43 protein-coding genes (2 of these 43 only partly in view) are annotated in these 57,671 nt (G+C 42.3%); 15 read left to right on the top strand and 28 right to left on the bottom strand.

From position 1 onward, the window contains the following. The 5 genes from IQ13_RS03715 to rhaM all read left to right on the top strand — a co-directional run. On the top strand, nt 1–911 hold the 3' portion of the coding sequence (locus IQ13_RS03715) for a glycoside hydrolase family 28 protein (protein ID WP_144884624.1). 529 nt of this gene lie to the left of the window's left edge; the window shows 911 of its 1,440 coding nt (coding positions 530–1,440); the start codon falls outside the window, past its left edge; it ends in the stop codon at nt 909–911. Between the two features lie 49 nt (nt 912–960). After that, entirely contained in the window at nt 961–2,880 is a 1,920-nt protein-coding gene (locus IQ13_RS03710) for a rhamnogalacturonan lyase (RefSeq protein ID WP_199758160.1), read from the top strand. A gap of 38 nt (nt 2,881–2,918) precedes the next feature. Then, the gene (locus IQ13_RS03705) at nt 2,919–3,701 is read left to right on the top strand and encodes a rhamnogalacturonan acetylesterase (protein ID WP_144884622.1); all 783 of its coding nucleotides are present in this window, start codon (nt 2,919–2,921) and stop codon (nt 3,699–3,701) included. Nucleotides 3,702–3,717: 16 nt separating this feature from the next. Beyond that, nucleotides 3,718–4,491: a rhamnogalacturonan acetylesterase gene (locus IQ13_RS03700; RefSeq protein WP_144884620.1), complete on the top strand. Its 774-nt coding sequence runs from the start codon at nt 3,718–3,720 to the stop codon at nt 4,489–4,491. A gap of 93 nt (nt 4,492–4,584) precedes the next feature. Next, complete coding sequence (rhaM, locus tag IQ13_RS03695; protein ID WP_144884618.1) at nt 4,585–4,899, top strand: L-rhamnose mutarotase; 315 nt, start codon at nt 4,585–4,587, stop codon at nt 4,897–4,899. Here rhaM and IQ13_RS03690 read toward each other — a convergent pair whose 3' ends face one another. From IQ13_RS03690 to IQ13_RS03635, 12 genes are all read right to left on the bottom strand, one after another. Continuing rightward, nucleotides 4,900–5,391, bottom strand: coding sequence for a methylated-DNA--[protein]-cysteine S-methyltransferase (locus IQ13_RS03690; protein WP_242009472.1), 492 nt, complete (start codon nt 5,389–5,391; stop codon nt 4,900–4,902). It abuts the gene before it with no gap. After that, nucleotides 5,384–5,722, bottom strand: a complete 339-nt coding sequence (locus IQ13_RS03685) for a tRNA-binding protein (RefSeq protein ID WP_144884616.1) — start codon at nt 5,720–5,722, stop codon at nt 5,384–5,386. The genes IQ13_RS03690 and IQ13_RS03685 overlap by 8 nt, the downstream gene beginning before the upstream one ends. Next, nucleotides 5,715–6,593, bottom strand: a complete 879-nt coding sequence (locus IQ13_RS03680; protein ID WP_144884614.1) for a transglutaminase family protein — start codon at nt 6,591–6,593, stop codon at nt 5,715–5,717. Before IQ13_RS03680 ends, IQ13_RS03685 begins: the two co-directional genes overlap by 8 nt. Nucleotides 6,594–7,082: 489 nt before the next feature. Beyond that, nucleotides 7,083–8,126, bottom strand: coding sequence for an NAD(P)-dependent alcohol dehydrogenase (locus tag IQ13_RS03675; RefSeq protein WP_144884612.1), 1,044 nt, complete (start codon nt 8,124–8,126; stop codon nt 7,083–7,085). Nucleotides 8,127–8,199: 73 nt separating this feature from the next. Further along, the gene (locus IQ13_RS03670) at nt 8,200–9,507 is read right to left on the bottom strand and encodes a gluconate:H+ symporter (RefSeq protein WP_144884610.1); all 1,308 of its coding nucleotides are present in this window, start codon (nt 9,505–9,507) and stop codon (nt 8,200–8,202) included. A gap of 41 nt (nt 9,508–9,548) precedes the next feature. Further along, a complete protein-coding gene (locus IQ13_RS03665; protein WP_199758159.1) occupies nt 9,549–10,709 on the bottom strand; it encodes an endo-1,4-beta-xylanase in 1,161 nt (386 codons plus the stop codon). 32 nt (nt 10,710–10,741) lie between these two features. Further along, a complete protein-coding gene (locus IQ13_RS03660; protein ID WP_144884608.1) occupies nt 10,742–11,572 on the bottom strand; it encodes a fumarylacetoacetate hydrolase family protein in 831 nt (276 codons plus the stop codon). Between the two features lie 31 nt (nt 11,573–11,603). After that, nucleotides 11,604–12,617 (bottom strand): SMP-30/gluconolactonase/LRE family protein, encoded by a 1,014-nt coding sequence (locus tag IQ13_RS03655; protein ID WP_144884606.1) that lies wholly within the window; start codon nt 12,615–12,617, stop codon nt 11,604–11,606. 59 nt (nt 12,618–12,676) lie between these two features. After that, nucleotides 12,677–14,395, bottom strand: coding sequence for an IlvD/Edd family dehydratase (locus IQ13_RS03650; RefSeq protein ID WP_144884604.1), 1,719 nt, complete (start codon nt 14,393–14,395; stop codon nt 12,677–12,679). Between the two features lie 37 nt (nt 14,396–14,432). Next, complete coding sequence (locus IQ13_RS03645; protein WP_144884602.1) at nt 14,433–16,019, bottom strand: aldehyde dehydrogenase (NADP(+)); 1,587 nt, start codon at nt 16,017–16,019, stop codon at nt 14,433–14,435. Between the two features lie 141 nt (nt 16,020–16,160). Then, nucleotides 16,161–17,747, bottom strand: coding sequence for a SusD/RagB family nutrient-binding outer membrane lipoprotein (locus IQ13_RS03640; protein ID WP_144884600.1), 1,587 nt, complete (start codon nt 17,745–17,747; stop codon nt 16,161–16,163). 5 nt (nt 17,748–17,752) lie between these two features. After that, entirely contained in the window at nt 17,753–20,950 is a 3,198-nt protein-coding gene (locus tag IQ13_RS03635; RefSeq protein ID WP_144884598.1) for a SusC/RagA family TonB-linked outer membrane protein, read from the bottom strand. A gap of 229 nt (nt 20,951–21,179) precedes the next feature. Between IQ13_RS03635 and IQ13_RS03630 the strand changes: the two genes are divergently transcribed. The 5 genes from IQ13_RS03630 to IQ13_RS03610 all read left to right on the top strand — a co-directional run bounded on the left by IQ13_RS03630 (nt 21,180) and on the right by IQ13_RS03610 (nt 27,058). Further along, entirely contained in the window at nt 21,180–22,067 is an 888-nt protein-coding gene (locus tag IQ13_RS03630; protein ID WP_144884596.1) for an AraC family transcriptional regulator, read from the top strand. A 10-nt stretch (nt 22,068–22,077) separates the two neighbouring features. Then, nucleotides 22,078–23,595, top strand: coding sequence for a gluconokinase (locus tag IQ13_RS03625; RefSeq protein ID WP_144884594.1), 1,518 nt, complete (start codon nt 22,078–22,080; stop codon nt 23,593–23,595). Between the two features lie 68 nt (nt 23,596–23,663). After that, nucleotides 23,664–24,782 carry a bile acid:sodium symporter family protein gene (locus tag IQ13_RS03620; RefSeq protein WP_144884592.1) on the top strand — a complete coding sequence of 373 codons (1,119 nt, stop codon included), beginning with the start codon at nt 23,664–23,666 and terminating at the stop codon, nt 24,780–24,782. Nucleotides 24,783–24,787: 5 nt separating this feature from the next. Further along, the gene (locus IQ13_RS03615) at nt 24,788–25,732 is read left to right on the top strand and encodes an RraA family protein (RefSeq protein WP_144884590.1); all 945 of its coding nucleotides are present in this window, start codon (nt 24,788–24,790) and stop codon (nt 25,730–25,732) included. Between the two features lie 45 nt (nt 25,733–25,777). Further along, a complete protein-coding gene (locus IQ13_RS03610; RefSeq protein WP_144884588.1) occupies nt 25,778–27,058 on the top strand; it encodes a mandelate racemase/muconate lactonizing enzyme family protein in 1,281 nt (426 codons plus the stop codon). An 84-nt stretch (nt 27,059–27,142) separates the two neighbouring features. On the opposite strand, the gene IQ13_RS03605 is transcribed toward IQ13_RS03610, so the two are convergent. From IQ13_RS03605 to IQ13_RS03540, 14 genes are all read right to left on the bottom strand, one after another. Further along, a complete protein-coding gene (locus tag IQ13_RS03605) occupies nt 27,143–28,270 on the bottom strand; it encodes a Gfo/Idh/MocA family protein (RefSeq protein ID WP_144884586.1) in 1,128 nt (375 codons plus the stop codon). Nucleotides 28,271–28,313: 43 nt separating this feature from the next. Continuing rightward, nucleotides 28,314–29,117, bottom strand: coding sequence for a polysaccharide deacetylase family protein (locus IQ13_RS03600; RefSeq protein WP_144884584.1), 804 nt, complete (start codon nt 29,115–29,117; stop codon nt 28,314–28,316). A 4-nt stretch (nt 29,118–29,121) separates the two neighbouring features. Beyond that, on the bottom strand, nt 29,122–30,675 hold the full coding sequence (locus IQ13_RS03595) for a glucuronyl esterase domain-containing protein (RefSeq protein WP_144884582.1): 1,554 nt from the start codon (nt 30,673–30,675) through the stop codon (nt 29,122–29,124). Between the two features lie 8 nt (nt 30,676–30,683). Then, entirely contained in the window at nt 30,684–32,621 is a 1,938-nt protein-coding gene (locus tag IQ13_RS03590; RefSeq protein WP_144884580.1) for a sialate O-acetylesterase, read from the bottom strand. A gap of 32 nt (nt 32,622–32,653) precedes the next feature. Next, nucleotides 32,654–34,030: a Gfo/Idh/MocA family protein gene (locus tag IQ13_RS03585; RefSeq protein WP_144884578.1), complete on the bottom strand. Its 1,377-nt coding sequence runs from the start codon at nt 34,028–34,030 to the stop codon at nt 32,654–32,656. Between the two features lie 34 nt (nt 34,031–34,064). Next, complete coding sequence (locus IQ13_RS03580) at nt 34,065–36,683, bottom strand: glycoside hydrolase family 3 C-terminal domain-containing protein (protein WP_144884576.1); 2,619 nt, start codon at nt 36,681–36,683, stop codon at nt 34,065–34,067. A gap of 48 nt (nt 36,684–36,731) precedes the next feature. Beyond that, nucleotides 36,732–38,399: a glycoside hydrolase family 43 protein gene (locus IQ13_RS03575; RefSeq protein WP_144884574.1), complete on the bottom strand. Its 1,668-nt coding sequence runs from the start codon at nt 38,397–38,399 to the stop codon at nt 36,732–36,734. Between the two features lie 13 nt (nt 38,400–38,412). Further along, nucleotides 38,413–39,450: a glycoside hydrolase family 43 protein gene (locus IQ13_RS03570; RefSeq protein ID WP_144884572.1), complete on the bottom strand. Its 1,038-nt coding sequence runs from the start codon at nt 39,448–39,450 to the stop codon at nt 38,413–38,415. A 50-nt stretch (nt 39,451–39,500) separates the two neighbouring features. Beyond that, complete coding sequence (locus tag IQ13_RS03565) at nt 39,501–40,928, bottom strand: MFS transporter (RefSeq protein ID WP_144884570.1); 1,428 nt, start codon at nt 40,926–40,928, stop codon at nt 39,501–39,503. 28 nt (nt 40,929–40,956) lie between these two features. Further along, nucleotides 40,957–42,069 carry an endo-1,4-beta-xylanase gene (locus IQ13_RS03560; protein ID WP_144884568.1) on the bottom strand — a complete coding sequence of 371 codons (1,113 nt, stop codon included), beginning with the start codon at nt 42,067–42,069 and terminating at the stop codon, nt 40,957–40,959. A gap of 28 nt (nt 42,070–42,097) precedes the next feature. Further along, nucleotides 42,098–44,656, bottom strand: a complete 2,559-nt coding sequence (locus IQ13_RS03555; RefSeq protein ID WP_144884566.1) for a glycosyl hydrolase 115 family protein — start codon at nt 44,654–44,656, stop codon at nt 42,098–42,100. 69 nt (nt 44,657–44,725) lie between these two features. After that, on the bottom strand, nt 44,726–45,496 hold the full coding sequence (locus tag IQ13_RS03550; RefSeq protein WP_144884564.1) for an SDR family NAD(P)-dependent oxidoreductase: 771 nt from the start codon (nt 45,494–45,496) through the stop codon (nt 44,726–44,728). A 93-nt stretch (nt 45,497–45,589) separates the two neighbouring features. Continuing rightward, nucleotides 45,590–47,728, bottom strand: a complete 2,139-nt coding sequence (locus tag IQ13_RS03545) for an alpha-glucuronidase family glycosyl hydrolase (RefSeq protein WP_144884562.1) — start codon at nt 47,726–47,728, stop codon at nt 45,590–45,592. A 19-nt stretch (nt 47,729–47,747) separates the two neighbouring features. Beyond that, nucleotides 47,748–48,776 carry a LacI family DNA-binding transcriptional regulator gene (locus tag IQ13_RS03540; protein WP_144884560.1) on the bottom strand — a complete coding sequence of 343 codons (1,029 nt, stop codon included), beginning with the start codon at nt 48,774–48,776 and terminating at the stop codon, nt 47,748–47,750. A gap of 697 nt (nt 48,777–49,473) precedes the next feature. Here IQ13_RS03540 and uxuA point away from each other — a divergent pair. Beyond that, on the top strand, nt 49,474–50,646 hold the full coding sequence (gene uxuA / locus IQ13_RS03535) for a mannonate dehydratase (protein WP_317129330.1): 1,173 nt from the start codon (nt 49,474–49,476) through the stop codon (nt 50,644–50,646). Nucleotides 50,647–50,679: 33 nt separating this feature from the next. On the opposite strand, the gene IQ13_RS03530 is transcribed toward uxuA, so the two are convergent. Both IQ13_RS03530 and cobA read right to left on the bottom strand, forming a co-directional pair. After that, entirely contained in the window at nt 50,680–51,327 is a 648-nt protein-coding gene (locus tag IQ13_RS03530) for a Crp/Fnr family transcriptional regulator (protein ID WP_242009471.1), read from the bottom strand. Between the two features lie 105 nt (nt 51,328–51,432). After that, nucleotides 51,433–52,206, bottom strand: a complete 774-nt coding sequence (cobA, locus tag IQ13_RS03525) for a uroporphyrinogen-III C-methyltransferase (RefSeq protein ID WP_144884554.1) — start codon at nt 52,204–52,206, stop codon at nt 51,433–51,435. Between the two features lie 193 nt (nt 52,207–52,399). Here cobA and nirB point away from each other — a divergent pair, with 193 nt between their 5' ends. The 4 genes from nirB to IQ13_RS03505 all read left to right on the top strand — a co-directional run. Further along, nucleotides 52,400–54,922: a nitrite reductase large subunit NirB gene (nirB, locus tag IQ13_RS03520; RefSeq protein ID WP_144884552.1), complete on the top strand. Its 2,523-nt coding sequence runs from the start codon at nt 52,400–52,402 to the stop codon at nt 54,920–54,922. A 209-nt stretch (nt 54,923–55,131) separates the two neighbouring features. Beyond that, the gene (nirD, locus tag IQ13_RS03515) at nt 55,132–55,479 is read left to right on the top strand and encodes a nitrite reductase small subunit NirD (protein WP_144884550.1); all 348 of its coding nucleotides are present in this window, start codon (nt 55,132–55,134) and stop codon (nt 55,477–55,479) included. An 88-nt stretch (nt 55,480–55,567) separates the two neighbouring features. Next, nucleotides 55,568–57,097, top strand: coding sequence for an alginate export family protein (locus IQ13_RS03510; protein WP_144884548.1), 1,530 nt, complete (start codon nt 55,568–55,570; stop codon nt 57,095–57,097). Between the two features lie 44 nt (nt 57,098–57,141). After that, on the top strand, nt 57,142–57,671 hold the start of the coding sequence (locus IQ13_RS03505; RefSeq protein WP_144884545.1) for a NarK family nitrate/nitrite MFS transporter. It continues 769 nt past the right edge of the window; 530 of the gene's 1,299 nt are visible here — the first part of the coding sequence; its start codon is at nt 57,142–57,144; its stop codon lies beyond the right edge, outside the window.

Below are 57,671 nucleotides of genomic sequence, written 5' to 3'. Positions count from 1 at the left end.
TTGTTGATTACGATGCCAAACGTGTACGCACATTACTTGTTCAAAATTCAACGGATGTTTCCATCAAAGGATTAACGTTTAAGAATGCGGGTTTCTGGACCGTGCAGTTGCTGTATTCCTCTTATCTGACAGTTGATGGCGTAGTGATCAAGAACAACGAGGATGGCAGTGGCCCAAGTACCGATGGTGTTGATGTGGATTCATCGAGCTGGGTATTAATCCAGAATTGTGATATTGATTGCAACGATGATAATTTCTGTTTAAAAGCCGGAAGAGATTGGGATGGCTTACGAGTGAATCGTCCGACAGAATATGTGGTGATACGCAAATCAATTGCAAGAAGAGGAGCAGGGCTTGTTACACTCGGCAGCGAAACATCGGGCAGCATCCGTCATATTTATTGTACCGACCTGTATGCCAAACACACCGATAATGGTTTGCGTATTAAATCGGCAACCACTCGTGGTGGTGTAGTGGAAGATGTGTACTTCGTTAACTCTGTTTTAGATTCTGTTCGTAATGCCTACCAGTTTAATTTAAACTGGTATCCTGCCTATAGCTATTCCGAATTGCCGAAAGGTTATACGATGGAAACGGTGTCTGCACATTGGAAATCGATGTTGCAGAAAGTAACGCCTGCTGAAAAAGGAATTCCTGCTGCACGGAAATTTGTTATACAAAACGTAAAGATCACCAATGCACAAAAAGCATTTGAGATAAACGGTCTTCCAACATCATTGCTGGAAGATTTTCAGTTCATCCATTCCATTATCACCGCCAACACATTGGGCTCAATGGAATATATTAAAGGCTGGAAGTTCATCAATACAAGTATTGATGTATCAACCAAGCCTGTTGAAAAGAAAAAAGAACCGGCAGGAATTGAAGAGCAAGAGCGTCTAAAAGGTTAGTTTGGATAATGGATAGTTGATAATTTATTAATTGAATTCAAAAGATACAATGCGAAATAAATCATGGTCAGTTGGCTACGCACAACTCACTACTCACCACTCACGGCTTTTTTTGCTGGTGCTTATTGCATGCATGTCATTGTTTACGTCACAGGCACAATACCGTATGGAGTTTCTCACCCGTGGTGTACATGCAGTACCGGCAGGTAACGGAAATGTTTTTGTCAGCTGGCGGTTGCTTGGCATCGAAGATCAATCGCTTGCGTTTAACCTTTACCGTACAAGCAATGGTAAAACAGTTAAGCTTAATAAAGAGCCGATACAAAAAGCAACAAACTATACCGATGTGGCTGTTGATACCAATGCGGCACATACATATACAGTTAAAGCTATTATCAATAAAAAGGAAGAGGCAAAAGGCGAGTCGTTTGTATTAGCGCCAAATGCAAAACCATATCTCTCTATTTCTTTACGAACTCCACAAGGCTATTCAGCCAACGATGCAAGCGTAGGTGATGTGGATGGTGATGGTGTGTATGAAATTATTGTGCACATGACGGGAAAGGCCAGAGATAATTCGCAGGCGGGTATTACTGATCCGCCGATTTTTCAATGCTATAAGATCGATGGAACTTTTTTGTGGGAGATCAATCTCGGAAAAAATATCCGTGAAGGTGCACACTACACGCAGTTTATGGTGTATGATCTGGATGGCGATGGCAAAGCAGAGATTGCGATGAAGACAGCTGATGGTACGGTTGATGCAAAAGGAACGGTGATTGGTGATGCAACAAAAGATTACCGCAACGAACGGGGTTATATTTTAAGTGGCCCGGAATATTTAACGGTGTTCAATGGCTTAACAGGCACGATCATTTCTACTGTTGATTACGATCCGCCACGTTATCCCACACTCAATCCAACTACCGATGAGTTAAAGAAAGTCTGGGGCGATGGTTACGGCAACCGCATGGATCGTTTCCTTGCATGTATCGCTTATCTTGATGGTAAGCATCCATCGCTGGTGATGTGTCGTGGTTATTACACAAGAACAGTTTTGGCAGCGTGGGATCTGAAAGACGGGAAACTGGTGAAACGCTGGACGTTTGACAGTGCATTACCCGGCAATGAAAAATTTGGCGGACAAGGCAATCATAATTTAACCGTAACCGATGTAGATGCTGATGGTAAGGATGAAATTGTATACGGACAAATGACCATTGATGATAACGGACAGGGATTGTACAGCACTGGTATCGGTCATGCGGATGCTTTACATGTAAGTGATCTGGATCCAAGCCGTCCGGGTTTGGAAGTATTCGGTATCCAGGAAAAATTTGGCGATGCGGGTGCAAACTTTCGTGATGCAAAAACAGGTGAAGTGATCTGGAAGAAAGCTTCGGTAAAAGCGGGTGAAGATGGCGAAGGCCCCGGTCGTGGTTTGGCATTGGATATTGATCCACGCTATCCCGGTTATGAATGTTGGGTGGCAGGTGCAGGCATACGGGGTTTGTTCGATAACAAAGGAAATGTAATTATTGATAAAACACCGCCCTGTAATATGGGTATTTACTGGGATGGTGATGCCTTGAGTGAAATACTGAATGGGGTGTATGTTGGCAAGTGGGATTATATCAACAGTAAAATGGATAAAGTATTTGATGGTCGTGATTATTCTTGTGTAAGTAACAACGGTACCAAGTCCAATCCCTGTTTAAGTGCAGATCTGTTTGGCGACTGGCGTGAAGAGATCATTGCACGTACTGCAGACAGTAAAGAGCTGCGTATTTTCTCAACAGCTATTCCAACGGATATTAAACTGTACACGCTCATGCATAATCCGCAATACCGTTTAAGTATAGCGTGGCAGAATGTAGCATATAATCAACCGCCGCATGTAAGCTATTATTTAGGTGATGGTATGCAAACACCGGCAAAACCGAATATTGTTATCGTTACTAAAAAATAAATTGTCTGTTTGTGGCAGATCAGCATAAACGAAAACAAATGAAATTCATACAAGCACATCAACGGATCTTAAAATTACTGTTGCTGTTTTTTGCAACAAGTTCATTCATTGTACTGCATACGCAAAAACCAACCTTGTACCTCATTGGCGATTCTACTGTGCGTAACACCAACCGTCCGCAATGTGGTTGGGGCGAAATGATCGGTTCGTTTTTCGATACAACGCAAATCAGCATCAGCAACCAGGCAATGGCGGGAAGAAGTACCAGAACATTCATTAAAGAAAAACGCTGGGAGAAAGTATTGTCGACTTTACAACAAGGCGATTATGTAATCATGCAGTTTGGTCATAACGAAGGCAGCAAGCCCGATACTTCACGTAATGGCTATCGTGGTGTGTTGCGTGGTACAGGCGAAGATTCGGTAAGTCTTACCTGGAAGGACAGCAGTATTGAAGTGGTGCATAGTTATGGATGGTACCTGCGTAAGTTTATTCGTGAAGCGAAAGAGAAAGGTGCTACGCCGATTGTCTGTTCGATGATTCCCCGCAACCAATGGACAGATGGCAAAGTGCGTTTGGCGAATAATGATTTTGGTAAATGGGCCAAAGAAGTGGCAGAAAGCGAAGGCGTATTTTTTATCGATTTAAATAACATTACTGCCGAAAAGTACAATGTATTAGGTGAGGCAGAAGTAGCGAAGCTGTTTTATAAAGATCATACACATACCAATGAAGATGGAGCAAAGATCAATGCGGCATCGGTGGTGGAAGGCATGAAGTTGCTGAACGGCTTATCGCTCATCAACTATTTATTAAAATGATTTCAACTTATAAAAAATGAAAAGACTTTTATTCGCTGTTATTGCTGTTGCAACCATGTCGTTCACGCTGCTGCAAACCAAACCGGTGTTTTATATTATTGGCGATTCAACAGTGCGCAACGGTTCGGGTACAGGCAGTAACGGACAATGGGGCTGGGGTAGTTTTGTGGCCGACTATTTCGATACCTCCAAAATATCGATTCAGAATCATGCAATGGGTGGCCGCAGCAGTCGCACGTTTATCACCGAAGGACGATGGGAAAAGATTACGGCTAATTTAAAGAAAGGCGATTATGTGATTATGCAGTTTGGACATAACGATGCAAGTCCGTTAGACGATACTGCACGTGCAAGAGGAACGATCCGTGGTATTGGCAATGATAGTTCGGTGATCTGGAATCCCATCCGTAAAGTACAGGAAACCGTGTACAGTTTTGGCTGGTACATGCGTAAGTATGTACGGGAAACAAAAGCAAAAGGTGCAGTGCCGATTGTTTGTTCCTTGATACCTCGTAATAACTGGAAAGATGGAAAAGTGGGTCGGTCAACTGATAACTATGCATTGTGGGCCGAACAAATTGCGAAAGAAGAGGGCGCATACTTTGTTGATCTGAATAAACTGATTGCTGATAAATACGATGAACTGGGAGAAGCAGAAGTGAGCAAGTTTTTTCATGGCGATAAAACACATACCGGACTGGAAGGAGCGAAGATGAATGTGGAGATTGTTATTCAGCAATTGATCTTACAAAACCCCGGTGAACTTGCACGTTATATTGTAAAGAAATAAACGCTCTTCGTCACTGCGAAGAACGAAGCAGTCTACATAGATTGCATCATGCCTCGCAATGACGTTACTCCTAACAACACTAAAACTATTTATATGCCACGCATTGCATCACGCATGAAAATCTTTAAAGGCCAGGAAGAAGAATACAAACGTCGTCACGACGAACTCTGGCCCGATCTGGAAGATCTGCTACATCAAACAGGCATCAGCGATTACAGTATTTTTTTAGATGAAGCCACCGGTGATCTGTTTGCTGTATTGCAGGCCGAAGATCCGGCAAAGCTCAGCGATCTGCCCAATCATCCGGTAATGAAAAAATGGTGGGCGTATATGAAAGATATTATGGAAACAAATCCGGATAATTCGCCTGTGAGTACGCCGTTGAAGGATGTGTTCTATATGCAATAATTAAAACAGCGTTTTGCTGCCGCCAAACTTTGCTTCGTGTTCCAATAACCATTGTTTGCGATGCAAACCGCCTGCATAGCCGGTTAATTTTCCATCGGCTCCAACTACACGATGACAGGGAATGATGATGGCCAACGGATTTTTTCCATTGGCAGAAGCTGCTGCACGGATGGCTTTTACATTACCCAAACGTTTGGCCATGTGCAGGTAGGTGATGGTTTCTGCATAAGGAATCTGTACCAACTGATCCCATACGCTTTGTTGAAAAGCTGTTCCTGACGGGCGTAACGGCAACTCAAACTGTTGCAGCTTTCCCGCAAAATAAGCATCCAGTTGTTGCAAAGCTTTTTGTAAAAGGGGAGTTGCAGCAGTTGGTTCATTCTTCTGTTCATCCATAAAAGAGGCAAACGTTAAATAGCCATCTTCTTCTACCAGTTCAATAAAACCGATCGGTGAATGGTAATAAGCGATATGCTGCATTGCATCAGCCAACAGTGCCTCCGTTTTGTACCGGTTTATCCGGCGTTAATAATACCACCTTGTTATCGGCATCATATACACCTAATACCAGGCATTCGCTGAAGAAGTTGGCTATTTGTTTTACAGGAAAATTGACAACTGCAACAATCTGTTTGCCGATGAGTTCTTCTTTGCTGTAATGATGCGTGATTTGTGCAGAGGAACGTTTCATGCCCAGCTCACCAAAATCGATGAGCAACTGGTAGGCGGGTTTGCGTGCATTGGGGAAATCATTTACTTCAACAATGGTTCCGGCTTTGATCTGAACTTTTTCAAAATCGTTCCAGCTGATCAACTCATTCATAGCTGTTGTTTAGTTGCGAAGCAAGTGAAAGCAAGTCCTGCTTTTTGTAATTGTTTTTTTCATTATCAAAACAACGGGCATATTCTTCAATCATACGTGCAACAACCTGTTTGTTTTCCAGCGGTTTAAAGTAGGAGGCAGATGGCGCAAGATTGATGCGCTTGAAATAGGTTTCAACATCTTTGTGCGAAAAAATCTGTCCGGTTGCTCCATCCATGTAAAACTGGATATGTTGCGGCGGAAAGTCATTGTCAATCTCCGATGGTTCATCGTCAAAATATGCGAGGATAAACTGCCTTGGTATATTGATCATGTAGAGATTTATATCCAGCATGTGCGAAAGGCTTAACAACAGCATCCCAATCGAAATGGCATTTCCTTTTTTCGACTCCAGCAATTTGTGCAGCAGAAATTCATCCGGGTTGTTGTAATTAATTTCAACACCTTTTACCTTGTAATAATTGAAGATGATATTATTGAGCACATTTACTTTTTCCAGCGCTGTAAGAAAGCTGTTCAGCTCCAGCCACACATTACGTCTGATTTTTTCCAGATCCTGGTAGTTGCTTGCTAAATTCAGATCGGGGTATTGGTAACGACTCACCAATAAAGCACCTGTAAACAGGTCATGTTCTTTATCGTTGGCCCATGCATTGAAATCAACCTGAAGATCACGATAGTGTAAACTGTGGATCAACATTTCAATACGCTCCTGGGTATATTCATCAGGTGTATTTTCCCACAAATGCTCGAGGTTGGGGATGATCTGCTTACCCAGGGAGATGATTTTTTCACTCACCGTTGAGTATACTTCGGAATCAGGATCATCAATCAGGTGAAGCAGGGCTGTTATCTCTTTTGTTTGTTCCATTAAGGGCTTTCAATCTATGATGCGGTAAAACTGTGTTTTAAATTGCAAAAACTGTGAAACTTTACTGAAAAAAGTTGTTCACAGCTGTGTGAATGAAGAAATAGGCGCTTTGGAAACAATTTTATAAATGCGCTAAGTGCAACCACTTATGCGTAATTCATGAAACTATCAAATTACAGAAATTGTTAAGTTGTGGAAGCTTTTAGTATGTTTTATTGCAGTAATATTGGTCTATCAAATCCAATACTTAAGAAATCCAAAGGCGAAAGCCAATTAAAATCCAAAAGTAAGAAAGGCCTGTTTTTAAATCCCGACCCAACCCTATGCAAAGCTAACGGCTTCTGTACCTAAAAGAGAACGGACAAGAAACAAAAAATTCTCGAAGCCAAATAAGAATCCTCAACTACGGTTGAGGATTTTTTATGTCGGTAACTCAGGAGGCATGCGTAAAAAAAGCGCCCGGTAGAGCGCTTTCTTTTCGTTGTTTTCTCAGAGTGTTTTCATGTCAAGTACAAACCTGTACTTCACATCATTCTTCAACATCCGTTCATACGCTTCATTAATTTGTTGTACCGGTATTAACTCAACATCGGCTACAATATTCTTTTCCGCACAATAGTCGAGCATTTCCTGTGTTTCCTGCATACTGCCAATCATGGAACCGATTACGCTTCTTCTGTTGGTGATGAGCGAAAAAGGCGACAGTTTGGGATCTTCTGATGGTAATCCCACCACCAGCAATTTACCATTCAGGCCAAGCAGATCGAGATATGCAGTGAAATCGTGCGGTGCACTTACGGCATCCAGCAGCACATCAAAATAATTTTCATGTGCTTTCATTTGTGCTTTGTTGCTGGTAACGAGAAAACCATGTGCACCTAACCGTTTTGCATCGGCCTCTTTTGAAGGCGATGTGCTCAGCACTGTTACTTCAGCTCCAAATGAAACGGCAAACTTCACCGCCATATGTCCTAAACCACCCAAGCCAATGACGCCTACCTTCATACCCGGACCGACCTGTGCAAAACGCAACGGAGAGTAGGTGGTAATACCGGCGCATAGTAAGGGGGCTACTGCTTTCAGATCGAGAGAGTCTGCAACATGCAATACAAATTTTTCTTTCACTACTATCTGCGATGAATAACCGCCTTGCGCAATAGTTACACCATCCCGTTCTTTTGCATTGTAGGTACCTGTTGCACCATCTAAACAGTATTGTTCATAATTGGCCTGGCAGTTTTTACAGGTGCTGCAACTATCGATAATAACGCCCACACCAACGGTATCGCCCACTTTAAATTTTGTTACGGAAGAACCGATGCTCACCACTTTACCCACAATTTCATGACCGGGTACCATCGGATACATCGAGCCGCCCCATTCGTTACGGGCCTGGTGTAAATCGCTGTGACAAACACCACAGTATAAAATTTCTACCTGTACATCATCTGCACGCAAATCTCTTCGTTCGAATGAAAAAGGTACAAGGGGAGAAGCCGCATCGAGTGCAGCGTACGCTTTTGTTGCAATCATCTTTTTTACGTTTTAGTTCTGAAATAACAGATTGCAAGATAAACGGTTCAAACAGATCAAAAAGAGTTTTTGCTTACCTGAAAGAGTTGAGCACAAGTACACCCGCCAAGCCAATGATGGAGATTGCTGTTTCCATCACTGTCCACGATAGAAAAGTTTGTTTGAGTGAGAGCTTGAAGAATTCTTTATACATCCAGAAGCCGGAATCGTTGATGTGCGAGCCGAATACGCTGCCGCTGCCAACGGCTAAAACCATCAACTCGGGTGATGCCGCTCCGCTTGTTACTAACGGTGCAACAATACCCGCAGCGGTAATACCTGCTACCGTTGCAGAACCAATTGTAACACGTAATAAAGCCGTAATCACCCATGCAAAGATGAGCGGTGGCATTTGCCATTTGCTGCTGAAAGAAGCAATGTAATCGCCGGTGCCACTGTCCTGCAACACCTGTTTAAATACACCGCCGGCTGTAATGATGAGTAAGATCATGGCGATGCCGGAAATACCATCGTTGAGCCATTTCATTTGTTTGTCCATGCTGATCTTCTTCCGCACACCAAACACGTAAAACGCCAACAATACTGCAATGAGCAAGGCAATGGTTGAATCGCCGATAAACAGGCAAGCGGTTTTTAAGAATCCATCCGTTAAGAAATTTTGCGCTACCACAGCAAGCGATATTAATAAAACAGGTAGTAAGGCAATTAAGAAGCTTGGTAAAGCAGATGGCAGTTCTTTGATTTCTGTTTCGGCAGAAGAAAAAAGATTTACATCAGAAGATGAAATACCTTTTACTAATCTTCCAAGGAAAGGCCCGGCTACAATTACTGCAGGGATGGCAATGAGAATGCCATACATCAACACTGTACCCATATCTGCTTTAAAGGCGTTCACCAATACAACCGGGCCGGGATGCGGTGGTAAAAAACAATGCGTGGTGCTGAGTGATGCGGCCATTGGTATGGCGATGTACAAAAGCGGTAATCCTGTTTTACGTGCCAGCATAAAAACCAACGGTACAAGAATCACAAATCCTGCATTGTAATAAAGCGGAATACCAATTAAAAAACCCGTGAGCAACACGGCCCATTGTATATTCTGTTCGCCGAATTTTTTGATGAGCGTGATGGCAATTTTTTCTGCAGCACCACTTGCTTCTAAAATTTTGCCGAGTACAGCACCAAGACAAAGGATCAACGCCAGTCCGCCCAAGGTACTGCCCACACCTTTTTCAATTGATTTCAACAAAGCAGGAGCAGGCATACCCAATGCTAGCCCTGCAAGTATTGCAACGATCAATAACGAAATAAACGGATTAACTTTTTTTACAGTAAGAAACACCTGTAAAAGAATTGCGCCAAGTATAATAAGTAACTGCATGCAAACAATCGTTGAGCACTGTCGTAAACGACAGCAAATTTTTATTTACCGGGAACTGCCATTACAGCCTGCAATGCAGGTTTGGGTTGGCGCTGACGATCCCATAACAAAGGATAATTGGTACGACGTGGTATGGGGTAATCATTTTTCCAGTTCATGCCATCGTGCACACCCCACAACGTAACACGGTCAATCTTCTCTTTTCGTTTGTAAAAGATACTGAAAAGTTCTGCATACCGGTTGCTGAGTAAACGTTGCACACTATCGGGTAATCCTTTTTGATAGGGATCTAAATAGGTTTTGAACTCTTCCAGTTGAAACTGTTTATCGGCCATTCCCTGTCCGATGATCTGTCCTTCTTTTGTTAAAGGCAATACATCCACATCCAGTTCCGTAATCATCACTTTTACATTGCAGGCAGCATAAGCATCAATCGCATCCTCAATGTATTTTGTTTTAGGATAGTTCAATCCCCAATGGCCTTGAATGCCCACGCCATCAATACGGAGGCCTTCTTTCTGCAACATCTTTACCAAACGTACAATGCCATCACGCTTTGATGGACGCCATGCATTAAAATCGTTATAATACAATTCTGTGTTGGGTGCATATTGTGCTGCAAACTTAAATGCATATTTCACAAGGGTGTCACCATTACCAAATGCATTGACCCATGTGGTTGGGCGATAGTTGCCATCCTCATCAATCACTTCGTTCACTACATCCCATGCATGTACACGTCCGGCATATCGTCCGGCAACTGTTTGTATATGACTCCGCAACCGTTCAATCTGTTCTTCTTTGCTGTTTGGTTTTCCCTGTGCATTTGTAAAAAACCAGGCAGGGCATTGATTGTGCCACACCAATGTGTGACCAATGATAAACATGTTGTGTTTTTCACCAAAGGCCACAAAATCATCGGCCGGTTTGAAATTAAACACACCCGGTTCGGGATTGATCAACGCTGCTTTCATTACATTTTCAACAGTGATGGAATTGAAATGATTGATCACAATATCCTGCGATGCTTTATCTGCACCCGATGTAATGGTTGGTGTAACGGCAGTACCAATGCGGAATGCATCTTTGTACACATCCTTCAATGTTTGGCCGGGTGCAATCGTTCGATTTGCTTTTTTCATGGAGACGAAACCTATAGCCGCAAGCGGCAATACAACTGCTAAATAGCGTAACTGTTTCAACTGATCTTGTTTTTTTGAATGATCGCAAACGTTTACTTCACGGTGTTCACCAATTCACCAATGCCTTGAATGGAAATGCTTATTTCATCATTGCTTTGTAACGTGAAATCACTGCCGGGCACAATGCCTGTACCGGTCATAATTAAACAGCCATGCGGAAAAGAAGCTTCCCGATAAATGAACGAAACCAGTTCCTGCGGCGTACGTTTCATTTGGCTGATGGCGATCGTTCCTTCAAATACCACAGCAGCATTACGCTTGATGGTAAGTTGAATGGTTGTATTTGGGTCGAGTGGTTCGTTTGTAAGATACACACAGGGACCCACAGCTGCACAACCATCGTATGTTTTTGCCTGTGGCAGGTACAAGGGATTTTCACCTTCGATACTGCGGCTGCTCATATCGTTGCCAACAGTATAGCCAATGATTTTTCCGGATGATGTTACCACCAATGTGAGTTCCGGTTCCGGTACATCCCAGGTACTGTCTTTGCGGATGCGTACATAATCGTTGTTGCCTACCACACGATGAAAAGTACTTTTGAAAAAACATTCCGGGCGTTCGGCTTCATATACTTTGCTGTAAAAATCGGCACCACCTGCTGCTTTGCTTTCTTCCTGCCGGCCCACCATGCTGCGATAGTATGTAACACCACAAGCCCATAATTCCTGGTTGCTGCCCATGGGTGCTAAAACATCTTTTACTGCTGATGCATCCACTGCAGGTAGTTTCGCCACAAGTGCAGTTGCTTTTGCAAGTACGTTATCATCATTGATAAATGTATCCCAGCTTTCATCGGGAACTGCAAAAAACTGATTGTTGTGTTCAATTACAACGCCTGCTTTCGTTTTAAATAATTTCATTGTTATAGCTATGATATTTGATCGTTAAAATTTAATCTCTCAGTTTTACACGCAGCACCTGCATATCGTTGGTGATATACATGGTTTTTTCATCGGCTGATAATGCCACATTGGAAGTATGTTCATCCACCCGTATTTTACCGAGCAGTTTTGCTTCGCTGTTGAAGATCCAGATGCCGCCGGGACCACTGGCGAATACAATTCCCTTGCTGCTGATCTTTAAACCATCGGGCAATCCTTTCAAGCCTTTGCGTTCGTTGGCTGTGCTGTAAAAGATGCGACCATTGGTCAATGCATCACCGTTTACATCATAAATGTACCAGTTCGGTTTGCGGGGATCGGAGCAGGCGATGATCACTTGTTTTTCACCCGGCAAAAATGCAATACCGTTGGGGCGGGGGATAGAATCAACCAACAACACCACTTCGCCATTGGTCTTAACTTTATATACGCCGTTAAAAGCAGTTTCTTTTTTGGGATCACGATCGCTTTGTGTTTCCAAGCCATACGGAGGATCGGTAAAAAATAATTCACCTGCACTGTTGTATGCTGCATCATTGGGACTGCTGAAACGTTTACTATTATATTTACCGGCAATAGAACTATAGTTGGGCATTGGTTTATCCAACGGTGCATTCATACGTGCCATTTGCCTGTTACCGCATTGGCACAATACAAGATTGCCGTTTTTATCCAGCAACAATCCGTTCGATCCTTTTTCACCGCCTCTCGTTTCTGTACCGGTGTAGCCGGATGGAGTAAGATATACTTCTTTGCCTTTTGCTTCTGTCCATTTGAAGATGGTGTCTCTTGGTACATCGGAGAACAAAAGCATCTTATGCTTCTCTACCCAAACAGGACCTTCGCACCATTCAAAACCTTCGGCAATAATTTCAATCACTGCCTCTTTTTTGATGATTGCATCCAATGCCGGATCAATCCGTTCAATTGTACCTGTTGTTTTATACATCGATTGTTGTTGCGACTGTACATTGTTGCAGGATAAAAGACTTGCAATCAGTAATGTGTATATCGTTTGCTTCATGATTAGTTATTCAAAATCCGTTTGTATCAGTCGCACCAGCGTCATCAGCGTTTCTATCATCAATGCGAATCTCTTGTTACTTCACAGCCCGAACTTCCCTGTAAGAAATCCAGATCAGCACCTTTATCCGCACCCATCACATGTTTAATGTACAAACTTACATAACCACGTGTAGCCGCCGGTTGTGGTGCAACCCATGCTGCTTTGCGTTTTGCTAATTCTTCATCGCTAACATGCAGATGCAATAAACGTTTCTCAACGTTCAATTCAATCATGTCACCATTCTGTACCAATGCCAATACACCACCAATGGCACTTTCAGGCGATACATGCAAAACAGCTGTACCATACGCCGTGCCGCTCATACGTCCATCGCTGATGCGTACCATGTCTTTAATTCCTTTCTCCAATATTTTTTTTGGCAATGCCATATTACCCACTTCGGGCATACCGGGATATCCAACAGGTCCTACATATTTCAACACCATTACACAGGTTTCATCAATATCCAGTTCCGGATCATCAATGCGTGCATTGTAATCTTCTATGCTTTCAAAAACCACTGCACGACCGGTATGTTTCATGAGTGCAGGTGTTGCAGCCGATGGTTTAATTACAGCGCCATTGGTTGCTAAATTTCCTTTCACCACCACACAGCCTGCTTCGGGAATAAACGGTTTGTCGTATGCAGCAATCACATCTTCATTGTAATTGTCGGTGTTGCCGATTATATTTTCATGATGATTTTTTCCTGTTACAGTGATGACGTTTTTGTGCAGGTGTTCTTTCATTTCATTCAAGATCACCGGTAACCCACCTGCGTAATAAAAATCTTCCATCAAATATTTTCCGGATGGCATGAGGTTGAGCAGGAGAGGGATCTTGCTGCCGAGTGCATCAAAATCATCGAGGCTCAAGTCAACACCAATGCGTCCGGCAATTGCTATAAGATGAATAATGAAATTCGATGAACCTCCAACCGCTGCATTTACTTTGATTGCATTTTCAAATGCTTCACGTGTAAGAATTTTATCGATGGTTAAATTTTCTTTTACCATTTGCACAATGCGTCGTCCGCTGAGTTGTGCCATTACTTTTTTGCGACTGTCAGCAGCAGGTATAGCGGCTGCACCACTCAATGTTAAACCCAATGCTTCCACCATCACCGCCATGGTACTTGCAGTCCCCATCGTCATACAATGACCGATGCTTCGGCTCATACAACTTTCTGCAAACTCCACATCTTCCTGGCTCATCTTGCCCGTCTTCATATCTTCATCAAACTTCCAAACATGTGTGCCACTGCCGATGGTTTGTCCTTTGTAACGTCCGTTTAACATGGGGCCGCCGGGAACAACAATGGTTGGTAAACCTACACTGGCTGCACCCATTACAGTAGATGGGGTTGTTTTATCACAACCCGTTAATAACACTACACCATCCATCGGGTTGCCACGAATACTTTCTTCTGCATCCATGCTCGCCAGGTTGCGAAACAACATCGCTGTTGGTTTCAGCAATGTTTCACCCAAACTCATAATCGGAAACTCCACAGGAAAACCGCCTGCTTCCAGTACACCACGCTTCACTGCTTCTGCATGATCACGAAAGTGAGCATTGCAGGGAGTAAGCTCACTGAATGTATTGCAAATGCCGATCACCGGTCGTCCATCGAACATATCGGTTGGCATTCCCTGGTTCTTCATCCAGCTGCGGTAAATAATGCCGTCTTTATTTTTCTTGCCGAACCAATCGTGGCTTCTTAAATGTGTGCTCATCTTTTTCTGTTTATAAATTTCATGGTTGCCTTGCTGGCTAATTTAAATCTTTATTCGTCTTCTCACCATTAATTAAACGCCAAATACCTAATGTGTTTTCATTTTTCAGTTCTGCCGGCAATAAAACATCGGGCATGTTTTGATAACAGACCGGTCGTGTAAAACGATTGATAGCTGCTGTACCCACAGATGTAGACTTGCTATCGGTTGTAGCAGGAAACGGACCACCATGCACCATCGCACTGCAAACTTCCACACCGGTAGGAAATCCATTAATGACAACCCGTCCCACTTTTTGTTCAAGTATATGAAGCAGTTCTTTATATTCTGCCAGCTCAGTCTCTGTTCCATGAACAGTAGCGGTAAGATGACCGGAAAGCTTTTTAGCAATACTGATCATTTCTTCTTTTCCACGGGTGGTGACAGCAATACTTGCAGGACCGAATATTTCTTCACTCAGCTCCGGATTGCTTTCAAAAGTGACACTGCTTGTTTCAAACAATATCGGTGTCGCATAGTTGCTTTCACTGTCTTTTGCAGCAGAGCCTGTTGCCAATTGTGCCACACCGTTTACATGCAACTGCTGTTCTACGGCTTTGCTGTACGACTGATAGATAGCAGGCGCCAACATTACACCGCCATTTGTTTTTTCAAACTCCTGTTGCAACAGATTTTTAAACGCATCTTCATTTTCATTATAAAACAAGATGCCGGGATTTGTACAGAATTGTCCAACACCCAATGTTACTGAGCCTGCATATCCTGCGGCAATAGCAGCTGCTCTTTCTTTCATGGCCTGTGGTAAAATAAACACAGGATTACTACTGCCCATTTCTGCATAAACAGGTATCGGTTTCGGACGACTTACCGCTGCATCGTACAAAGCTTTTCCACCTTTATACGAACCCGTAAAACCAACGGCTTTGATGTGCGGATGTTTTACCAACTGGATACCGGTAGTTGGCCCATCGCCAAACAATAAAGAAAAAACACCATCGGGCATATTGGTTTTAATAGCTGCTGTTTGAATGGCCATACCAATGATGGATGAAGTGGCAGGATGAGCACTATGCGCTTTTACGATTACGGGGCAACCGGCTGCCAATGCAGAAGCTGTATCGCCGCCGGCAACAGAAAATGCCAATGGAAAATTACTTGCACCAAACACCGCTACCGGACCCAATGCAATCTGCATGTAGCGTATATCGGGTTTGGGTAGGGGAGCACGATCAGGTATTGCTGTTTCAATTCTTGCATCCACCCACGAACCTTCCCGTAACAATGCCGCAAACATTTTTAATTGATTAACCGTACGGCCTCTTTCACTTTCAATACGGGCCTGTGGCAAACCGGTTTCGCTGCTGCAAACGGTTATTAAGTGAACGCCGGTATTGTTAATTTCTTCTGCTATGCATTCCAGGAACGCAGCTTTTTCCGCTCCGCTTTTTTTATAGTACAACTGAAAAGCAGCTGCCGCTTTTTCGGCTGCAAGATTTACTTCTTCCGTTGTCGCTTTTGCAAAAACATATTCATTGTTTACACCGGTAGCAGGGTTGAATGAGTAAAACGTTTCTGTTCCTTCTGCTGATGTATTGAACCCAATGATCTGCGTCTTTTTTATCATACTTCAATTTTCATTTGTGGCATGTATACGTACGGAAAAGACCCTTTGTAGATACAAAAGGTCTATGCCGACGATTGTTTACTGTTGAGTAATGAACATTTCCTCTTTATCTATAACCTATAACAAATACGTTCATGCTTGCTAATTATCCCAGAATACACGGGAGGTTAATTTGTCGCCGCCAATTGCTGTGGATGCAGCCTGGTAGTTGGCCGTGTTTGCAGATGCTTCTGCATCAGGATAAGACATTCTTCTTACAAAACCACCATTTAACTTGTTGTTGAAAAGATTAGGATTGAGGGTAGGGAAGCTGCTTCTTCTGAAATTAGCAAAGGCTTCACTACCATTCCTGATATTCGCAATCCAGTATTGTGTATTGATGAGTTTCAACGCATCAGTTGGGTTGTATAATACTGAAGGATGATTGATGTACGCAGTTACTTCTGCACCTGGCACAGCTGCAGTTCCGGGATAAAGCGTATACGCCGCAATGTCTGCAGTAATTGCCGCTTCGTAGTAGGTTTTTGCTGTTGCATCACCACCTGGAATCCATCCTCTTTTTGCTGCTTCTGCCAGCAAGAGCGAAGTTTGCGCATAGGTTACATACATATCCGGCGCAGCTGGTGAACCAACCGTCCACACATTGATTTGCGAATAGTTTAAACCACCAGATCGTGCACCTCTGTAGGGACTTCCTGTTGCTGTAATCTGACCATCTGTTACTCCAATCGGTACACCAAACTGATTCGCTAAAACCGTATCAGGGTTTGGTTGAGAAGAAACATTACCGGGGTTAGAGAAATTGGCAACAATGAATCTTCCACGTGGATCATTGGTTGATTTCAATTGATTCACGAATGGCTCAGCAGCGTAGTTAAACTGTGAGAAGTTGCGCAATGTAGCATTATCAAGTTGGGTATATAATGTACCATCGTATTTGATAAATGCATTGTCACTGTTGGCCGTCATAACGCCACCTGCAAATGCTTCTGCAACGATGCTCTGCGCTTTGGTGGTATTGATCTTTGAATAACGCATACCCAAACGTAACATCAGCGAATAGCCTAACTTTTTCCACTTGGCAACCTGGTTGGCTGCATTGGAGGTTCTTGTGGTTGAATGTCCATTGGTACCATAAAAAAGATCAGCAGCAACAAAATCACCTGAGGGATTCATGGCATTAATGGCTGCTTTCAGCTCTGCATACAGGTTGTCATAAATGGCTGCATCATCATCGTATTTCGGATAGAAGATCAGATCACTGATGCCTTTACCTGCATCGAAGTAAGGTACATCGCCATAAGTATCAACCAAACCCATAAATACCTGTGCTTTCCAGATGCGGAGCATGCTGAGTAAGTTGACACGTGTAGTGCTGTTGCCGAGTATATTAATGGCCTGTACAAGGTTTTTTACAGGAGGAAGATTACCGTTGGCCAAACCTGCATACGACTGATCCCATTTGGGTGTGCTGATGCCATCAATATCTTCATTGAAGTTAAAACCAAGTGTTGCACCTGTATTGTAAGGCGAAACAAACTGCTGTACAATGGTGTGTTCTGCCGCCCAGGTACCTAAGTGCGAACGTTGTGCACCGGCGAGTAAAAGAGCAGGATCAACCGTATTGGCAGCGTATGGATTTGTGTTAACCTTTACAAAATCTTTATCGCAACTTGCAAGCAAAAAACCAGCGCTTATAAAAAGCAGTAGTTTAAATCGTTTTGTCATATACATTAGAATTTGACGTTTAAAGTAAGATTGTAATTACGTGTTGTTGGCAAAGAAGAGTTCTCATAACCTGCACGGATATCACCCGATGATTGAATGGCTTCGGGATCAAGACCGGGAAGATCTTTATACAGTATCGCTACGTTTCTGCACGATGCTGAAAGTGAAAGTCCTTTTACGAATTTTAAGAACGAAGACTTCTTCAACAGGTCGTAAAAATCGTATGCCAACGAAATGTTGCGGAGTTTTACAAAATCTGATTTAAATACGAACGGATCGCCAATCTGCAGATTTCTGTAATCGGTATAGAACGTTTGTAAACCATTACCTGCAACGGTGATTTTTGTCGTGTTTGGTAAACCTGTGCTTTCATAAACCGCAGGGAAAATTAAACCATCCTCACGACCAACCAACGACAACTTGCTATGTCCTTGTCTGGTCATGTTCAACAGGGTAGAGGAAATAACGGTACCACCAAACTTGTAATCGAAATGCACATTCAGGCTAAAGTTTTTATACGAGAATGTATTGTTCCAACCACCGGTGAACTTAGGAATAGAACTGCCCACAGGGAAGAAGCCATTACCTACAGGGCCACCTTGCGACTCGAGTAAACGACCATTGTTACCAACAACAATTTCGCCTTTTGCATTTCTTCTGTACGTTCTTGTGTACAGTTGGTTCATAGCTAAACCTTCGGTGTATCTGATTTCACCGAGGAACTCATTACCTGTACCGTTAAAGTAAAGCAGTAAACGAGTGCCGCTTGGTGTACCTACGTCCAGTACTTCTGTTTTAAGAAAGGCATTGTTCCAGGAGGTTGTCCATTTAAAGTTTTTGCCTTGTACGGCTTTGTATTCAATCAATGTTTCCAGACCACTGTTTTTTAACGATGCTACGTTTTGTTTAAACCCGGTGTAGCCCGATGCAGATGAAAGCACCACATCTACAATCTGGTCTTTAGTAACCTTATCGAATGCGGCAACATCAATCATCAACCTGTTTTTAAACATGCGCATTTCCAAACCAATTTCTTTCTCGGTTACTTTGAAAGGAGCAAGTAATGGATTGGGTACGTTGCTGCCATTTACACTTGCAAGTGTTTGGTTATTGAATGGGTTTTGATTGTAACCGTAGGTTAATACACCTTCGTATGGGCCAACACCGGCAATACTGCCCACTTCTGCCCACGAAGCTCTTAACTTACCATACTGTAACCATTTTACATTTTTCATTAACTCAGAAAAAATGAAACTACCTGAGATCGATGAATAGAACTTACTGTTATAATCGGGATTGAGAACAGAGAACCAATCGTTTCTTCCTGTAAAATTCACATACAGCATATTGTTGTAACCAAGTTCTGCTAATCCATACAACGAATTGATGCGGCTGCGGGAATAACCAAAGTTTTGCGTTTTAACGGTACCATTCGGAATAGAATACAAATCGGGACCGCTGAAGTTGGTAGCTGTTTGACTGGGACTTCTAAATTCTGTACGCAACGTGTTGCCGCCAAAACTTGCATCAACAGAAAACTTTCCAAACTCATGCATCGAGCCAATGAGAAAGTCTGCATTGATATCGGTTGTGGTTACCTGGCTTAAGTTGTAGCTGCCTCTGTACGTACCATCGTTATTCACCAAAACCTCTGCTCCGGATCCGTTGAGTGTATTCCACTCTGCAAAGTTGTCGCCACGGTCGTAGTTGAAACGGCCTTGTGCATACAACCAGCTCGCAAGATCGTAACGCAGTGTTGCTGTTCCGAGGAAACGATTTCTGTCTTCTTTATAACGCTGGCCTTTCTGTAAGGTATAATAAGGATTGTTTACAGTGCCAAGGAAACCATTGGTTTTAAACTCTGCACCTGCCGCATTGATTGCACTGTTTTTATATGCTTCAATTGGGGTGGAAATGGGCATGCGGTTAAAGAAGTTTACTGCACCATCACCCTGTGTACCAATTTGCGGAGGATTGATGTAATCTTCATCTGCATAGTTGATGTTTAACTGCAACTTCAGTTTTGAAGTGATGCTGTGATTGATACCTACATTGAAAATTCTTCTTTTATACTCGTTGCTTGGCACAATACCTTTTGCACCTGTGGTAGAAATAGAAGCTCTGAAACTTCCATTGGCACCACCGCCCGATAAACCAAGTGTGTTGGTGAGGTTGGTTCCTGTTTGCAAAAAGTCGAACAGTTGAAATGGATGAGCAGAGTAGGGACGCATCTGACCATCAAAGTTGATCGTTGGCTGTCCATCTAATTTTGCTCCCCAGCCCCATTGTCCGTTTGCCTGTACTTGACCTGCAGTAGTAAACTTCACACCACCTTGTCCCTGGCCATATTCTGTTTGTACAATTTCATCCATGAAGTTCAATGCATGCGATGTGGTATAGCTTGAAGTGAAATCAACACCAATACCTTGATTTTTTTGACCTGATTTTGTGGTAATGATAATTGCACCTGTTGCAGCTCTTGAACCATACAAGGCAGCAGCAGTAGATCCTTTTAATACCGTGATCGATTCAATATCATCGGGGTTGATGTTGGCAAGGTTATCACCACGGTCACGTTGCTGTCCGCCACCTTCAGCACCTCTTGCTCCTTGGTCTAACGGAAGACCATTGACTACCAGCAACGGGGAGTTGTTAGCGCCTGCAAAACCTACCTGTCCACGTAAACGAATCTGGTTACTGGCGCCTGCACCTGCTGCAGGAGGCGTAATATTTAAACCGGCAACACGGCCTGTAAGCGATTCGCCAATATTGATGGTTCGCTGTTTTACCAGTTCATCGGAGTTAACAGAGGTTGTAGCATAACCCAGTTTTTTGGAAGCACGTTTAATGCCCAAAGCTGTTACAACAACTTCTTCCATGACTGCTTCGCCACGGCTCATGGTTACAGCAACGGAAGCTCTGCCATTAACAGGAACTTCTACTGTTGTAAAACCCACAAAGCTGATGACCAGCACATCTTTACCTGCAGCGTTGATGCTGAAGTTTCCAGATGCATTTGTTGTGGTAGCCTTGTTTGTACCTTTTACTGTTACGGTAGCTCCGTTTACCGGATTTTTTTCCTCATCCAGCACAGTGCCGGTAACAGTTTGTGCATTTGCTGCAGTAAAAATGCTGAGGAAGAAAAATGAAAACAGAAGCCGGATCAAACCCGTTTTTGTTGCGGGCTGAAATTTTACCTTCATAATGCAATCGTTTTGGTTGAGTGATAAATGGCTGGGCATACTGATGATACAGTTGCCCGGTTTTAGAATCTTACGCTAAAGTATCCAGACAGTCAACCAAAAACTTCCAATTAAAAACTTCGGTGAATTTTATAAATGCAGATGAGATAAATTCATTTTCTTTATGAAGTACTGTAATTAACGAAACGATTGCAACGAACAACGGCCAGCGGTTCGTTCTGTATTTTATATGAATCAATTTGTACTTAGCCATACCACTGCTTCCGAATTACGATTATTTCCACATATTGTTGAAATAGGTGTAGTGAAGAACAGTGCCATCCGCCTCAATGGTTTTCCAAGTACAACAGACCGTTGTTTAAAATTATATTATATACAGGAAGGTAAATTTGAATGGAGCATTAATGAACGGCCCTATACGCTTTATCCGGGCGATGTGGCATTGATTTTACCGGGCAATGAATTTGGTAATCGAAACAATGTGCTGGAGATCGGTTCTTTTGCATGGATACATATACAGGTAAACAAGAATGAAAAGAATGAACTGGTAACAGGAGCATGGAGCAGTTTATCGGAAGCAGAGTGTCATGCCATCAGCAAAGTATTACAGGCCGACAGGATACCCATTCTTCAAAAATTTACAGAAGCCGGTACAATTCTTAAGTCCATCCAGACAGAATTGTTTACGCAAGAGATAGGTTGCCAGGCAAGAGTGAATCATTTAATCGATGAAATATTTATACAGGTAAGCAGGCAGTTTACACGCATGTCGAATCCCGGCAGAGATTTCCCCAAAACATTTACAAAGCTGGAGCAGGAGTTGCGCAACAATTTATCGCATCAATGGACAGTTGAAGAAATGGCTGCATTTGTTGGGTTAGGTACAACACTGTTCAACGAAAAAGTAAAAAGCTATTCCGGATTTTCGCCGTTAAACTATCTCATCAATATCCGTATTTCAGAAGCCATCAAATTACTGAAAGTACCCGATATCAGTTTAACAGATATAGCGTTGGATACAGGCTTTTATTCATCACAGCATTTTTCTACTACGTTTAAAAAATTAACCGGTTATACGCCCAGCGAATTCAGAAAAAATCATTTGGGAACAAACTAATTCTTAGCACATGGAATGTATCATCACCATAGAACTCGGCACCAATGCAGTAAGGGTTTATGCATTTGACCTGAATGGCAATATCATTGGCTCACTGAAAGGTTATTGCCCCACCTTCCATAGCGAACCCGATTACAGCGAGCAGGATGTGGACCAGATCTTTATCACCATGTTGTATGTATTAAAGAACCTGTTGAACGAAGTGTTGCATCCGAAAAAATACAAAGTGCTGTGCATCTGCTTCAGCTCATCCATGCACAGTGTAGTAGCGGTTGATAAACGGGGCAACCCCATGGGACATGCTATTACCTGGGCCGATAACAGGGCCAACAAAGAAGCTGCCGAATTAAAACATTCAGCACTCGGTAAGAAAATATACAATGCAACGGGTACGCCGCTGCATCCGATGTCGCCACTTGCAAAAATTGCATGGATCAAAAACAATGAAAAAGAAAAGTTTAAACAGGTAAGCAAATTTCTGTCAATTAAAACATACATTCTGCAGCAGCTTACCGGTGAGTATGTGATCGATTACAGCATTGCTTCTGCAACCGGCTTGTTGAACATACATAAAATAAAATGGGAAACAGAATCGCTCAAGTTTGCAGGGGTTACTGCTGCGATGTTGCCGGAGTTAGTGCCCATTGATACAAAAGTGGGTAAGCTGAATAAAGCCTACCAGACATCGTTGGGCCTATCGGCCGATACAAAAATTTTAGTTGGTTCAAGTGATGGTTGTATGGCTGTATTGGGCGATGGAGTTACCGGCGAAGGAACAGGCATTATTACGGTGGAAGATAGTGGTGCAGTGCGTGTGGTAAGTGATAAAGTAATGCAGGATGATAACCAACGCTTCTTCAATTACCTGCTGACAGAAAACAAATATGTATCGGGCGGGCCAACAAATAACGGTGGTGTTATTTTCGAATGGTTTACACGTCAGTTTGGTGATTTTAAAAATCCATTCGATATCGAACACACCATGCTGGAACTGATCAATGATGCATCGAAAGTGCCCGCTGGTTCAGATGGATTATTATTTCTACCATACCTGTTAGGCGAGCGTGCGCCTATCTGGAATGCCAATGCAAGAGGTGTTTATTTCGGCATGAACATCAAACATGAAAAAGCACATTTTGTAAGAGCTACCATTGAAGGTATTTTATATGAGCTCTACAGCATCGGCAAAACGTTGGAAGAACATCGATCCATCAACAGTCTCACCATTAACGGAAGCTTTGGCACCTTGCCCTTCTTTACACAAATGGTTGCAGATATGTTTAACAAGCCTGTTCGTTTGCGGGAGAATTATCATAGTGTGAGTTATGGTTCATATTTGTTAAGTGCAAAGGAGATGGGCATGTATCAATCGCTGGATGAAGCTGCTAATTCGGTTGTGCTCCCAGATCTTGCCACACCCGATAAGCAGAATAATAAAATGTACCTGAAGTATTACCCCATATTCGAACGGTTGAGCACGAAGCTTGCAAGTGAGTTTGCAGATATTGCTGCTTTGCAGCACGACTAGTGAAATAGTTGATTCCTGATTGCTGCTTGTACATCACATTTTTTTCACGAATTAAACATCTCTTTCTGATGTCAAAGAAATCTATTGCCTTTTTTGTATTGTCGGCTGTGTTACTTGTGGCTGCTGCTATATTCTGGTTAACAGATAATATCAATGCTGCAGGCTGGTCATTGGCTTTGTTTTTTGTAGCTGTCTCCTTTGCATTCAGAGAAAATAGTCTGTTGAAAGGTTTGTCATTTACCGCCATCATTTTTTCATCGGTTACTGTTGCCATGTTTCATCCGTACTATTTTACCACATGGGGTTCGTTTGCATTAAGCAGTGCCATTATTCCGTTGATCCAGTTACTCATGTTTGGCATGGGTTCGTCGATGAGTATGAATGATTTTGCTGCTGTTGTAAAATCACCGAAAGGAGTCATCATCGGCGTAGCAAGCCAGTTTGTGATTATGCCGCTGCTGGGTTTTGCATTGTCGCACACGGGTAATTTTCCACCTGAAATTGCAGCCGGTATTATTCTTATCGGTTGTTCTCCTAGCGGACTTGCATCGAATGTGATGGCTTACTTATCAAAAGCAAATCTTGCTTTATCTATCACTATCACATCCATCACCACACTGATTGCACCTTTTGTAACACCGTTGCTCATGAAATTATTTGCCGGTGCGTTGATTGAAATTGATGTACTGAAAATGATGTGGGATATTTTTAAGATGATCATTATTCCTATTGGTGCAGGATTAGTATTCAACAAACTGCTGAAAGGAAAAATTCAATGGCTCGATAATGCCATGCCTTCGATCTCAATGTTTGCCATTACTGCTATTGTTACCATCATCACTGCTTCCGGCAGAGATAATTTGTTGAAGATCGGATTGCTCCTGATCGGTATTGCTTTAGTGCATAACCTGTTCGGCTATCTGTTGGGCTACTGGAGCGGTCGTTTATTTAAACTCAATGAAAAAGATTGCCGCACCATTGCTATTGAAGTAGGAATGCAAAATGCCGGCCTTGCATCAGGCCTTGCAAAAGAATTGGGCAAGATTGCCACCATTGGTCTAGCGGCGGCTGTGTTTGGGCCTTTGATGAACATTACAGGATCTGCGTTGGCAAGCTGGTGGCATAACCGTATACCTGTTGACCAAGCAAACAATAACGATACAAACAATCACTCATACAAAAATTAACTGCCATGTTGAAAAGTAAAAACATACTGCTTGTACTGCTTGCTACAGTATTACTCAACACTGTAAAAGCACAGGAAGTGCAGATCAGTAAAGAACAACTGATTGCGTTAACACCATTATGGACAGGCGAACGTTTTCCTGATGGACGACCTAAAGTATCTGACCAGATCATTCAACGAATGAAGAATGTAAGTGTGGAAGAAGCATGGGCTGTTATGAAAAATGCGGGCTATGCTTACCAGATTGCGTATGGTTGGCAATTGATACATCCTGACAGTGTGTTGGTGGGCCGTGCTGTTACAGCAACGTTTATGCCCGGTCGTCCGGATGTGTGGAAAGCCATTGATTCGCTTGGGAAAAAGCAAGGCAAGCGTGGACAAAACACATGGCCTGTTGATATACTTGTAAAAGGGGATGTGTATGTAGCCGATCAGTTTGGTGCTACCAGAAACGGGCCAACCATTGGTGATAATGTTGGTAATGCCATTTACGCAAAAACAGGCAACGGCATTGTGTACGATGGTGCTTTGCGTGATGTGGAAGGATTGAAAGATATTCCGGGCTTTACTTCTTTTTATACCAGCTACGATCCGTCGTTTCATAATCCACCCGGTGATCTTACAACAATGATTGTTGGTATCAATCAGCCCACACGCATACGTACAGTAACCGTCATGCCCGGCGATTTGGTTTTGGGTAAGCTTGGTGTGGTGGTATTTATTCCGCCGCATCTTGCAGAACGTGTGGTGACAACATCGGAGATCGTTCGGTTAAGAGATATGTTTGGTCATCAGCGTTTGCGTGAAGGAAAATATACTGCCGGGCAAATTGATGCAAGATGGAGTGATGAGATTGAGCGTGATTTTTCAAAATGGCTGAACGACCATATCAGCGAACTGCCGGTGCCAAAAGAATTTATTCAGCAGTATTTGAAAGACAGGACCTGGTAATAGTTCTTCAACAATCGATTCAATCATCACTAAAAAATATTGTACATGCAAAAAAATAATTCACGCCGATCATTTTTATCAAAAGCTGCAATCGCATCGGCATTGATGCCGCTTGCTTCTTTGCAAGCTTTTGGAGAGGGTTACAAAGATGCAGTTGATCGTACCCCAAAGTCTTCTGCACCTTCCGATCTAAAAATTACAGATATCAAGTGTGGTTATATCCGTGGTAGTCTGTTTGTGAAAATTTATACCAACCAGGATATCTATGGCGTAGGTGAAGGTGTAGATGCTGTTCCCGGCACCTATCATCTGGTAAAGAATTTCGGACAACGGTTAAAAGGCAAAAGTCCGTTGAATGTGCATCGTTTGTTTGAAGATATCCGCAAAGGTGGTTTTTTCCAGGGAGCGCAAGGAGGTATGTACATTGCTGTTTTATCAGCTATTGAAACAGCCTTGTGGGATCTTGCAGGCAAGGCATTGAATGTTCCCGTGTATCAATTGCTTGGTGGAAAATTCCGTGATAAAATACGGGTGTATTGCGATACTGCTTTGTATCAACGCAACTTACCCACACCCAAAGATTTTGCTGAAGCAGCCTTGAATGCAAAAAAGATGGGCTTCAATGCTATTAAGTTTGATCTGGATCAAGCCAATGATCCGAACAAGTATGATGCGTATAACTGGACGGCAAGCCCCATGGAGCTGCAACGTATGTACGATCAGATGTCAGCAGCACGAGAAGCTGTTGGACCTAATATTGATATTTGTGTAGATATGCATGGCCGTTACGATGCTGTTACTGCAAAGGCAGTAGCAAAACGATTGGAGCCGCTGAATCTAATGTGGTTGGAAGAACCGATCCCGGCAGAAAATGTGGAAGCATATAAGTTGATTACCGAAAGTACCAGTACGCCTATTTGTGCAGGAGAGAATCATTACTTAGCTTATGGTTTTAGACGCATGCTTGAGATTGGTGCGGTTGATATTGTCATGCCCGATTTGCAAAAAGCCGGTGGACTTGGTGAAGGACAACGTATTGCCAACCTTGCCAATTTATATTATACACCGTTTGCTCCGCACATGGTGGCATCGTTTCTTGGGGCAATGGCATCGGCACATGTGTGTGCATCTGTTCCTAACTTTTTAATACTGGAATGGCAATCGTATTTCCATACCAATCCCATGTTCAAAGAAATTGTAACGTATGAAGGAGAATGGGTGAAAGACAGTTACATCACGTTATCGGAAAAACCGGGAATAGGAGTGGATATTAACGAAACGGCCATGAAAAAATATGCAGTGGCTGGTGTGCCGTTCTTTGAATAGCGGTTAATATATATTCGAAGCATAAAAAATCCTGCAGCAATTACAATGCTGCAGGATTTTTTTTAAGATGGATACAGCGTAAGCTTATTTAATTTTCACTTTCTTTCCTGACGCCATTGCTTCATACACAGCAGTGATGAGTTTCACATCTCTTCTGCCCATTTCGCCAGGTACAATCGATGGTTGATTATTCTTCATCGATAAAGCAATGCCATCCATTTGTTTCGCCTGCTGATTGATGTTCTCAAATTTCATTTCACCTTCCGGTGATTTCCCTCTCAATCGTCCATAGTTGTAGGCAGGTGACAGTTCGAACGTTCCTTTTTCTGCTTCTGCTCGTAAAAAGTTCATCGGACTTCCATAGCTTGCTTCGCCTTCTGCAATTAAACCATTCGGCATTTCAAACTGCCATTTCAACGACTGTTCCACTTCAGTGAATTTGTCGGGAATAGTTTTGGGACCTTCCTGTGCTGTAACAGCAACCGGAACCATTCCACTTGTGTAACAAATTCCCTGCACACAATAAATTCCAAGATCCTGCATAGGCCCGCCACCGGCCAGGTCTTTTTTCAACCGCCATTGTGTTGGATCGCCTATTAAAAAGCCAAAGCCTGCCGTTAACTTTTTTATATCGCCATATACTTTGTTTGTACCCAGTCGTGCCATTTCTAAATTGAATGGCTCAAAGTTTAAGCGATAACCGATGGATAATTGTTTACCTGCTTTCTTTGCAGCAGCAATCATTTTATCACAATCAGCAACCGTGAGCGCCATTGGTTTTTCACAGATCACATGTTTACCGGCAGTAAATCCACGGATGGTATATTCTGCATGCATACTGTTAGGCAGTACCACGTAGATGATATCGATATCCGGGTTGTCTTTAATGGAATCGAAATTGTCGTAACTGTAAATATTCTTATCCGGAATATTGTACTTCTCCTTCCACACAGGAATTTTTGAAGGCGTTCCTGTAACAATACCGGCGAGGTAACAATGTTCTGTTTGCTGCAAAGCCGGCGCTAACTGTCCGCTTGCATAACCACCAAGACCTACTAATGCAATACCGAGTTTACCTTCTTTTTTCTGTTGCAAGATGTTTTGTTTTAAAGATTGTTCGTTACCAAAATTATCTGCAGATAAGAGAGGGAGACTTAAGCCTGCCAGTCCGATCTGCTGTAAAAAACTTCTTCGTGAATGTTGTGGACGCATACGAATTGATTTTATGGTGATTGATGTGCATTGCTTCAACTGTTTACTGATGATTTGCTTTTTGCCATTGGCTGATATGTTCTGCTACATTCAACATCGGAGCCACATAAATTTCTTTTTCCTTCTGTTTAATATAACGCAGAATTTTTCGATGGTTTTCGATTGTAACATTTAAGCTGTTACCTCCGCCCACACCGTGAAATAAAATAACCAGTAACGAATTCGTCTGGGTGGCTTTATCAACCCACGACTTCATTTCTTCAAAGCTGTTGTTATTGACCATGTAACAGTCCACGTTGTACAAATCAATTGCTGCTATCTGATGCATTTCATTGCGCACAGCCCTGGCCGCCACGAAATCTTTTTTCATACCATTCATGAATGCAGAATCAGCAACTTTCATATCACCACAGGTAAAGGCAAAAGTGCGTTTTGTTTTACCATCAAGCGATTGCAGAAACAAATTCGTCATCCGCATTTCATTCTCCATGCGCTGGACAGTATAGTTGTTCAAATCGTTTTCATTGCTTACCCACTCACGGCCGGGCGTTTTACCCACACAGGGATGAAACAAGGTATGGTTGCCCAGCTCATGACCTTTCAATGGAAGTTTTTTCCAATCGGTTAAACGTTTTTGTACCGATTGAGAAAATGCAGTTACATAAAAGGTGGCTTTCAATCCAAGCGAATCGAGCAGGGGAGCAGCATTATCCAGATGCTGATCAATTGCATCGTCGTACGTTAATACAACTGCACATTTCTTTCCTTTCCAGGCCAGCTTGTTTTGTGCCTGAACAGGATGAAAGAAGCTGCAAATAAAGCAAGCAACAAAAAGTAATTTCTTCATACGATCAAGGTAGTTTCTTTTCGTAGTTCAACCATTTACTTGCCCACGGAATAAAGAATTTAAAATTCGGTGCGTCGGTGTGGCCGCCATCATGTTGGCGCCACGCTAACTGTCCATCCGCCATATCAGTTAACATGGGTGGCATTTTTTCATTCCTATAATCATTGCTCACACCCAGATCTTTTGCGCCGAGTAATTTGAAAACAGTTCCTGCTGCAATCGTTGCCTGGTAACTTCCTTTCTGATCGAGCCAGTTGGCATCACCTTTCTCCGGAATACCATAACTCACAAATACAGCACGTGGTGCACATAACGCTAACATCTCATGCGAATCAACCGGAAGGTCGCAACCTGTTTTTCTGCCGAACGAAGATTCTTCAGCACCATATTTTAAATAGTTACCAGCCATCCAGTGATAACCACCACCAGTTAAATTTTCGACTGTTTCACCAAACACTCTTCGATGTAACGTAACACCACCTTTACCTGATGAACCAATCAATCCAACAGCAAAACGTTGATCAAATGCCATTGTTACCAATGCCGCTTTGCCATAACGTGATACACCTTCAATGCCCACTTGTTTTGCATTGACGAGTGGTTCTGTTTCTAAATAATCCAATGCACGACTGGCACCCCAACCCCATGCACGCAATACACCCCATTGATCGGGCTTGCGTGGTTGACCCATATTTGTTAAGCCGATGATACCTCTTGTTAATCCTGCACCATTGTCGGGTTGTATGCTTGCAGGATCGATGGTGAGACAACCCCAACCTGCAGCTAATAATCTTTCCTGCGGCGTTAATTCTTCATCGCTTTTTGGAGGCGCAAAAAAGTTAGGGGCGGGGAGACGGGTGATGGGTTGATAAGCCGGATACCTTTCGAAAATTTCTTTTATCGCAGGATCATTCCTGATCATCATTTCTTTGAATGATTTATTGATCTTCTCCAGATCTTCCGGCGATGGTTGTGCAGGTGCAGGTAATACCGGGCGGCCAAACATTATGAGCACAGGAACAGGCCCTTTCACATTTGCCGGAACCACCAATACCATTTTGATATCAACATTGATCAACGGGTAGGCACTGTTATCTACATGACCAATAATTTCTTTTGCAATCACCGGAATACGGTTCACTACTTCTCGGTCAGTGATCTTCACCGTCCACGTTACCTTCGGAACATTGTTTGGAATGCGGCCATACACTTCCCGTTCAAATTCTTCGATCAATTCGGGACGGCGTTGTTTCCACCAACCATCAGCAGTAGTAACTTTCTTGCCGTTATTTAACGTAAGTGCATCGGGCAACAAAGGACATGGATTCGCCAACGCTTCATCATAGTTTGCATGATTGGGATCTTTATCGTTACCACTTTTACCGGGACGTAATTTTTTTATGCCCAACTGTTGCATCATATTCGCCTGATCCTGCTGCACAGTAAACACTGTGAGCTTTGGATATTTGCTGCTGTCAATCACAGAAACCTGTGCAAAAGTGATACTATTGAAAACAACAAATACGATAAAAAGCAACCCAGCTTGTTTCAGTTTCATGTAATGATTTATTTTTCTGTTGTAAACGGCGAGGCAGGTAGTCCTTCTTTGTTATACAGATTCGGGTTCACCGGGTTGTCCGCCCATGCATAACGCACATACATCGGTTCTTTTACTTCATCACTCCACACGACAATTTTATCGCCTTCTATTTTTGCTTTGGCCCACACAAATTTTTTATCAGATCCTGCAATTGCAAATTCACTCAGCTCTTCGCCATCATTTGTTGTCAATCCGCTGCCGGTATGTTGAAACGAAAGAATAATTTTATTTCCATCAATTGTTGCAGATCGATAAAGCGGGCCTGAATACACGATGTTTTCATTGTAAGCAAGTTTGCGTGCAGCTAATGCCAAACGGGTACCGACATCTTTTTTATTATCCGGATGAATATCATTCCACTCTCCGAGATCAATGGCAACAGCCATCGCTGTGTTAGGCACAGACAGTGTATTCAATTGCTGCTGACGTAAAATAGCCCATCCACTTTCGGAAGGGAGGTAGTTGTAATCCATAAAGCCTGGCAATTGCACATAGAGAAAAGGCAACTCGCCTTGTTTCCATTTGTTGCGCCAGTCATGAATTTGTGCCGTCTGCAACGCACCGTATTCCTGTGGTTTACCTGCATTGCTTTCGCCCTGGTACCAGCAAAAACCTTTGATGCTGTAATTGATGACAGGAGCTACCATTGCATTGTACAAAGCGGTTGGTTGATTTTGTGCATTGATGCCACCACCACCAAAACCTCCACCGGTAAAGGGACGATTCACCAGACCAACTTTGTACTGCCATGTTCCTTTGAGATCAACGGTGTCATTGCCAGCGAAAATGCAATACGGTTTATCGGGAACAAATCCACCTTTGCCTGCATTGTTCGTAACACGAACAACAAACATATTTTTACCTGCTTTTAAAACATTGGCCGGTATCGCATACCTGCGCTGCGGATATTGATAGGTAGTGTTGCCAACACGCACGCCGTTGATGTATAATTCATCGGCATCAACAATGCGTCCAAGAAAAACTTTAGCAGCCTTGCCAACCATGGAAGCCGGAATAGTTATTTCTTTTCTGTACCACACCACACCATTCAGATCTTTAATGCCCTGGTCTTCCCAATAGCCGGGAATATTGATCGGGCGCCAACCCTTCGGAACATAGTTTACATCAAACCATTTTATTGTTCCGCTCAATCCTGCATCAACAGGCGGAGCCATGCGGGGCATATTTGTTGGTCTGCGGTTTAAACTGTTGAGATAAGCTGTGTCTTTATTTTTTGTAATGGTCGTTTGCAAGGCTGCAAAATCTTTCAATCCTTCTTCACTCGTCCATGCTTCAATAGGCGTGCCGCCCACACTGGCGTTGATAATACCAACAGGTATCTTGTACTTCTCCGAAATGTTTTTTGCAAAGAAATAGGCAACAGCAGAGAAGGGACGAATATCTTCTCCAACAGCAGCTTTCCAGAAACCGCTTGGTAAATTCTCTTGAACGCCTTGCAGACTGGTAAGCGTTGGAATCCAGAACTGGCGTATCTGCGGATCATTGGCTTCAGCGATTTCTTTGGCATACGTTACATCATGAATATTCAGCTGATGCACCATATTGCTTTGTCCGCTGCAAAACCAAACATCTCCAAACAACACTTCTTTAATGATGATCTTATTGCTGGCAGTAATATCAATGGTATAAGGACCGCCGGCTTTTGTTGCAGGTAACTTGATGCTCCATTTGCCTTCGGCATTGCCTTTTGTTTTATACGTTTTACCGTTGAACTTTACACTTACTTTTTCATTGACTGCACACCAGCCCCAGATGTTTACAGGCATATCTCTTTGCAGGATCATACTGTCTCGTACAATCTGTGGCAATTTCACCTGTGCAAATGAGGTATTGATCGTTGTAATAACTAAAACAAATACAAAGGCGGTAAGCAGCGGTTTCATGATCGGTTGTTTGCTTGAGTTTTTTGACTGTTTTATTTCACTTCGTAACCTTTGCGTTGTGGTCTCGATAACATCCTGTTTGCTTCGTCATCGTTTTTGAATTGTTCCTTTACAGGATCCCAATACAATTTGCGGTTCAGCTTCATGGAGATGTGATGCAACAAACAAGCAGAACATGCACGATGTGCTTCTTCAACCGGGGCAATAGTCTTCTTATTATCACGGATTGCTTCCAGCCAGTTGCCATGATGATCGTTACTTACAGTAAAATGAAATTCGTTTTTACCAATCACTGATGTAAGAACAGCAGGATCACTTGCATCAATTTTCTTTGCCTGTACGGTTCCAACGTTGGGATCGGAGGAGGTTGCCTGGTAATCGCCTCTTGAAACAAAAATCCAGCCTTTGGTTCCTTCAAATTTGATTCCGTTCTGAAATTCATTGCTGACGATCATGGTAACACCGTTTGCATATTTGGCACCTGTTTTAAAAATGCCATGTACATCCCATAAGCCACCGGTTGCAAACTCAACATGATCTGTCCATATTTCAACTGGGCCGCTTGCTTCCATACCCATGCCCCAATGTGCACTGTCGATATGATGGGCACCCCAACCCGTGATCATACCTGCACCAAACTGTTCGCAACGCAACCAACCCGGACGGTTATAACCAACCTGAGGATGCACACGATCTTCGGTATAATACACTTCGGGTGTTGATGCCAACCACAGATCATAATTAAAATCTTTGGGCAACGGCATTTCTTCTTTTTTGCCACCGGGCGGATCGCCGGGCAAACCAACATACACTGTTTTCAATTCGCCGATTCGTCCGTTACGAACAAGCTCTGCACCATAACGGAATTGTTCAGCACTACGCTGCTGACTGCCGATCTGAAATTTTACGCCGCTTTTTTGCACCACATTGCTGATGACTCTTCCTTCGGCAATGGTTAACGAAGCAGGCTTTTGCATGTAAATATGTTTGCCAGCACGTGCTGCTGCAACACCCAGCATCGCATGTGTATGATCAGGTGTGCTGATGAGTACTGCATCTACATCTTTATTTTGTAAAACCTCCCTGAAGTCGGTGTACACTTTCACACCATCAAATGATTTGTTATCCCGCTTCGAATAAAATTCATTTACTAACTGTTTGCCTTCGTTTGCACGTTTCAGATCCACATCACACACCGCCATAATCTGTGTATAATCGTGTTTCCAAACGCCGGGCATATCGTGCCCACGTGAAATACGTCCGGTACCAATTGCTGCAATGTTAATCCGGTTACTTGGTGCATTTTTACCAAATACACTTGCAGGAACAATGCTTGGGATAGCAAGCAGGGCAGAGGCTTTTAATGAGTTTTCTAAAAACTTTCTGCGTGATTGATTTCTTTTTTGCATGGCATATCGTTTAGGCAATCGTTAAAATGAAGGATTAAAGTACTTGCATTGTACTGCTGAGTACGTTACTTGTTGTTTTATTTTTCACACCCGGCTGGCCACCACCCACACTGATCTGTACGTTTCCTTTGGGCTGATAATATTTACCTGTTGTTTCATTGACCAAGGATAATTCTTCGGGTGTAAGTTTAAAGCTGATGGTTTTGCTTTCGCCTGCTTTCAAGGAGATACGTTTAAATCCTTTCAATGCACGAACCGGTGCTTTGCTTTTTGTTTGATGTGAAACATACAACTGCACCACTTCGTCACCATCACGTTTGCCTGTATTCTTCACCGTTACTGTAACGGTAACCGGTTTGTTGGTTGTAATTGTTTTGGGAAGCTGCAAACCGCTGTATGCAAATGTTGAATAGCTTAACCCATGACCAAACGGATACAATGCTTCGCCTTTGAAATAACGATAGGTTCTTCCGTCCATGCCGTAATCAAGAAAGCTCGGAAGATCATTATCGCTTTTGTAGAATGTAACCGGTAAACGACCGGCAGGATTGTAATCCCCAAATAATACATCGGCAACTGCTGTGCCTGCACTTTGTCCGCCATACCAGGCATTCACAATGGCAGGAATGTTTTCGCTTTCCCAAGGTGTAGCAATGGCACTGCCCGTCATCATGACAAACACAACAGGTTTGCCGGTACTGTGCAGTTTCTTCATCAGCTCGGTTTGAACAGTCGGCAGCAGTATGGTTGTTCTGTCGCCGCCATTAAAACCAGGATAATCAACACGCATTTCTTCACCTTCCAGTTGAGGCGAAATGCCACCTACATAAACAATGGCATCAGCATCGCTTACTTTACTCAGTAGTGCAGCATAATTGGTTTGTTCAAAATTACCGGCTCTTAATTTTACATTCGCCTTTCCTTCGCCCTGCCAGTATTCCAATACCAGTTTATAGGTTTTCCCTTTTTCTGCTTTTAAACGATAGGTTCTTGCACCCCAGCGGTTTCTTGTCCATGCATCCAATACCGATTTATCGTCGATGCTGAATTTGTAACCATCATCGGCTTCCACTTCAAAGGTGATAAAGCCATCCTTATCGGCTGTGTAATTGGTTGTATAACGTGCAGAAAAATTATAAGCGTTCAAATTGCCAACTACCTGCGAACCTTCCTGCCAGAAATGATCAACTGTTTCTTCCGTTTGCGTTACAACCGGATTGCCCTGTAATTCTTTGTTATTAAAATATTCTGCTTTGAAACCGTTCTTTCCATCGAATGAATATTGCTTGCGCATATCGGTATACACCAGCAAAGTATCATTGGTGAAGTTGATGGCTTTTTCATAAACCACTTCGGCTTTACTTCCAAGTTTGTTCTGAATACCTTTTAACACGGTAACAATTTCAGAAGGCGTGCCATTGTAGTTGCCTAACACTGCAATGCTGTTATCTGCATTTGGACCCACCACAACAATCTTTTTGATCGACTTTGAAAGGGGCAATACATTTTTTTCATTTTTCAGCAATACAATACTTTGCTGCGCCATCTTCAACGCATGTGTTTTATGCGGTGCGCTCTCCAAAACTGAAGCAGGAGTTTGTGCATACTTCACCATCGATAAAGGATCGAACATACCCAACCGATAACGAATGGTGAACAAACGTTTCAATGAAACATCCAGTTGTGCTTCGGTAATCAACCCATTCTTAACTGCATCTACTAATGTTTTATAAACAGTCTGGCCACATTCAATATCCGTACCATGTACTACTGCATCAATAGCCGAACTTGTGGCGTCTTTGTGTGTTTTATGATACTTGAAGAAATCGTCAATGGCCCAGCAATCGCTTGTAACATAGCCTGTGAACTTCCATTGCTTCCGAAGAATATCATTCATCAGCAAATCATTGCCGCAACAAGGTTGATTATTGATGGCATTGTATGCACACATCACACCGGCCACGTTTGCATCAACGATCAGTTCTTTAAATGCAGGTAAATACGTGTCCCACAAATCGTACACTGCCGGATTGAAATTATCGGAGTGTCTTGATGGCTCAGGACCACTGTGTACCGCAAAATGTTTGGCACATGCAGCCGCTTTTAAATATTTTGGATCTTCACCTTGCAAGCCACGCACAAAAGCCCGTCCAAGCATGGCCGTTAGAAACGGGTCTTCACCATAAGTTTCCTGACCACGACCCCAGCGTGGATCACGAAAGATGTTGATATTGGGCGTCCAGTACGTAAGACCAAGATAACGTTCTGCAGTTCGTCCCTGTTCAACAGCTTTGTTATAAATGGCTCTTCCTTCTAGTGCAGAATAATCGGCCATACGAAAGAGTGAAGTCGTATCCCATGTTGCAGCCATACCAATGGCTTGTGGAAATACCGTTGTTTTGAATGGCGTTCTTGCAACACCATGCAACACTTCGTTCCACCAATCGTAGGCCGGAATACCCAAACGTGGGATTGCAGGCGTTGCATTGAGCATCTGTGCTACTTTTTCTTCCAATGTTAAACGGCTTACAACATCATTCACCCGTTGCTCAATGGGCAACTTCGGGTTCCACATGGGAAATGATTTGTAATCCTGTGCGGATGCTGTAATAGTCACAAGCAATGTGCTGAGGATGGCAAGAACGGTTTTCATTGTTGATTGTTTTGATCCTGGTTTAACTGTAAAACTTAGTTTGTCTCTTTATTTTTTAAATGCATCATCGTTTCCTTTGTACTCGAACCAATCGTATAAGGCTACAGATGAAGTTGGTGCGCCATTGGATGTGCCGTACAATGCAAACAGGCTTCCTACAAATCCACCTGCAACTTTTGTTGTAAGGAATGATCCGTCAACGCCTTCTTTCAACAATTTCCAGTCGTTCTTTTTTTCTGCAAAGAAGAATGCATACGTGTCTGCTCTTGCTTCGATTTTCAAAAACAGTTCTTTTGTTGCGTTTAATTTTTGCGAAGCGAGTAATTCCGGTTCTGTTTTTCCTCTTGCTGGTGATTTAAATAATTGTACAGCGGGTGTGCCATTTTCAACCGACTTGCATAAAAAGTAATAAAAGTTTTCGCTCTGGAAAATGAGCATGCCGGCTTTTTCTTTTTCTAATGCTGGAGTAAAGTTGATACTTGTTGCTGCATATCCTTTCAGGTTATTCTGACGGTATCCGAGAAAGGAAGGACTTTTCCGTTCAGTTGCCGTTTGCGGACGTAATGCTAATTGCAGAAATCCTTTTTTAGCAGTTAAGCTGTAAACATCTTTTTCAGGATTGCGTAAGAAGAGATAACGGAAATCAAATTTGTCGCTATTGAATTCATCCCTAAACATAACGTTACCGCCAAAAGGATTGTTTACTTTTTTGGTAACGGCAGGTAAAGGAACAGGTAATGTATAAGGCACTGTTGCATCACCTTCCAATATGTGCGGCCAACCATCTTTCCATTCAACAGGTAATAAAAAGGTTTCACGACCGGTTGTATAAAAATCATCATCGTAAGGGCGACAGGCGAGAAAAACAGCCCACCATTTTCCATCAGGTGTTTCTACAAAATCGGCATGACCGGTTGTTGTAATTGGGTTAGGACGTTTTTTATCCAAATGTTTTTGTGTGAGGATGGGATTCTTCTCATATGAAACATAGGGCCCTTTCGCCGATTTACTTCTGAACACAACTTCTGTGTGATTGTAGCCTGTTCCACCTTCTGCACAAATCAAATAATACCAATCATCTTTTTTGAAAATATGCGGAGCTTCGATCCAGATGGGTTTTTTAGAAAGATCGGTTCCACCGTTCACGAGTAAAATTTCCTCACCCACCACTTTCATTGCATTGATGTCGAACTCATACATGCGGATGGTGCGATGACCATTGTACAATGGTTTGTTATCCGGTGCGTCATTGTTGTAAACAACATAAGCTTTGTCATCTACAAAATCAATGGAAGGATCAATGCCTTTAACTTCCGGCAACCAGATAGGATTGCTCCACGGACCTTTTGGGTCTTTGGCTGTGATGATGAAATTTCCTTTCTTATCAATGAGTGTACAAAGAATATAAAATGTTCCTTTATGATAGCGGATAGTAGGTGCAAACAAACCTCTGGACACACCTGCATTGGTTTGATCCAATTGTTCTTCACGATCCATGGCATTACCGATCTGTTTCCAATTTACTAAATCGGTGCTGTGGAAAATAGGAAGACCGGGAAAATAAGCAAACGTAGAAGTGGTAACATAATAATCGTTACCTACTCTGCAAATACTGGGATCGGGGTAGAAGCCCGCCAGTATGGGATTGTTGAAGGTTTGTGCTTTTGCATAAAACAATGCCATGGCAAAAGAAACTGCTAAGAATAATTTCTTCATCTGATTGTATTGTTTAATCGTTGTAAGGTTTGATTGTTTGGATAAAACCGTTTTCATCATGCACCAGCTCTGTTACTTTTACACTGCGTAAATGTGTTACGCCTTTGCTTAAACTGCTGTCGTGGTAAAACAAATACCACTTGTCTTCGAATGCGCAGATAGAGTGATGTGATGTCCATCCTACAACAGGTTCTAAAATTCTGCCGACATATTTGAACGGACCGTAAGGATTATCGCCAATGGCATAACAGAGATAATGCGTATCGCCGGTTGAATAAGAGAAATAGTATTTGCCGTTGTGTTTGTGCAACCAGCTTGCTTCAAAAAAACGTCGGTCGGTATCACCTTGTAAAAGCGGATCACCATTTTCATCGGTGATAACAACATCTTTTGGAGCTTCAGCAAATTCCAGTAAATCATCTGTAAGCTTTGCAATTTTTGCACACAAAGCCGGCTCATTTGCATCCGGTAAAAATGCGAACGGACTTTCGGGTTGTGCTGCATTAAACGTTCCGTTGCGCCAGCGTTGCAACTGCCCGCCCCAGATACCACCGAAGTACATATAATAACTTCCATCTTCATCTTTGTACACAGCAGGGTCAATGGAGAAACTTCCTTTGATTGCTTCGGGCTGTGGGGTAAACGGGCCAACAGGTGAATCACTCACCGCCACACCAATTCTGAAGATGCCTTCATGGTCTTTTGCAGGAAAGAAGAGGTAATACTTGCCGTCCTTCTCGTTTGCATCAGGTGCCCACATTTGTTTAGCAGCCCAAGGCACATCGTTTACATGCAAGGCCAAGCCGTTGTCAACTGCTTCACTTGTTGGTGAATCCATGGAAAGCACATGATAATCTTCCATAGCGAAATGGCTACCCAAATCATCAAATGCATCACCTGCATCCACATCATGTGAAGGATAGATATAAATTTTTCCATTGAACACATGTGCCGATGGATCGGCTGTGTAAATATGTTTCACCAATGGTTGAGAAATCGCTTTGCTGTTCAATACATCAAAGTCGATATGATCAATACTATCTTCTGGCATAAGTTATGTTTTGTCCCGTCCGACGAAGGCGTCTGACGGAAGTTGAAAATTTATGAACGTCGTTGTTTCAGATCTGTTTCTATCTGTACTTCCATTTTTTTATTTATTTCATAAAAGAACAAAAGCACTATAGCTAGTAAAAAAGGAATAGCCGGATAGATACTCACCAGCATTTTTGTTCCGGTAATGGCCGATTCTGTTTGTCCGCTTGTGCTTTGCGGCATGTAGCCATATTTTCCCAATATCCATGATACGAGTGAACTGCCGATGCTTAACCCTGCTTTTAAACCCACCATCATGGCAGAGAAGATGATAGCTGTTGCTCGACGGTTATTTTTCCATTCACTGTAATCAGCCACATCGGCAATCATTGTCCAGAGAATAGGCGTGTTGATGCCGTAGAAAAAGCCATGTAATATTTGCGCTGCAAAAATGATGGCAATTGATTTTGGTGGGAAGAAGTAGAACAGAATGATAAATACTGTTGCAATCAGTAGCGATGCCATGAACACATTGCGTTTGCCCCATCTGTTAGCAAACCAAGGCGATATCATAATACCAATGAGGCCAACCAAAATACCACCGCCATTAAATACACCTAAACCTAATGAAGTATCATTTTCAAATGTTGGCAGAAACTTTTTAAATGGTTCTAAGAAAGCAGTCAACTCAGCTTTGTCAACATAGTTTTCAAAATAATAAACATAGGAGCCACCTTTTAATGCAAGTGTAACAAAGATCAACGTAGTTACTGTAAGAATAATGACCCAGGGTTTGTTTTTAAACAGATCGCCGAGGTCTTCTTTTAAACTTGATTTTTGCTCAGGTTTTGGAATGATACGCTCTTTTGTGGTGAGAAAGCAAATAATGAGCATCAGTGTGCCAATAATAGCGAGCACCGTCATTACTTTTGAGATGCCGATTTTCATTGCTTCTGCATCTGTTCCACCACCTGCTTTAATAATAAAATTATACATGAACACCTGTACAAAAAACTGGGCAAACATCACCGCAACAAAACGATAAGAACTTAAGCTGTTGCGTTCTTTCATATCACCGGTAATTACTCCGCTCAATGCACCATAAGGCAAATTGTTAGCGGCATACAGTAATAACAGCAAAGCATAAGTGATGACTGCGTAAATGACTTTTCCCTGGTAGGCAAAGTCGGGTGTTTTAAATGCAAGCAATGAAACAACGCCTAACGGAATGGCTGTCCATAAGATCCATGGCCGGAATTTTCCCCATTTTGAATTTGTTCTGTCTGCAATCGCTCCCATGATAGGATTAAATGCAAACGCCGCAACTAAGCCCACCACAAGCGTTAACATGGAAGCATGCTCCGACTTCAGCCCATAAATGTTTAAATAGTAATATGCGATCCATGTTACAAGTGTTTGAAACACGAGATTGGCAGCAAGATCGCCCAGGCTATAACCGATTTTTTCAACTACTGATAGTTTTTGAGAAGATTCCATGTTTTGGTTTTAATAAGCTGTAAGTGGTTTATTTCTTTAAGGCCATTACTGCATGATAAGCAGGTTTAGGGTTAAATGCACGATCAAACAACAATGGATAATTGGTGCGACCGGGAATGGGCCATCCATTTAACCAGCTTTGTCCATCGTTCACACCCCAGAATGTAACACGTGTAATTTTATCCTTGTGTTTTAAAAATAATTTAAAGAGGTTGGCATAATCAGCTGCCTGTTGTTGTAACAAACTATCCGGAATACCATTGGCATATGGATTCAATGCAGGATTAGAAGCCTGGCGTTGGTTGACATCTGCTCCCTGGAAATTGCGTGGCAGCATTTCAATATCCAGCTCCGTGATCATCACTTTTAAACCCAATGCATGATAAGCAAGAATACTTTCTTCAATATCCTTGAACGGAACACGACCTAAATGCCAATGGCCTTGTATGCCCACGCCATCAATACGCACACCTGCAGCCTGTACTTTTTTTACGAGTGCAATACAGCCTTCACGTTTTTTCGGTTGTTCATTATTATAATCGTTGTAATAGAGTTCTGTGCCGGGTGATGCTTTTTCTGCCAAACGGAAAGCTTCTGTTACAAATCCATCGCCTATTTTATCTAAGAAGATCGACTTACGCATAGTGCCATCTTCATTCAATGCTTCATTCACTACATCCCATGAAAACACTTTTCCTTTGTAGCGGCTTGCAACTGTGTTGATATGATTGGTAAAAAATGTTTTGAACGAATCAACATCTTTGATTCTCCTTGCAAACTGCGGTAACTGGCTATGCCAGATGAGTGTATGTCCGTTTACTTTGATGTTGTGCTTTGCAGCGTAGGCAACCAGTTTATCGGAGAGATCAAAAGTGTACTGATCCCACTGTGGATGAATATTTTCAGCTTTCATACAATTCTCCGGGGTAACGGCATTGAACTGTACGGGGATTAAAGCTGCGGCTTTAGGATCTCTTTCTTCAATTTGCGGCGTGTTTAGGGCCGTTCCTATGAGAAAGTCATTTTTGTACGCATCTTTTAACGAAACTGCCGTTGTTGTTATTTTTTTTGCAGTGCTGCAATAGGCCAGAGAAGCTACTATTGCTCCTGCTGCAGTAATTTTTAAAATGAACTTTTTCATACTATTCGTTTTATCAGTAGTTGAGTGATTAGTTGTTGGTCTTTGTTTCAGGCGGACCTAGATAGGATTTTTCCATGCCGCCAAAGTCGGCTACAATTTTTTGTAACAACACGCCGCTGTTCACCATCCAGTATTTGATTACATGTTTACCGGGTGTGTTGATCCTGTGTTTACTTGTTTTGATAATAATATTTTCGCCCACCCATTTGTTCCAGATACCGCTGATGCTGTTCTTATCTTCTTTGTTCAGGCTGATGATCTGCGGTGCTTCATCATCAACTGAAATGGCATACTGTAAACCATTTTCTGTATTAAAGAAATTCAAAGAAGGAGAGAAGTAGGCATGAATGGTAAAGCTGTCTTTACTGTACGTATAAATTTCATACTCCAGGAAAGGAGTTGTTGCTGACGGTTGTTGCTGCTGCGCCGTTACAGGAAAAGTTGTAACTGCATCACCTGTGCGGCCGAGATCGGGTAATACTTTCCATGAAATGGTTTTGCTGTTGTTTGCTTTGGTGAAATGTGCTGCTTCAATCGATATCACTTCAAACTGTTCAAAGAAACTATTCGGTTTTGCATTCTTTGGATAATCTGCCTGTGGTATTTTACCAATTGTAATGATTTCGTCTTTGTACTGTGTTCCTTCAGGTAAATATTGCACAGCCGGCATTTTATTAAACGGCGGCTGCTGCCAATAGGTATAACCGATGTGCGTCTGGCTCATCATGTGATTCCATTTGCCATTGTTTAGCCGATGATATTCAAGGGTAATGAGCGAATCCTTTTGATACAGTTCTTTTACTTTATCTGCATACTCGTTGGTGCGTTCATACTTCTCTTTGAAAGCTTCTTTGTTCAATGCAACATTGTAATAGAGTTCGTTGAGATTAGCACAGGCTTTAATGGGATGGAGTACCAGTTGAAAGAAGGCATCTTTCTGTTCAGCTGTTAATTGGTTATTGATCTCCTCTGCCAGGTTCAGCAGTTCATTGTAATCATTTACCACATTTTCCCATTCGCCATAAAAGAAGCTGTATGTTTTATCATCGAGCATCTCCGGTTTTCTGCGGCTGTTATACTTTGCATATTTCGCAAGTAAATCTGCAATTGCGTTTGCGTGTTTTGTTCCGAATTGTTGTGCAGCCCATTTTTCTGTGTAAGGGCGAACATCATTTGCATCTATTCTATCCGGGTTCCATGCATAATCCAGGAAGAAGGAGATGGGCAGTTCCATTGGTTTAATATCACCCACATTCACAATCCAGATCTCGTTTACATGATGCTCGTATGCTAAATGCATCTGTTCCCAAATGCGTGGTAGCGGATTTGTATTGAGCCATTTGTAATTACGAGGCCCACCTACATAATCGAAATGATAATAGATGCCATAACCACCTTTGCGGGGCTTTTCAGTTGGTTTCGGCAGCTTGCGGAGATTACCCCAGTTATCATCACATAACAACAACGTTACATCATCGGGCACACGCATGCCTTTATCATAATAATCCTGTACTTCTTTATACAATGCCCAGAGTTGTGGTGTTTGTTCAGCAGGTTTGCCGGTTACATCAGCAATAATTTTTCGTTGATCTTTTACAATGCGTTCGAGTAATGCGGTTGCAGTTTCACGGCTCATCGGTTCATCACCATCACCACGCATACCAACACTTACAATTTTTTCGTTCCATGCACGCTTAATACCTATACTCCAGAATTCTTTTAGTCCTGCTTCGGTACTATCGTAATTCCATTTTTGTTTTTTGCCATACTTCGCCCACTCTGCATGTGCACGCATCAATGGTTCGTGATGCGATGTACCGATCACAATCGCATAGTCATCTGCCACTTTAATGTTGAGCGAATCATCATCGTAAAATGCATTGCCCCACATGGCTGGCCAGATATAGTTGGATTTTAAACGAAGCATCAACTCAAACACTTTAGCATAAAACTTTGAATTGAAGCCGCCGAACTTTTCTTTGCTCCAGTTGCTGAGTGCAGGAGCTTCATCATTAATGAAAATGCCACGGTATTTTACTTTTGGCGCATCAGTAATGGTTGCATTGCTGTTGATGTAGATCTCTTTTTTTGTTTGCACAGGAACATCGGCCCACCAATACCATGGTGATACGCCGATTTGTTTGCTGAGTTCAAACACAGCAAATGCAGTTCCTCGTCTGTCGCTGCCAACTACAACAAGTGCCTGGTCAATTCCTTTAAATGGATTTTTTACAGTAAGAATTTTATACGCTTCCCATTTGCCTTTCAGGTCAGCAATAGCTATTTTCTTTTGTTGAATGAGTTGTTTAATTAGAGATGATTTGTCAACTGAGCCAATGATGATTGCTGTTTTGTTCGACTTGCTGATTATGTTCTGTACACTACTTTCTTTCAATGTAACCGATTGCATATCGGTTGAAAAAAAATGCGCCGCCTTGTTTACAACAGTATAGTCATTGGCATCAACAAGAATCGTTGCGCCGGATAAAGCAATAGAAGAGGGGCTTGAAGTTTCTGCAATCAATTGCGCATACGATAATTGTATGTACGCACAAAAAAGACCGACAAGCAAGATCGTTTTTTTCATAATACAAGAATCAACCTGTGCTGCTCACTGCATGCAGCACAGGTTTGTTTAAATCGTTCGTTCAATCAATCAAAAACCAATACTGTTACCACCATCAACTGGCAGTACAACACCGGTTACATACTTAGCGCCATCACTTGCTAAGTATAACGCAGCCGCACCAATATCTTCCGGTTGACCCATGTAGCCCATGGGTGTACGGTTAAATACTTTTGCTTTGCGTTCAGGATCGCTGTTCAATGCCTTTTCCGTCATTGCACTATAGATGAAACCTGGTGCAATAGCGTTTACACGAATACCGTTTGGACTAAGTTCAACGGCCATGGCTCTCGTCATACCATCTATGGCCGTTTTACTTGCACTGTAGGCAATTACTTTGGGCAAGCCATATTGTGCCGCCATGGAACTGATGTTGATAATGCAACCGCTATTCCGTTTCAACATATCTTTCACCACTTCACGACTGATGCTGAACACAGCCGTTACATTTGTTGTGATGATGCGTTGAAATTCTTCATCGGTTACTTCTTCAAATACTTTCTTTTGATTAATGCCTGCATTGTTCACCAGTATATCAATCTTGCCAAATTCCGCCAGAATATTTTCGATCAATGCAGGAATGGTTGATAAATTACTCAGATCACAAACTTTATAAAAACCATTTTCACCTAATTCTGCAACTGCTGTTTTTAGTTTTTCTTCATCACGACCAACAATAATGGTTTTAATATTATTTGCTGTGAATGCTTTGGCAATTGCAAGACCAAGTCCTGATCCGCCACCTGTTACAATTGCTGTTTTTGTGCCCCCATCCCCTGAAGGGGTGTTTTGATTACTCATTTATTTTATTTGTTTTGTTAAACAATAATATTAATTCATTGAGTCAGACTATTAGAACAATGCAGTTCTTATCCCCCTTCAGGGGATAGGGGTTTAGTTGCCCGGTGCAAACGGGAAACGTAAACTTTTATAATAGTCTAATGTTTTATCGGGTTGTTCGTAATTCGATGGAATCGGTTGTTTCGAAAATGTCTGGAAGTATAACAAGCATGCATTGCGCCACCATTTTGCTTCTTCTAGTTGTACATTCAGTAACATGCTTACTTCTTTGAAGCGCTGCGCATCAACTTTTGTTTGTTGCTTTTGCCATTCACGCTGCATCCATTTCACGCTATCTACACCTGTATTGTATTTATAGCATAATTCATTCCATAAACTGCGGCCACTTTTCATGGTATGATTCCACGAAGCATGATGAAACCACAGCAGGTATTTTTCATCGCATGTTGCAATGTTTTCCCATTGCTTTCTTACTTCCGGAAAATATTGTTCAATTGCTTTGCTTCCTGTTGATGTGCGGTTGAAACCAATACCAATGCTGTCAGCTTTATGATAGTAAACAGGATTCCACTCAGGGCGATTGAGGTTACTTACCCATGGGCCGGGGCCGTAGTGATGACCTGTTGCCATTATATGGTGCAGACCAATGGGGTTCATATAATCAACCATAATTTCACGGCTGCGTAACATGATCTGTTTGGTTGATTGTACAAATGCTGCATCGTTACTATACGTCATACGCAACCATTCTTCAGCAATTGCATCACTGCTCAAATTATAATTCCATGCAAGACGACCAAGTGCATACCAATTCGCTTGTGCCATTGGATGGCCACACCAGTTGATATCGGTGCCAATGTTGGCAACACCGGTCATACCATTCAGTGCATGATTGTCTAAACTGCCATCAATTACTTTCGCTACAGTACTGTTTTTGCCTTTGGCGTATGTATCTGCATCTAACACCTCTTTAAATAACGGCGCAAGAAATACCCAGTTGGTTGCCTGTCCTAAATATTCCTGTGTTACCTGAAACTCCATCATCAACGGCGTTTTCGGCATGGCACCAAACAACGGATGAAACGGTTCACGGGGCATAAAATCAATAGCGCCGTTCTTTACCTGCACCATCACATTGTCATTGAACTTTCCATCGAGCGGAACAAAATCATCATAAGCCTGCTTATGCCTGTCAACCGGATTTTCTGCAGCATACACAAATGCACGCCAGATGACAATTCCTTTGTGTGGCGCAACTGCATTGGCCAACATATTGGCACCTTCTGCATGTGTACGCTTATAATCCTGCGGCCCCGGTTGCCCTTCGCTGTTTGCTTTTACCAAAAAGCCACCAAAGTCGGGGATGTACGAATAGATTTCATTGGCTTTATTATTCCACCATGCCTTTACGTCTTCATTCAAAGGATCCGCAGTTTTTAACCGTGCAAGTTCTATCGGTGCACTGAAGCGTGCCGTTAAAAATACTTTGATGCCGTAGGGGCGAAACACATCTGCCAATGCTTTTACTTTCTCCAGGTAAGCAGGAGTAAGAATAAGTGCATTGGCATTTACATTGGTAAGTGTAACAGCATTAATTCCAATGGAAGCATTGGCTCTTGCATAATCAATATAACGTTGATCGATAAAACCGGGGAGTCGATGCCAGTCCCAGATCGAAAAACCTGCATAGCCCCGCTCAACTGTACGGTTCATATTATCCCAATGATTCAGCATCCGCAACTTCAGTTTCGGTACAGAAATAATATTGAGATTTGTGATTGGCTGATTGCTTTGCATTAACCGCAGGTAATGAAAAAGGCCGTAGAGTACAGCCACATCAGTATTGCCCGTAATGATCGTTTTACCGGGCTTTGCTTTTAGTATGAACCCTTCTTCGCCAAGTTGCTTTAGTTCTTCTTTTGTTACAAGTGGTGACAGGATTTTTGATGCATCAGCTTTACCGATAATCAATGTATTTGTTGACGTAAGGGAAGAAGATACAGTATATGCGTTTCCTGTTAATCCTTTCAATGCTGATGCTAATTCTGTACGGATGACAGACACAGTAGAAGAGGAGCCAAGCACTACCGGCGATACCAGTTGTTGTTTGTATTGCTGCAGCAACACCGGGTTACTAACAGGTAGATAGCGCAACCATAAGTCGTAGCCATTTTCTGCCTGTACACAAAAGCAGGCAAGCACAAACAGCAGCAATAGGTTTAATTTCTTCATGTAAGTAATCGTTACAACATTATCCTTTACGCAAGGATGATTTACGGACAATTAAATCTGATTTTACAATAATGGTATTGGTTTGCGTAATGTTTACATCGCCTTTCAAATGCGCAATAAGGTTACGTGCAGCAATCTCACCAATATCAATACCGGGATAGTTAATTGTGGTTAATTGCGGTTCCACAATTTTACTGATGGCATCGTTGTTGAAACCTACAATGGCAATTTCTTCCGGTATACGTATTCCATGTTCCTTCAACGTTTGCATGCAAACCGCAGCAGAGAAATCGTTGGTAATAAATGCAGCATCGGGCATGGGGTTCATTGCCAATATTTGTTCGGCAGCTTCCCGTCCGCATTTTTCACTGAGGTCTTTTATCAGTACAAGGTTTTCATCAAATGCAATATTGTTATCGAACAGGGCATCTTTATATCCTTTGAAACGTTGAGCATATACGTTACGGTTAAGGTTGGCTGTAACAATTACAATGCGCTTGCTGCCTTGCTCAATTAAATGCTGTGTTGCCTGGTAACCGTTTTTGTAGTTATCAATCACCACTTTGGCGTTATCAGAATTTTCTTCCACACGATCGAAGAAAATAACCGGAATGTTTTTATCGAAGAACGGTTGAAAATGATCGAGTCCTTTTGTATCAAACGATAGTGAAGCAATAATACCGTCTACACGTTTGTGAAATAAGTTGAGAACGTTCGCTGCTTCTTTTTTATAACTTTCAGATGAGTGTGTGATAATTAAATCGTAACCGGCTTCGGTGCTTATCTTTTCAATACCTGCAAGAACAGAAGTAATAAAGTTACTGTTCAGTTCATGCACAATAATACCAATGGTGTTGGTTTTCTGTTTACGGAGATTACTTGCAAAATTGTTATGGCGATAACCCATTTCTTTTGCAGTATCCTGTATTTTCTTCTTGGTATTTTTATTAATTGCAGGATGATCCTGTAATGCACGGCTAACTGTTGCAGTGGAAAGATCCAGCAACTGTGCAATATCATAAATGGTAACTTCTTTTTTTTCTTTCATTTTAGTTCTGCTTTGTTTCTCTGCTGCAGTAAATATATCGTGCAGGGTAGCATGGTTCGTTTTGAATTAAATACAGCCTGATTAGAAGGCCGATATGGTAAAAACTGAAAAACGATTTTTTCAGAAAAGGATAGGAATTCAGCTGTCCTTTCATTGAGCACAGCACTTCTGCAATTTGAATTGTACAAGTCGGTAAACCTGCAATCTGGGCTTAAGAAAGTAGAATGGTGACGCATGAAATAAAAACAAGCTTCGTTTAAAAGCCTAAGATAGTAGTTTTTTAATCAAAAAATGTAATCGGTTGCATTTTTTTGAGTGGTGCAGTAGTTGCGATTGAAGGAAACTGTATTTACTGCTGTTTTTTGACTAGCATTTGTTACTTTTTCATTCTTGAGGGCTTTCGTTTTGCAAAAAATCAATGCTGACAAAAAGAAATGGACATAATAGTTTGCCTTGGTTGTTAGGCCTGCAATTGGTTAAAAATGCAGCCATTTTCCTGTAATTTTCTGCAACCGATTGCAATAAAACCTAATGACTTTATCTTTACAAAAAAGGCAGGCGTTTTGTTTCTGTTGCAAACAGCTTTCGGTGGTATTTTAATGACAAACTTAGTTCCCTCCACTTCGCTGGTTGTCAACAACAAAGAAAACCACGGCCCGTTTATTGTTTGTAAGCTAGCTTTACTAAAATTGAAATTATGTTGATGCATCAAACCATGCGCTGGTACGGACCTAACGATCCGGTGAGCCTCGCAGATATAAGACAGGCAGGCTGTGCCGGTGTTGTTACAGCTCTTCATCATATTCCTGTTGGAGATATCTGGACTTCAGATGAAATTCTATTGCGTAAAAAAATGATCGAAGATGCAGGCATGACCTGGACGGTAATTGAAAGTCTGCCTGTAAGCGATGATATTAAACGACAGTCTGGTAATTATCTCTACCATATAGAAAACTACAAAGCAAGTTTACGCAACGTAGCTGCCTGTGGTTTAAAAGTGGTAACCTACAATTTTATGCCGGTGCTTGACTGGCTGCGTACCAATGTGTATTATCAATTAGAAGATGGCAGTACGGCACTATACTTCAATCGTATTGATTATGTGGTGTTCGATTTGTTTTTATTAAAACGTCCGGAAGCTGATGCGGAATATGACGTGAACGAAATTGTACGTGCAAAAGAACGCTATGATGCAATGAGTGAAGAGGAGCGTACTTTTTTATTCAATAATATGATGCTGGGATTGCCCGGAAGCGATGATGCATTTACTCCTGAACAGGTGTTAACTGAGCTGGAAAAATACCAGGGTATTGATGCTGCTAAATTAAAAGAGCATCTGTTTTACTTTTTAAAAGAAGTGGTGCCTGTTGCTGAAGAATGTGGATTAAAGATGGCGATTCATCCAGACGATCCTCCCTATCCTGTATTGGGACTGCCACGTATTATGAGTACAGAACAAGATGCTGCCGATTTGCTGGAAGCTGTGCCTTCAGCAGCGAATGGTTTTTGTTTTTGTACAGGTTCGTTTGGTGCAAGGGCCGATAACAATGTGCCTGCTATGCTGAAACGCTTTGGCGACCATGTACACTTTCTTCATCTGCGTAATACCAAGCGGGATGCAGAAGGGAATTTCTTTGAAGCCGATCACCTGGCTGGCGATACAGATATGTACGAAGTAATTAAAGAAGTACTCTCGATACAACATCGCCGCAATATTTCATTACCGATGCGACCTGATCATGGGCATCAGATGCTGGATGATCTGAAGAAGAAAACCTATCCCGGTTATTCGGCGATTGGCCGATTAAAAGGATTAGCAGAATTACGGGGTGTTGAGTATGCCTTATTTAAAATGCTGTATCAGCAATAAAAACAAAAGCCGGCTCTTACGAACCGGCTTTCTTTATTCCTGCGCCATGTGTTTCGCTAATAATTTTTCATTCAGCACTTTTGTTTTCTTACCATCAGTTATAATCGCTTTTTCCTCCATCAGCTCATTCATAATCCGAAAGAGCGACTCGTAGGTTGTACCGGTGTACGATGCAAGATCCTGCCGGCTTATCGAAAGATTAATATAACCGTCACTGTCTTTGCCAAATTTGTTTTGCAGGTAAATCAAGGCATTGGCGATACGTCCCTTTACATTCATATGTGCCAGGTTACGCATTCGTTTCTCCGACTCTTTTAATTCGGCTGCAAAAAACATTAATAAGTTGTATTGAAAATCCGGATTGGTGCGCAACGTACTATTAAAGAATGGAAGATCAATATAACAAACATCGGTTGGCTCCATAGCTGTTCCGGATACAGGATAGAAGGCATCATCGCCCAAGCCACGATGCCCAACGATATCGCCGTCTTTTGCAATACGCAAAATCAATTCTTTCTCATTCCCCCAGCGCTTGTGCACTTTTACAAGTCCTTTCGAAACGAAATACATTCCTTTTACTTCTTCGCCTTCGGTAAATAATTGCTCTCCTTTTTTAAAATGAAAACTTTTGCGGTTAACATCCAGTGCAGGCAGCCAGTCGTGTTGGCATTGTATGCACATGGTGCAGCTTTTCAGGTCACAGTTTTTCTTGTTTTGCTTCATGGCCGTTTTACGAGTTTGCAGCTGCAAAGTAACGGCAAACAATGTTTGAGTAGGTTAGAAAGATTACCTGGGCTGTAATTGTCCCTGTGTTTGTGTAGCAATTGCTTGTGTGATCATTGACGGGTGCAGGTTCACCACTTCGCCCACAACAATTATAGCCGGGTTGCTGATGTTTGCTGCAGATGCCCGAAAGAAAATATCTTTTACTGTTCCTGCAATCATCTTTTCATCCTTTGTAGTACCGTTCTGTATAATCGCAACCGGAGTATGTTCTTTTCCATAGCTGCTGAAAATTTCCATGATCGCTTCAAGCTTGCTCATGGCCATTAAAATGATCACAGTTGCACTCGACTGAGCCGCCCATTTTATATCTATTGATATTTCGCCCGTTTTTGTAGTACCGGTAGTTATCCAAAAGCTTTCATTTATGCCACGGCAGGTGAGAGGAATCAGTTGTGTGGCTGGAACTGCCAGTGCACTGGAAATACCCGGAATCACTTCAACCTTTATTCCCGCTGCACGGGCTGTTTCAATTTCTTCCTGCGCACGGCCAAAAACAAAGGGGTCGCCTCCTTTTAAACGTACAATTGTGCAATATTGCCGGCTGTATTCTACAATAAGTGAATTGATCTCTTCCTGCGAAAGGGCATGGCAACCGTAGCGTTTACCAACAAAACGGGTGATGCACCCTTGGGCAGCATAGTTCAAAAGTTCTTCGTTCGCCAAGGCGTCATACAAGATCACATCAGCTTGTTTCAAATAACGTATAGCTTTTATTGTAATAAGTTCAGGATCGCCTGGTCCAGCTCCAATAAGTACCAATTTTCTCAATTTCATACAAATTACATTTATTTATATTTAATAATAATCATGTTTTGTTGATTAAAATTACAAATTATAGCCTTAATTTCATGACAGAAATCATTTAATGCTTCAAAAAATAGTTCCAACTGTTAGAAAAATATTATATGATATAAATTGTAATACGATTGCTTGCTACCATTATTGTTTCACTTAAAACAGTAACAACATGAAAGTGGTAGTCATAGGTAATGGCATGGTGGGCTATAAGTTCTGCGAAAAACTTGTAGCAAAAAACACAGCCGCTAATATTTCCATTGTGGTTTTCGGAGAAGAAGTAAGACCTGCTTACGACAGGGTGCATCTCAGCGAGTATTTCGCAGGCAAGTCTGCCGATGATCTTTCCCTCGCTTCGAAAGAATGGTACAGTGAGAATGGGATTGTACTTCATCTTTCCGATCCGGTTATTTCCATTGATCGTGAAAAGAAGACTGTGTTCTCTCATGCAGGTGTTACCGAAAGCTACGACTACCTCGTTTTGGCGACTGGCTCTGCGGCCTTTGTTCCTCCAATTCCCGGCGTTGAAAAAGAAGGTGTATTCATCTACCGTACAATTGAAGATCTTGAACTGATGATCGGCTGGGCTAAGAAGTCGAAGAAAGGTGCGGTGATCGGTGGCGGTTTACTCGGACTGGAAGCTGCAAAGGCAATGCTCGACCTGGGTGTAACGAATACACAGGTGATTGAATTTGCGCCACGCCTGATGCCACGCCAGATTGATGATGCGGGTTCGAAATTATTGCATTCGAAACTGGAAGATCTTGGACTAACCATTCATACATCAAAAAATACAACCGCCATTGAAGGCGATGCTGCGATTACCGGCATGCGTTTTTCTGATGATAGTTCGTTTGATGTAGATATGCTGGTCATTTCTGCGGGTATTAAACCAAGAGATGAATTGGCAAGAGCTGCTTCATTGGAAGTAGGTCCTCGTGGAGGAATAACCGTTAACGACAACTTGCAAACATCCGACCCTTTCATTTTTGCTATTGGTGAGTGTGCATTACATAAAGGAATGATCTATGGCTTGGTTGCTCCCGGTTATGAAATGGCAACTGTTGTGGTAAATCAATTAACTGCAATAGCCAATAACACCCCCTTAGGGGATGGGGGCTCATTTACCGGTTTTGATATGAGCACCAAGCTCAAACTGATTGGGGTTGATGTTGCCAGCTTTGGTGATCCGTTTGTGAGTGGTGATGGAGTTAGAAGTATTGTGTTTGATGACAGCGTGAAAGGTGTGTACAAACGTATAAATGTAAGTGCCGATGGCAAGCAATTGCTGGGTGGAATTTTAGTAGGCGATGCTGAGCAATACAATATGTTATTGCAAACCTGCAAGAACAAAGTGGTATTACCTCCCAATACAGAAGATGTGATTCTTGGTGCAAGAGGTGGCGAAGGCGATGCAGGTGCAGGTGTTACAAGTTTACCTGATGACGCCGTGATCTGCAGTTGCGAAGCAGTAACAAAAGGTTCAATTTGTGATGCAGTGAAACTGGGATATGAAACAGTGGATGGCATTAAGAAATGTACCAAAGCCGGAACAGGTTGCGGAGGTTGTGTACCAATGGTAAAAGACCTGATGCTGCATACTATGAAAGCAGCAGGTAAAGTTGTTCGTAATGTATTGTGCGAACACTTCGATTACAGTCGCCAGGAATTGTTTGATTTAATTAAGCTGAACGAACTGCGTACATACGACGATGTGTTGAACATGCTTGGTAAAGGTGATGGTTGTGAATTATGCAAACCTCCTGTAGCATCGATCCTTGCCAGTTTGTGGAACGAAGTGATATTGAAAAAAGGAAATGATACGGCACAGGATAGCAATGATCGTTTCCTGGCAAATATTCAAAAAGGCGGAACGTATTCTGTAGTACCACGTATCCCCGGTGGAGAAATTACACCGGATAAATTAATCGTCATCGGACAAGTTGCAAAGAAGTATAATCTCTATACAAAAATTACCGGTGGGCAGCGTATTGATCTGTTTGGTGCGCACCTCAGCGATCTTCCAAATATCTGGGAAGAATTAATTGAAGCAGGTTTTGAAAGCGGACATGCATACGGTAAAAGTTTACGTACAGTAAAAAGTTGTGTGGGTAGTACCTGGTGTCGTTTCGGATTACATGATAGTGTAAGTTTTGCCATACGGGTAGAAGAACGCTACCGTGGCTTGCGTGCGCCGCATAAATTAAAAGGCGGTGTGAGTGGTTGTATCCGTGAATGTGCGGAAGCACAGAGTAAAGACTTTGGTATTATCGCCACAGAAAAAGGCTGGAACCTGTATGTATGTGGCAATGGCGGAAGTAAGCCGCAACACGCTTTGTTACTTGCATCGGATATTGATGAAGAAACCTGTTTGAAATATCTCGATCGCTTCTTAATGTTCTATGTAAAAACAGCCGATCCGTTAACACGTACAGCCACCTGGTTAAATAAAATGGAAGGAGGAATTGATTACCTGCGTTCAGTTGTTGTGCATGATGCATTAGGCATGAATGCTGAGTGGGAAGCAGCCATGGAAAATCATGTAAACAGCTACGAGTGCGAATGGAAAGCGGCTATTGAAACACCTGAGTTACGCAAACGCTTTACGCACTTCGTCAATGCACCGGAACAAAAAGATCCAACGGTTGTATTTGATCCCATGCGTGAACAAAAGCGTGCAAAAGAATGGAAATAAATTTTGGTTTTGAATAAATATGATTGCTGCCATATAAAAAAAGTTACTGAACAGAACCTGTGAATACTCCAAACGATTTTTTGATGATTGATTGCTAAGGCCAACTGGCCACTTTTCTGCGGTTGCCCCATATAAAAAAGGAAGATCAGCTGTGTTGTAGCGGTTGTTACAGTACAGATTATTCAACGAATCCTTTAACTACGAATTATATGATCGCAGAAAAAACAATTACCTGGTTTGCCGCCTGCAGCGTATCGGATGTTCCTGCTAACGGTGGCGTGTGTGTGAAAAACAACGACACACAAATTGCACTTTTCCATTTTACAAGAAGAGATGAGTGGTATGCCACGCAGAACGAATGTCCGCATCGTATGCAGATGGCTTTAAGTCGTGGCTTGATCGGCACTCAAAATGATGAGCCGAAAGTTGCTTGTCCCTTTCACAAAAAAACATTCTCACTGGTTACCGGCGAATGCCTGAGTGGTGATGCGTGTGCGATTAAAACCTACGAAGTGAAAGTGGAAGATGGTGTTGTTTTTATTGGCATAGACGAATAATGAATTAAATAAAAAAGCCCGGCAGATGGCAGTCTAACCGGGCCGAATGATTCCAGGATTTCTCACCTTAAAATCGACCAAAAGTAACATGAAAAAATTAAACACAAAAAGTGGAATACTCATGGGAGTGCTGTTGGCAGCCGGTACTTCTGTTAATGCACAGTTTACGTTAACGGGGCAGGTACGTACACGTTCAGAGTATCGTGATGGTGCCGGCACTTTACGACCGGTCAACAATCAGCCGGCATTTTTCACTTCACAGCGTACTCGATTGAGTTTTGGCTACAGGAACAACCGTATCCAGTTTCTTACTTCTGTGCAGGATGTACGGGTGTGGGGACAAGATGCCTCCTCCATCAGCAATGCCGATGGCAGCAAATTAGGTGTTCACGAAGCGTGGGCCGAAGTAACATTGGCCAACAAAAAAGATTCTTCCTTCAAACATGCAAAAGTTGATTATTTAGGTTTTCGCATCGGTCGGCAGGAGTTGATGTATGACGATAGTCGCTTATTGGGTAACCTCGATTGGTTGCAACAGGCCCGCAGGCATGATGCACTTGTATTGAAATTTTTGAACAAAGGATGGCAGCTCGACCTGGGTGCAGCCTTTAATCAAAACACCGATGCGTTTAATTATAACGGCACTTATTACACGCCTGCAAATGTGAATCCTTATGTAAAGGACAGCAAAGGAAATCTTGTTCTAACACCGGCCGGTTTAATTCCTATTGTAAATGCAACAGGCATCAGTGCAAAAACAGGAACTCTCTCAATGGCAAATGCGCCGAGCACCAATGCAATCGGTCAGCATTATAAAGCATTGCAGTTTTTGTATGCAGCGAAAACATTCGGGCAAACAAAGATTACAGCATTAGTTGTCGGCGATCAGTTTTCAAAATACCGTCTTGATTCTGTAAAAATCATTGCAGGGGCAGATACGGGTTATGTGTTTGGCCGTCGTTACAACAAAGCAGGTACACATGCCCGTTATACGACAGGCTTGCTCATCAACAGTGTATTGGATAAAAAGAAATCGCTTACACTTACAGCAGGTGCTTATTACCAGGGCGGAAAAGATAAAGAAGGACTGAAGCTTTCTGCATACACAACAACAGCTTCGGTAACCTATGCTAAGAAAAGTTGGTTGTACAGCATTGGCTGGGATTATGTGTCGGGCAATGATGCGTTCAGCACCTCAACTACCAATCACCGTTTCGATCCGTTGTATGGCACACCGCATAAGCTCTGGGGATTGATGGATTATTTTTATGTCGGCACCGGATCGCCTGTTGGCGGATTGAGCAATCCTTTTGCGAAGATCAGGTTCACTTCAAAAGACAAACGCTTCTCTACAGGTATCGATTATCACTATTTCGCATTGGCAAAAAATCAAAAAGATGTTACAGGTAACGCCATCAAAAAATACCTCGGCAGCGAATTCGATTGTGTAAGCACGTATCAACTAAATAAATTTTCAAGCATTGAACTTGGTTTAAGCTACATGGCTGCAACCAAAAGTATGGAGTATGCAAAAGCTGTAACACCCGGCAGTACGCAACTGAATAACAGCTGGGCCTACCTGCAAATCAATATCAAACCCGATTTCCTCTCAAAATGATTCCTTCTCTTAACCATATTCTTCACATCTAAAAACTACTAGTTATGGCAGTAACTAATCAACCTTTAACCAAGCTCAACATTTTTTCACTCTCCGGAGTGCAAATGAAAACCTTTCATGTAACCTGGCTTACATTCTTTGTTTGTTTTTTCGGATGGTTTGGATTGGCACCGCTGATGCCCACCATTAAAGAAGATCTGCAGTTAGATAAATCACAGATCGGCAACATCGTCATTGCATCCGTATCAGGCACCATCATTGCACGTTTGCTCATTGGTAAACTGTGCGATTCATGGGGGCCACGTAAAACTTATACAACGTTATTGTTGATCGGTGCCATACCGGTGATGGGCGTAGGTCTGGCTGAATCGTATACTTCATTCCTGTTGTTCCGTTTAGCCATCAGTATCATTGGCGCATCATTTGTAATTACGCAGTTTCATACATCCATGATGTTTGCAGCAAACATTAAAGGAACAGCCAATGCTGTTGCAGGTGGTTGGGGCAACCTGGGTGGTGGTGTTACCAACATGGTGATGCCGGTGATCTTTGCAGCCATCGTTGGTTTTGGTTA

Origin of the sequence: Lacibacter cauensis (assembly GCF_007830055.1) — a bacterium.
Classification (GTDB): Bacteria; Bacteroidota; Bacteroidia; order Chitinophagales; family Chitinophagaceae; genus Lacibacter; species Lacibacter cauensis.
The sequence above is the reverse complement of the archived record's forward strand: the minus strand, read 5'-3'. Positions and strand labels throughout refer to the sequence as shown.

Bases quoted from the DNA above. Each gene is read 5' to 3' on its own strand.
- IQ13_RS03530 (WP_242009471.1), bottom strand. From the start codon at position 51,327: ATGTGCATACAATGCCAACACGACTGGCTGCCTGCACTGGATGTTAAC.
- IQ13_RS03585 (WP_144884578.1), bottom strand. From the start codon at position 34,030: ATGCAAAAAAGAAATCAATCACGCAGAAAGTTTTTAGAAAACTCATTA.
- IQ13_RS03580 (WP_144884576.1), bottom strand. From the start codon at position 36,683: ATGAAAACCGTTCTTGCCATCCTCAGCACATTGCTTGTGACTATTACA.
- IQ13_RS03710 (WP_199758160.1), top strand. From the start codon at position 961: ATGCGAAATAAATCATGGTCAGTTGGCTACGCACAACTCACTACTCAC.
- IQ13_RS03590 (WP_144884580.1), bottom strand. From the start codon at position 32,621: ATGAAACCGCTGCTTACCGCCTTTGTATTTGTTTTAGTTATTACAACG.
- IQ13_RS03540 (WP_144884560.1), bottom strand. From the start codon at position 48,776: ATGAAAGAAAAAAAAGAAGTTACCATTTATGATATTGCACAGTTGCTG.
- uxuA (WP_317129330.1), top strand. From the start codon at position 49,474: ATGTTGATGCATCAAACCATGCGCTGGTACGGACCTAACGATCCGGTG.
- IQ13_RS03645 (WP_144884602.1), bottom strand. From the start codon at position 16,019: ATGATAAAAAAGACGCAGATCATTGGGTTCAATACATCAGCAGAAGGA.
- IQ13_RS03615 (WP_144884590.1), top strand. From the start codon at position 24,788: ATGTTGAAAAGTAAAAACATACTGCTTGTACTGCTTGCTACAGTATTA.
- IQ13_RS03640 (WP_144884600.1), bottom strand. From the start codon at position 17,747: ATGACAAAACGATTTAAACTACTGCTTTTTATAAGCGCTGGTTTTTTG.
- IQ13_RS03620 (WP_144884592.1), top strand. From the start codon at position 23,664: ATGTCAAAGAAATCTATTGCCTTTTTTGTATTGTCGGCTGTGTTACTT.
- IQ13_RS03550 (WP_144884564.1), bottom strand. From the start codon at position 45,496: ATGAGTAATCAAAACACCCCTTCAGGGGATGGGGGCACAAAAACAGCA.
- IQ13_RS03560 (WP_144884568.1), bottom strand. From the start codon at position 42,069: ATGAAAAAGTTCATTTTAAAAATTACTGCAGCAGGAGCAATAGTAGCT.
- IQ13_RS03630 (WP_144884596.1), top strand. From the start codon at position 21,180: ATGAATCAATTTGTACTTAGCCATACCACTGCTTCCGAATTACGATTA.
- IQ13_RS03605 (WP_144884586.1), bottom strand. From the start codon at position 28,270: ATGCGTCCACAACATTCACGAAGAAGTTTTTTACAGCAGATCGGACTG.
- IQ13_RS03680 (WP_144884614.1), bottom strand. From the start codon at position 6,593: ATGGAACAAACAAAAGAGATAACAGCCCTGCTTCACCTGATTGATGAT.
- IQ13_RS03700 (WP_144884620.1), top strand. From the start codon at position 3,718: ATGAAAAGACTTTTATTCGCTGTTATTGCTGTTGCAACCATGTCGTTC.
- IQ13_RS03685 (WP_144884616.1), bottom strand. From the start codon at position 5,722: ATGAATGAGTTGATCAGCTGGAACGATTTTGAAAAAGTTCAGATCAAA.
- rhaM (WP_144884618.1), top strand. From the start codon at position 4,585: ATGCCACGCATTGCATCACGCATGAAAATCTTTAAAGGCCAGGAAGAA.
- IQ13_RS03635 (WP_144884598.1), bottom strand. From the start codon at position 20,950: ATGAAGGTAAAATTTCAGCCCGCAACAAAAACGGGTTTGATCCGGCTT.
- IQ13_RS03565 (WP_144884570.1), bottom strand. From the start codon at position 40,928: ATGGAATCTTCTCAAAAACTATCAGTAGTTGAAAAAATCGGTTATAGC.
- IQ13_RS03575 (WP_144884574.1), bottom strand. From the start codon at position 38,399: ATGAAGAAATTATTCTTAGCAGTTTCTTTTGCCATGGCATTGTTTTAT.
- IQ13_RS03570 (WP_144884572.1), bottom strand. From the start codon at position 39,450: ATGCCAGAAGATAGTATTGATCATATCGACTTTGATGTATTGAACAGC.
- IQ13_RS03555 (WP_144884566.1), bottom strand. From the start codon at position 44,656: ATGAAAAAAACGATCTTGCTTGTCGGTCTTTTTTGTGCGTACATACAA.
- IQ13_RS03545 (WP_144884562.1), bottom strand. From the start codon at position 47,728: ATGAAGAAATTAAACCTATTGCTGCTGTTTGTGCTTGCCTGCTTTTGT.
- cobA (WP_144884554.1), bottom strand. From the start codon at position 52,206: ATGAAATTGAGAAAATTGGTACTTATTGGAGCTGGACCAGGCGATCCT.
- IQ13_RS03510 (WP_144884548.1), top strand. From the start codon at position 55,568: ATGAAAAAATTAAACACAAAAAGTGGAATACTCATGGGAGTGCTGTTG.
- IQ13_RS03610 (WP_144884588.1), top strand. From the start codon at position 25,778: ATGCAAAAAAATAATTCACGCCGATCATTTTTATCAAAAGCTGCAATC.
- IQ13_RS03670 (WP_144884610.1), bottom strand. From the start codon at position 9,507: ATGCAGTTACTTATTATACTTGGCGCAATTCTTTTACAGGTGTTTCTT.
- IQ13_RS03650 (WP_144884604.1), bottom strand. From the start codon at position 14,395: ATGAGCACACATTTAAGAAGCCACGATTGGTTCGGCAAGAAAAATAAA.
- IQ13_RS03595 (WP_144884582.1), bottom strand. From the start codon at position 30,675: ATGAAACTGAAACAAGCTGGGTTGCTTTTTATCGTATTTGTTGTTTTC.
- IQ13_RS03625 (WP_144884594.1), top strand. From the start codon at position 22,078: ATGGAATGTATCATCACCATAGAACTCGGCACCAATGCAGTAAGGGTT.
- IQ13_RS03675 (WP_144884612.1), bottom strand. From the start codon at position 8,126: ATGATTGCAACAAAAGCGTACGCTGCACTCGATGCGGCTTCTCCCCTT.
- IQ13_RS03660 (WP_144884608.1), bottom strand. From the start codon at position 11,572: ATGAAATTATTTAAAACGAAAGCAGGCGTTGTAATTGAACACAACAAT.
- nirD (WP_144884550.1), top strand. From the start codon at position 55,132: ATGATCGCAGAAAAAACAATTACCTGGTTTGCCGCCTGCAGCGTATCG.
- nirB (WP_144884552.1), top strand. From the start codon at position 52,400: ATGAAAGTGGTAGTCATAGGTAATGGCATGGTGGGCTATAAGTTCTGC.
- IQ13_RS03655 (WP_144884606.1), bottom strand. From the start codon at position 12,617: ATGAAGCAAACGATATACACATTACTGATTGCAAGTCTTTTATCCTGC.
- IQ13_RS03705 (WP_144884622.1), top strand. From the start codon at position 2,919: ATGAAATTCATACAAGCACATCAACGGATCTTAAAATTACTGTTGCTG.
- IQ13_RS03600 (WP_144884584.1), bottom strand. From the start codon at position 29,117: ATGAAGAAATTACTTTTTGTTGCTTGCTTTATTTGCAGCTTCTTTCAT.